The sequence below is a fragment of the Amycolatopsis sp. NBC_01488 genome (assembly GCF_036227105.1).
Lineage (GTDB): Bacteria > Actinomycetota > Actinomycetes > Mycobacteriales > Pseudonocardiaceae > Amycolatopsis.
Window position 1 is genome coordinate 7,278,623 of the sequence record NZ_CP109434.1, and the last position, 57,671, is coordinate 7,336,293.

General features: G+C 72.9%; 14 protein-coding genes and 1 pseudogene (2 of these 15 running past the window's edge). 8 read left to right on the forward strand and 7 right to left on the reverse strand.

Annotated elements, in window-relative coordinates:
• Both OG738_RS34485 and OG738_RS34490 read right to left on the reverse strand, forming a co-directional pair.
• A protein-coding gene (locus OG738_RS34485) for a hypothetical protein (RefSeq protein ID WP_329047335.1) crosses the window boundary here: on the reverse strand, nt 1-499 show its 5' end (the start). Its footprint begins 1,289 nt before the window's first position; the window shows 499 of its 1,788 coding nt (coding positions 1-499); the start codon lies at nt 497-499; its stop codon lies beyond the left edge, outside the window.
• Between the two features lie 852 nt (nt 500-1,351).
• Complete coding sequence (locus OG738_RS34490) at nt 1,352-1,852, reverse strand: hypothetical protein (RefSeq protein ID WP_329047336.1); 501 nt, start codon at nt 1,850-1,852, stop codon at nt 1,352-1,354.
• A 334-nt stretch (nt 1,853-2,186) separates the two neighbouring features.
• Here OG738_RS34490 and OG738_RS34495 point away from each other — a divergent pair, with 334 nt between their 5' ends.
• The 6 genes and pseudogenes from OG738_RS34495 (at nt 2,187) to OG738_RS34520 (ending at nt 10,487) form a co-directional block, all read left to right on the forward strand.
• Nucleotides 2,187-5,666, forward strand: a complete 3,480-nt coding sequence (locus tag OG738_RS34495; RefSeq protein ID WP_329047337.1) for an ALF repeat-containing protein — start codon at nt 2,187-2,189, stop codon at nt 5,664-5,666.
• A 61-nt stretch (nt 5,667-5,727) separates the two neighbouring features.
• Entirely contained in the window at nt 5,728-6,045 is a 318-nt protein-coding gene (locus tag OG738_RS34500; protein WP_329047338.1) for a hypothetical protein, read from the forward strand.
• Between the two features lie 85 nt (nt 6,046-6,130).
• Complete coding sequence (locus tag OG738_RS34505) at nt 6,131-7,678, forward strand: tachylectin-related carbohydrate-binding protein (protein WP_329047339.1); 1,548 nt, start codon at nt 6,131-6,133, stop codon at nt 7,676-7,678.
• A 138-nt stretch (nt 7,679-7,816) separates the two neighbouring features.
• A pseudogene (locus OG738_RS34510) lies at nt 7,817-8,422 on the forward strand (thiamine pyrophosphate-binding protein); the annotation flags it as partial.
• Entirely contained in the window at nt 8,419-9,003 is a 585-nt protein-coding gene (locus tag OG738_RS34515) for a thiamine pyrophosphate-dependent enzyme (RefSeq protein WP_329047340.1), read from the forward strand. The pseudogene OG738_RS34510 and the gene OG738_RS34515, both read left to right, overlap by 4 nt.
• Before the next feature lie 521 nt (nt 9,004-9,524).
• A complete protein-coding gene (locus OG738_RS34520; RefSeq protein WP_329047341.1) occupies nt 9,525-10,487 on the forward strand; it encodes a helix-turn-helix domain-containing protein in 963 nt (320 codons plus the stop codon).
• Between the two features lie 10 nt (nt 10,488-10,497).
• On the opposite strand, the gene dpgD is transcribed toward OG738_RS34520, so the two are convergent.
• A complete protein-coding gene (gene dpgD / locus OG738_RS34525) occupies nt 10,498-11,283 on the reverse strand; it encodes an enoyl-CoA-hydratase DpgD (protein WP_329047342.1) in 786 nt (261 codons plus the stop codon).
• 194 nt (nt 11,284-11,477) lie between these two features.
• Between dpgD and OG738_RS34530 the strand changes: the two genes are divergently transcribed.
• Both OG738_RS34530 and OG738_RS34535 read left to right on the forward strand, forming a co-directional pair.
• A complete protein-coding gene (locus OG738_RS34530) occupies nt 11,478-12,146 on the forward strand; it encodes an O-methyltransferase (RefSeq protein WP_329047343.1) in 669 nt (222 codons plus the stop codon).
• 102 nt (nt 12,147-12,248) lie between these two features.
• A complete protein-coding gene (locus tag OG738_RS34535; protein WP_329047344.1) occupies nt 12,249-13,562 on the forward strand; it encodes a cytochrome P450 in 1,314 nt (437 codons plus the stop codon).
• A gap of 5 nt (nt 13,563-13,567) precedes the next feature.
• On the opposite strand, the gene OG738_RS34540 is transcribed toward OG738_RS34535, so the two are convergent.
• The 4 genes in view from OG738_RS34540 to OG738_RS34555 are tightly spaced (at most 59 nt apart) and all read right to left on the reverse strand, a layout consistent with a single transcriptional unit that may run on beyond the window.
• Entirely contained in the window at nt 13,568-33,115 is a 19,548-nt protein-coding gene (locus OG738_RS34540) for an SDR family NAD(P)-dependent oxidoreductase (protein WP_329047345.1), read from the reverse strand.
• 10 nt (nt 33,116-33,125) lie between these two features.
• Entirely contained in the window at nt 33,126-39,392 is a 6,267-nt protein-coding gene (locus OG738_RS34545) for an SDR family NAD(P)-dependent oxidoreductase (protein WP_442875964.1), read from the reverse strand.
• Between the two features lie 44 nt (nt 39,393-39,436).
• Nucleotides 39,437-49,654 (reverse strand): SDR family NAD(P)-dependent oxidoreductase, encoded by a 10,218-nt coding sequence (locus OG738_RS34550; protein ID WP_442875965.1) that lies wholly within the window; start codon nt 49,652-49,654, stop codon nt 39,437-39,439.
• A gap of 59 nt (nt 49,655-49,713) precedes the next feature.
• A protein-coding gene (locus OG738_RS34555) for a type I polyketide synthase (protein ID WP_329047348.1) crosses the window boundary here: on the reverse strand, nt 49,714-57,671 show its 3' portion. 4,309 nt of this gene lie beyond the right edge of the window; the window shows 7,958 of its 12,267 coding nt (coding positions 4,310-12,267); the start codon falls outside the window, past its right edge; its stop codon occupies nt 49,714-49,716.

Here is a 57,671-nt window from a genome sequence, read left to right on the forward strand (position 1 = left end):
CGGCCAGGAGGTCCAGGTCGCTGCCGGGCACCCCGGCAGCGAGACGCTTCCGGGCGTACTCGCGCACGTCCGCCTGCCCGGGAGAGCCGCCGGCGTCGAGGTCGATCACCCGGACGCCGGTGGTGTGGTGGAAGCCGGCTGGCCGCGAGGTGAGCAGCAGCCTGATGGGAACGTCCTGGAATGTCGGGCCGGTGAGCAGGTCGGCGATTGTGACCTCGGTCGGTAACGCCGCCGTCTCGTCGAGGCCGTCCACGAGGACGATCGGCCGCGCCGGCAGGTTCAGCGACCGGAGTGCCTCGCCGAGCAGACGACTAATCGTCTCCCCCGGCGTGTAGCCATGCAGGTCAGCCGCGACGCCCACGACCGTCGCACCTTGCTGGACCTCGCCGATGGTCACGGACGCGGCCAGGTTCACCGTCGGCCCTCCAGTGAGGTCGACTGCCGTGCTGCGGACGGCCTCGGCGAACCCCGGCACGCTGACCGAGAACTGGCGGATCACCGATCGCACGAACAGGGCCGGGTCCAGTGTCTCGCTGCGGGTAGGAGTCGCAGAAGTGCGTCGCGGCCAGCCAGCCCTCTGACAGTCTAGTGCCGAGTCCACGTGCCTGTCCGAGGTTCGAGTGCGCAGCCTGCACCGCGATCGCCGACTTGCCGCTGCCGGGAACCCCCACGATCACCAGCGTGCGGTCCGACGATTCCACCCATTCGAGAACTGCCTCGAACAGCCAGGATCTTCCTGTGAAACCTTCGGCGCGTTCCCACGGAACCCACAAGAGCTTCGGCCTCCTTCACAGGCTCTGACGGTGCCCGGCCGAATCGTCAGCCTAGGTCGTGGAGGTCGCGGCAGGTGGGGTTGTTGTTACAGGTCAGGCCGGGTGGGCGCGACGCCCTCCAGCACCGCCTGGCCATGTGGTCGGCGTAAGCCTGGGGCTCTTCGCCGTGATTGCAACGGGCGAAGGCTTTCTTCAAGCATGACCGTTCGTCGCGTCGATGGGCCGGGACACCGATCGACTGGACGTCGAGCGCCCGTGTGCTGCGCGTCGATCCCGACGCGGCCGAAGTGGTCAGCAGCCGCGCCGACTGCGGCTTCCTCTCATCCCGACCACAGGGGCTGGTTTGACCGGCGAAGACGGCGGAGTGCATCGCGAGAAGCAACTCCGCCATCTCAGCGCACGCCGATATACAGCCGATCAGCCGGGGTTCGGCCCGTCTTCGAGCCAGCGGGCACGGTAAGGAAGCCGGGCGCAGCGCTCGGCGACACTGCTGTTCGAGACTTTCACAGCACTGGACGCGGCTTCGCCGGCCCGGCCCCTCATCGGCGATCGGGTTGCCGGAGTGGACGCCGCCGGGTTCAGCCGACTCGGATCTCCATGAGCGCCCAGTAGCCGCCCACGTCGGTCTCGCCAACGGAGGTCCACTGACCGGCGGCGACGTCGTAGGTCTTGTCGTCGCCCGAGACCTCGGGGGTGAGCGTGGCGGTGAGGTTGCGGTCGCCGCCCCTGATGTCGTAGGTCCTGGGGATTTGCAGGGTGAGGTCGCCGACCGGGCCGGTGACGTGGAAACAAGTCTGCGGACGTGCGCGGGCGTCGACGACGATCTGCGTGGCATCGCCGGCCACACAGTCGACGAGCAAGATGTGCCCGTCACCCTTTTTCAACGTGATTCCGCGGGTGGCGAGAATTTGCGCGGCACCCGGATAGGAGAAGTCTTCGACAATATTCGAAGGCTGATCTTCCAATGGTTTCGAAACACTTGCGGGCGCAGTCCGCGGCGTTGCATGCGGTGTCGCAGCACCCGCGACAGTCGTCGCCGAACTGGCGCAGGCGACGGCAAACACGCTGGTCAAAGCCACTCTCGCGGCCAGGGAAATCCGTCTCGAAGGCATGTGTACCTCTATCGTGAGCGGTTTATCGGAAAGGACCCCGCCGTGCAGCATGGCACACCGGGATCCCGCCCGGTCAATACTCTGTTCAGAGTATTGACCGGCCCGGTTCGAACACTGCTAGGTTGATCTGTGGACGAGTCTGCGTCGATCGGACTCCGGACAGAAATTCTGACACACGGACCCCACCTCGATGTTTTCATCCGCTTTGAAAGCCGAGCGTCTGCCCAGCCGTGAAAGGACTTGAACCGTGAAGAGAACTAGGCCCTTGTCTGGGCGTTGGTGGCATGTGGGGTGGGCGGTGGTGACCGCGGGCGCGGTGCTGTGCGCCACCGCCCAGCCCGCCGGTGCGGACGAGTCCGCGTCGGCGAACCGGGTGAAGGTGTTGCAGATGATGCAGTCCGGCGGGCCCGCGGTGGCCCGGGCGGCGGTGGCCGCGCTGGTCGGCACGGACTCCGATGTGCAGACGTTCGTGGACACCGGGTTCGCCAAGGCGGAGACCGATGATCTGAAGGTGCAGATCGGGCAGAAGATGATCGTGGGCGGCGCGGGCGTGCGGGCGGCCGGGCAGACCGCGCTGAACGGGTCCACCGACGACATGCGCACGTTCCTGGCCACCGGCTGGCAGGCACCGTGGCAGGACGACCTGCGGGTCCAGGTCGGGACCGATGCGGCGCAGGGCGGTCCCGGGGTGAAGGACGCGGCGCAGAAAGCGTTGAATGCCAACACCACCGAAGCACTGCTGAAGTTCCTGGGCTCGGGACAGCCCGCGGCGAAGGCCGATGACGACCGCGTGGTGCTGGGCAGGTTGCTCAACACCGGCGGCCCGAACGTCAAGGCGGCGGCGAACGCGGCGCTGAACGGGTCGATCCAGGACGTCGAGGATTTCCTGGAGTCGGGGTATCAGGTTGCCGCGGCACGGGACGAGGAGACGATCTCGGTGGCACAGCTGGCCGACTTGGCCAGTGCGGCGCAGGTGAGATCCGCGGAGCAGACGCAGATCGCAAAGGACGCCTCGGACAAGGCCGTGCAGGCGGCGCAGGAATCCAAGGACGCTGCAGTCCAGGCGGCGAACGAGGCGGCGGAGGCGCAGAAGGCATCCGTCGCGGCGGGTAACGCGGCAGGCCGTGCGGCGGACGCGGCGGCGCGGGCAGCGCAGGCATCCCAGGTCGCGGTCGGTGCCGCGGCCGCCGCGAACGAAGCGGCTCGAGTGGCTGCGGACGCGTCGGCGCAGGCGGCGCACGCGGCGGCGCTGGCGGGTCAGACCGCGGCCGCGGCGCAGCTGGCGGCCCAGGCCGCGGCGGGTGGCCATCGGCAGGCCGATGCAGATGCCGCGAAGGCTGCGTCCGATGCGGCACATGCGGCAGCGGCGGGGGCTCGTCAGGCGGGTCAGGCCGCGAACGCGGCGGTGGACGCGGCGAACGCGGCCGGTGCCGCGGCGTCGGCTGCGGCCGCAGCGGCAGCGAATGCGTCGGCTGCGGCGGACGCTTCGACGGCTGCGGCGGGGTATGCCGACCAGGCCAGCAAGGAAGCGCAGGCGGCTCGCGAAGCAGGCGCACGGGCCAAGACCGAGGCCGCGGAAGCGACCCGGGCGGCGAACGCGGCCAAAGCGATCGCGAAGGAGGCCGCGGACGCAGCAACCGAGGCGCGTGACGACGCGAACGCGGCGGCGCAGCACGCCGATGCGGCCGGTGACGCGGCGTACCAGGCCTATCTGCATGCCGGTGAAGCGGCCGGGGACGCGAACAAGGCGAAGGACGCAGCGACCGCGGCCGACCAGGCCGCCAGTGACGCCGAGTCGGCGTCCGTCCAGGCGCAGAAGGTCCACGATATCGCCCTGCACGCCGACGCCGAGCGGCTGACCGAGCAGCAGAACAAGCAGGTCGCGGCCGCGTCGGACGCGAAACAGGTCGAGCAGGACAAGGCGGCGGCCGCAGCGTGGGAGGCGGGCCAGTCGGCCCAGCTCGACGCGCAGGAGAAGCAGCTGCTCGCCGAGGCCCGCAACCCGGCCACCGCGGCCGACGTGGTCGTCTCGGACGGCCGCAAGGTGGCCGGCCGGTTGCTTCAGACCGGCGGACCGTGGGTGAAGGATGCCTCGACCTCGGCGCTGCTGGGCAGCAACGCGGACGTAACTGCGTATGTCCGGTCCGATCTGGCCGTGGCGACCGAGCGGGACGACCGCGCCAGCGTCGGCGCGATCGCGGACTCGACCGGCATCCCCGCCCAGCGCACCGCCGCGGAAGCCGCGCAGCGCGGCTCCGACGCCCAGGTGAGCGCGTTCCTGGCGACCCGTGACTACCCGGACAAGATTTCCGACGACCGGATCCAGGTCAGCCGGATCATGGACGCGGGCGGGCCGGGAGTGAAGGACGCCGCGCAGAAGGCGCTCAACGGTTCCGACGCCGACGTCGAGACGTTCCTGTCCACGGGGCAGTACAGTGCCCGCCACGACGACAACATGGTGCTGGTCGGGAAGGCCCTCAACACCGGCGGGCCGGAGGTCAAGGCCGCCGCGCAGGCCGCGTTGTCCGGGCCGGACGCCTACATCGAAACGTTCCTGCAGTCCGGGTTGGCGCGGGCGCAGCAGCGCGACTCCGACACCGCCATCCACGTCGCGGAGATCAGCGACTTCCTCGCCGCGGCGGCCCGGTCGGCCTCCACCGCACGGCAGAACGCGTTCAATGCCTACGCCTACTGGGCGACCGCGGAGAACGCGGCCGGTGCGGCCGCGGACTACGCCAAGCAGGCCCAGGACTCCGCGAACGCGGCGGCCCGGTCGGCGACGGCGGCGAAGAACGCCGCGGATGCCGCAGCGGCATCCGCGGCGGCAGCGGCCCAGTCGGCGCAGACCGCGCAGAACGCGGAAACGGCAGCGCAGAAGGCGGCCGCCGACGCGGACAAGTCGGTGACCCGGGCGCAGGACTCGGCCAATCAGGCCCGTCAGTCGGCCGACGCGGCGAAGGCCGCCGCGGACCAGGCGCGGGCCGACGCCATCGCCGCGGGCAAGTCCGCGGACGACGCCGCCAAGTCGGCGGCGGCGGCCGAGCAGCAGCAACGTCAAGCCGACGACGCCTCCCACCAGGCCCCGCCGCCGGGACAGACCCAGCCGAACGACCACGACTACGACGTCGCGCTGGCGAAGTACTTCAGCAAGAACGGGCAGGCACCGCCGGAAGCGGCCGGGGACAAGGAACGCGAGTGGGACTCCCACTCCACCGCACCCGGCAACGGCATCATCATGATGCGGTTCTTCATCCACACCGCGGACGCCGCCTTCGGCGAACTCGACGGCGACAACCGGGGCTTCTCCAACGACCCCACCGCGGCGTTCCGGATCGTGGCGGCTTGGAACACCGACACCGGCATCGTGAGCATGACGGTGGCCCACAGCTACAAGTCCGCCTACTGGGCCACGTTCACCAACGGCGCGCCGAGGCAGGTGCCGGCCGAAACCTATCCGGCGCACGACATCGGACCGGGCCTGGGCAACGACCTGACGCTCAACTCGGGCTTCCCATCCGGGCAGATCAACGCGACCTACACCGGTCTCAACGGCAAGCTGCCGGTCTTCGCCGTCGACGGCACGCTCAACGTCGTCGTCGGCAAGGACCAGATGGGCCTGCAGCTCGACGGCGACGCCTACCCCGACTTCGAGGCCGTGCAGTACCGCCCGCACAACGCGCCGCGCAACGTCGGCACCTCGAACATGGGCTTCTTCGAAGGGCTCAACGCCATTCCCTTCTTCGCCGACCGGCACGAAATCTGGCTCAGCCCCACTCACTGACCCATCGCCGGGGCGGGCGTCTGCCCGCCCCGGCGGCTTCGCCATGATCCGAAGGAAACCCGTGAGACCACTAAGAACGCGGCCGCTGGTCGTGCTCGGCCCCGCACTGGCCGCCGTCACGCTCACCGCGGCTCCCGCACACGCGATCACCGGCGGCACTCCCACCGGGAACTGGGGCGACCACTACCAGGAGGTCGTCCACATCAAGCTCGCCAACGGGGCCGGCGCGTGCACCGGCACCCTGATCTCCGCGGACTGGCTGGTGACGGCGGCCAGGCCCCGTCGCAGCGACGGCCTCGGCACGATCGTCAGCATCTCCGGCAGCAACTCCGCGCCGGCGAACCTGCACTTCGACCCGGCGGGCTGTCAGCGCGTCTGATCGAGTCCTTTGTGGACGCCCCAGGCGAACCACCGCCGGGGTGGGCACCCCTGCCCGCCCCGGCTTCGTCCCCGAAAGGAAACCCATGAGACCACCGAGAACCCGGCCGCTGGTCGTGCTCGGCACCGCGCTGGCTGCCGTCACGCTCACCGTGGCACCCGCACAAGCGATCACCGGCGGCACGCCCACCGGGGACTACGGCAGCCCCTACGTCCCGACCGTCCGCATCACACTGGGCCTCGGGGACCAGTCGTGCACGGGCACGATGATCTCTCCGGAGACGGTGGTCACCGCGGCTAGCTGCCTGCACCCCGTGGCCCCGCCGGCGGCGGCGAGGGCGAATGCCGCGCGCCCGCAACACGTCCCGATCGGATCCGTCCAGCCGTTCAACTACACCCCCGTAGACGGCTACGTCTTCGGCATCAACGGCTACGTCACCCGCGACGACCGTGACCTCGCTCTGCTGCATTTGGACCGGCCGTTCGAGAACTACCGCGCGCGACTGGCCACCACGCCCCCGGTCACCGGCCAGGGCGTCCAGATCAACGGCTACGGCCGGACCACCACCGACTGGGTCTCCGCCAAGCAGCAGGTCGCGAACGCGACGGTCGGCGCGGTCGGCGCGACCACCTTCAGCGTCGGCGGCGGCTCCACGACGTGCAAGGGCGACGCGGGCGGACCGGTCTACCGCGGCGACCCCTGGGACCCCGAAATCGTCGCCGTCCACACCGGTTCCTTCCAGCACGGCTGTCTCGGGGAAACCGGGACGCAGGACGGCACTCAGGAAACCCGGCTGGACGACATCACCGACTGGATCCACCAGCAGGACCCCGACCTCGACATCAACTGCGCCGGCCAGCCGGACGCCTACGCGACCTACCCCGCGACGAAGACCATGCAGGCAGGCCTCTTCGGAGATGCGCAGTTCGGCTCGACCTGGTACGGGTGGGGCGGCGGCCAGACGGTCAACGGGTGGCAGGGCGTGACCCTGGCCGGGCCGAACAAGCTGGCCTGGAACATCCACCAGAAGACCGGCATCAGTGACCCCTTCGCCGACGGCGATCTCCTCCTCTGGCACAACGTCTACCAGGCCCCGGCGCCGGTCAAGGTCGGCAACGGCTGGGGATCCTTCCTCCAGCAAGCCAACCAGAACCTCGTCACCGTCGACTCCCGCGGCCGGATCTACGCCGTCAACGCCCAGGGCGAACTGCGCATGTACAACTGGGACGACGCCACCAAGCGTTGGACAACTCCCCTCACCGGCCAACTCCTCGACACCGGCTGGAACGGCTACAACCTCATCGTCGCCGCCGGAGACGGCGTCCTCTACGCCCGCACCACCACCGGAAACCTCTACCGCTTCCAATACGACTTCACCACCAACACCTGGACCCAACGCAACAAGGACAGCGGAACCGGCTGGAACGCGGTACCGCATATGACGTCCCCGGGGCAGGACATCCTCTACGGCATCGGCGCGAAGGTCGGCGACAACTACGCCGTTCGCTTCTACCGCTACTACCCGACCACCGACAGCTGGGCCGTCGGCGGAACCAGCGGCATCGTGATCAACAACGACGACCGCACCCCGGCGAACCTGGTCATCGACCCGGGCGCCTGCGTGCACACCTGAGCCAGTCCGGTGTAGGCAAGTCCGTCCGATCGGTGCCCTCCCCACGAGGGCACCGATCATTCCCACCCCGAGGTTCGCCGTGTCGCCCACGATTTCCTCGAACGACAGGGTCTCACCACCGTCTTCGGCAATCCCGGCTCCAACGAACTGCCCTTCCTCACCGGCTTGCCCGACAGCTGCCGATACGTTCTCGGGCTGCACGAGGGCAGCGTCGTCGGCATCGCGGCCGGCTACGCGCAGGCCAGCGACCACCCGGTGCTGGGGAGCCTGCATTCCGCCGCCGGTTCCGGGAACGCGATGGGGGCGCTGACCAACGCCGCGGCGGCCCGCACTCCTCTGGTGATCGTGGCCGGCCAGCAGGTGCGTCCGGCGATCGGCCCCGAGGCCAACTTGACGAACGTGGACGCCGCGGCGCTGATGAAACCGCTGGGTGTGCTGGGCCGCCGAACCGGCGTGCGCCCAGGACGTGCCCCGCGCGCTGGCACAAGCCGTGTTCGAGGCCCGGCTGCAGTGGCGCCCGACCTACCTTTCCGTCCCCCACGACGACTGGGCGGCCGAAGCGGACGACAACAGCCGGTTCGTGCCGGATCGCCGGGTCGAACGGGACGCCGCGCCGGATCCGGCCAGATCCGCCGGCTGGCCGAGCTGGTCGCCGCCGCGCACCGCCCGGCCCTGGTGCTCGGGGGCGACCTCGACGGCCATCAAGAACAGACCTTCCCGAGGGCACCCGCCTGGTCCAGGTGACCGAGGACGCGGACGCGGCGGCGCGGGCACCGATGGGCGAAGCGCTGGTCGCGGACCCGGTGGCGGTGCTCGACGCACTGGCCGACGGCCCCGAACCGGCCGTCGGCGAATACCTGCCCGTGCCCGAACCGCGGACGTGCCCGGGATCCGCGCGGCATCCCGAAGAAGTGTTCGCCGCGCTGCGCGACGAACAGCCCCGGACACCACGTATGTCGTCGTCGAGTCGACTTCGACCTCGAGTGCCTGGTGGCGACAGATGGACCTGCGGCTGCCCGGATCCTACCATTTCCCCGCGGCGGGAGGTCTCGGGTTCGGGCTGCCCGCCGCGGCCGACATCGCGATGGCCAGGCCCGACCGCCCGGTCGTCGGCGTGCTCGGCCAACTACGGCATCACCGCACTGTGGACCGCCGCCCAGCACATGGTTCCGATGACGATCGTCCTGCTGCGCGACGGTTCCTACGGCGCGTTGCGCTGGTTCGCCGGGTTGCTCGGCGTGCCGGACGCCCCGGGACCGGACCTGCCCGGCCTGGATTTCACGCAGATCGCGAGGGGTTACGGCGTGACGGCACAGCACGCCTGAAACGCGGAGCAGCTCCGGGCCCTGCTCGCCGAGCGCCCGGCCGGGCCCCGGCTCGTACAGGTGGACACCGCGCTCACCACCCCGTCCTGACCCCCGGCCGCATTCGTGGCCACGGAGTTTCGAATTATTCGCGAGTACCTCCGGATCGTGTAACGCGATCCGGGGCGACCCCGACGGTGGCCAGCTATTCGAATGTCGTTGAAAGAAGAGACAAGCACTCCCTCAAGTCCTATCTTGCCAAGTACCGGCAACGGAAGGACACGGTTATGGCAAGAAGACCCCAGCATGCGAAAATCACTGAATTCGGACAAATCATGCTCGATCGCGCCGATGACGCCGGCGCGTGGATCTTCAGCCGGACTCCGGAACCCGCACACCCCAGGTCGACCCCGGAGGTGTTCTGACCGCTCCGAAACGGCGGTCCCGCCCGGCGGAACAAGATGCTTCGGCGGCCGCCCGCACCGGACCGCCACCCGCACGACAGCACTGTGTTCAGATGACCGGATTCCTGGGGGGATACCTTGGTCCTGCGCATCCATTTTTCGCCCGACGACCTCGCGCTGACCACGTTCGCCGAGGCGCCGGACCCGTTCTGGGAAACCCTGCTCGGCCTGCATGCGTTGCAAGCGGGCCACAGTCGCTCCGCCCTCACGACCTGGCGCGCGGAAATCGCGCCGGAACCAACGTTCCGGAGCCTGCAGGCGCTCGCACCGTCGCGGGGATACTCGCCGGATTTCCTTACTCCCTCCGAAGCACGGGAGGGATTCGACGCCGGGCTCGACGCGCTCCTGCGCACCCGTGCCGCCCGTCGGCAGGTCGAGCTGGCGCGGCTCAGCCGCGGTGCCCCGGTGCCGCCCGCGCTCCAGCGCCTCGTCACCCACGAAGCGACGTTCCGCGACATGGCGGCGGCACTGACCCGCTTCCACCGGACCGCGATCCAGCCACTGTGGTCCCGGATCGAGACGGACTTCCACCGGCACCGCACCCACTGCGGGCGCGCGCTGCTCGGCCGGGGTTTCGGCGAGCTGATCGGCTCACTGCACCCGGCGCTGTGCTGGTGCGGGTCGTCCCTCGAGGTGGCCGGTGACCATGTGAACGGCGATCTCGAACTGGCGGGCCGGGGGCTGCGCATCATCCCGTCGTACTTCTGCGATCGGCGACCGACCGTGCTGGCCGACCCGCGCCTTCCGCCGGTACTGGTCTATCCGCTGCCTGCCCGCGCCGAGCACGACAGCAGTCATCCGATCGATCTCGGCGGAGTGCTCGGGAAGACGAAGATGCTGATCCTGGCGGCCACCGCGCGGGGCAGCACGACGACCGCACTGAGCACGGCGGCCCGGATCTCACTGAGTTCGGCCAGCTATCACGCGGCCTCGCTGCGCAAGGCCGGACTGATCGTGTCGGAACGGATGGGCAGTTCGGTCCGGCATTCGCTGACTCCACTGGGCGAGGACGTGCTGCGGGCCGGGCAGGAGGTCCACTGAGGACGGACGCTCAGCGCCCTTCCCACACCGGCGGCCGTTTCTCGACGAAAGCACGAGGACCCTCGACCGCGTCACGACCGTGCATCCGCCGTTCTTCCTCGGGATACCGCGCCCCGAACGCGGCCTCGAGCGGCATGTCCAAGGAGGCGAGAGCAGCCTGTTTCACCGCCCTCACCGACTGCGGCGCGCAACGCAGCAGATCGGCCACCCACCCCTCGACGCATTCGTCCAGCTCCGCCGCGGGGACGACGTCGTTCAGCAGGCCGAGTTCCGCGGCCCGGGCGGCGGAGAACCGGCGGCCGGTCAGCAGGTAGCCCATCGCCGGTTTCAGCGGTGCCTGCCGTGCCAGCCGGAAAACCCCGCCGGCCCCGGCGATCAGCCCCAGCCGGGGTTCCGGGAGAGCGAACTCCGACCGGTCGCTGGCCACTGCGAGGTCGCAGGCGAGCACCAGCTCGAAGCCTCCGCCGAGGGCGTAGCCGTCCACGCGGGCCACGACCGGCTTGGTCAGGGTGAACCGGTCGGTAAGCCGGGGCGCGCCGGGCTTTCCCCTGCTGCCGAAGCTCGACACGGCACGGGGTCCGGCGTCGAGTTCCTTGAGGTCCTGCCCTACGGAGAACGCCCGTCCGCCCGCGCCGGTCAGCACGACGGCGCGCACGTCGTCGTCGCGTTGGACGTCGGCCCAGACTTCGCCCAGTTCTTCGTGCATCGCGGCGTTCATCGCGTTGAGCACCTCGGGCCGGTCCAGCGTGACCCGGGCGACGTGGCCGGATTTCGTGTAGCGGACGGTGGCGGTCATGTTCTCTCCCGGACGCGATCGACCCGCCCGCGGCCGAACCGGGCGAGCTGGGTGATCCATTGTGGACAAATAAGCGATTTCCTTGCATTGAAACGGTGTTTCCGCCACTCTCGGAGCTATGGGGGTTGCGCGCGCCCGTGGCACCCCGACCGGGGACCCACCGCCGAACGCGCGCCGGAATCAGGAGCGGAAACATGACGACGACATCGACGAACCGGGCCGCAGGCACCGTCGGGGACGCCCGGGTGACCGGCGTGATCGACGGGATCAGGGCACAGCAGGACGGGATGATCCAGGCGATGATGTCCGACCCGCGGAACATGGCGGGCTTCGGCATTTCCGTGTCCGCGTTCAAGGGGGACACGCTTTACGTCCTGGCCCGGGCCACCGGCGCGAAGTGGATCGTGGAGTGCGCTTCGTCGTTCGGAGTATCCACCATGTACCTCGCGGCCGCCGTGCGGGACAACGGGGGTGGCCGGGTGATCGGCGCGGAGATCGTGCCGGAGAAGGTCGAGACCGCACGCAAGCACCTGGCCGACGCCGGGCTTTCCGAATACGCCGAGATCCGCGAGGGTGACGCGAAGGAGACTCTCGCCGACGTCGCCGGAGAGATCGACTTCGTGTTCCTCGACGGCTGGCCCAGCGAGCCGCCCACGTTGGCCCGCACCGTGATCGAGCTGCTCCGGCCCCAGCTTCGGCCGGGCGCGCTGATCGTGAACGACAACATCGAAGACGACTACCTGGACTACGTGCGGGATCCCGCGAACGGTTTCCGCAGTGTCACGCTGCCGCTGCTGGCCCCGGCGGACGCCGGGATGTCCAATTTGAGCCGCTCGGAGTTCGAATTCACCCTCTTCGGCTGAGTGCACCACGCCGGCTGGAGTTCCGCGTAAACGGCCGCCCTGGCTACGCCGGGCGGCCGTTGCCGTGCCCGCCTTCCCGAACCACTTTCCCAGGGGGTACCGATGACCACATCTTCCACCGGCGGCGCCACAATGCCACCGGGCCCGCGGCTGCCGCGTCCGCTGCAGGCGATCCTGCTCGCGAAATACCGGCACCGCTGGCTGCCCCGGCTGCAGCGGCGTTACGGTGACACGTTCTCGCTGCGCCCGGCCGTCGGCGGCGACATGGTCGTCATCACCGACCCGGACCAGGTCAGCCGGCTCTTCACCGGCTCGCCCGAGGTGTTCCACGCCGGGGAGGGCAACGCCGTGCTCCGCCCGCTGGTCGGCGCGGAGTCCGTGCTGATGCTCGACGAGGAGCGACACCTGCGGATGCGGCGGATGCTGCTGCCCGCATTCGGGAGCACCGCCATCAAGGGCTATCACGGGATGTTCGCCGAAATCGCCGAGGACGAGGTCGCCCGGTGGCGGCCGGACCGGCCGTTCGGTCTCTACGACCGGATGGAGGAACTGACGATGGAGGTGATCCTCCGCGTCGTGTTCGGGGTGTCGGACGAAGCCCGGCTCGCCCCGCTGCGCGGCCTGATGAAGAAGCTCGCGCGGGCCGGGCTGCTCGAAATGATCGGCTGGTCGGTGCCCGCGCTGGAGCGGTTCGGGCCGTGGCGCCGGTATCGGCGGACCCAGGACGCGGTCGACCAGCTGCTCTACGCCGAGATTGCCGACCGCCGGGCCGCTCCCGACACCCCCGAGCGCCGTGATGTGCTCTCCCGCATGATGATCGCCTCCGAGAACGGCGGCGGATTGTCCGATGTGGAGCTTCGCGACCAGCTGATCACGTTGGTGATGGCCGGGTTCGACACCACGTCCGCGGCGCTGGCCTGGACGTTCCACGAACTCGCCCACCGGCCGGCGCAGCTGGCCCGCGCCCGCGAGGCCGCCGCCCGCGACGACGACAAGTACCTCGAAGCCGTCGTCAAGGAAACGCTGCGGCTGCGGCCGGTGCTGCCGCAGCTCGGACGGCGCCTGACCGGCCCGGCGACGGTGGGAGACCGGGTGCTGCCCGCCGGTGTGTCGGTCATCGCCGCGATGACGCTGATCCACACCTCGCCCCGCCACCACGATGCCCCGGCGGACTTCCGGCCCGAGCGCTTCCTCGGCACAGCGCCCGCGACCGGCAGCTGGATCCCGTTCGGCGGCGGGGTGCGCCGCTGCCCCGGCGCCACGTTCGCCACCCTCGAGTCGATCACCGTGCTCAAGGCGGCGCTGCTGCGCTATGACCTCCACCCCGAGCACGACCGGCCGGAAACCGCCCGGATCCGCAACGTCATGCTGGTTCCCTCGCGCGGCACCCGGGTCGTGGTGCGGCCACGCGGCTGAGCCGTTCACCGCAGCCAGTCCTCGACCGCACGCGCGGTCGTGCCCGCGTGCTCCTCGAGCATCGTGAAGTGATCGCCGGGGACGTCCACGCTGTGGTCGGCCGACGGCCACCGAGCCCGCCAGGAATCCCCGGGGGGCACGTCGGCTTCCGCGCACGGGCTGCTCGCGCGGACGTACAACGTCGGTACCGAAACCGGCGACGGCGCCCAGGAGGCGAAGATCCGGTAGTAGGCCCCGACACCGAGGACACGGGTGTCCGATCCGCCAGTGGTGTGCCGTTCCCGGGCCCACGCGCCTTCGGCGACCATGCGGGCGTACGCCGAATCCGAGGCGCCGAATTCGGGTTCCGGGGTGTCGAGCAGCACCAGCGCCCGCGGCGGCGTGCCGTTCTTCTCCAGCACCGCGGTCATCGCATGGCCGATCCAGCCCGCGCCGGACCGGCCGAGCACGACGAACGGCGCGCCCGCTGCGGCTTCCAGCGCCGCCTCGGCTTGGACCTCGGCCAGCGCGTTCACGTCCGCGGGCAGGGGCTCGCCTTCGCCGAAGCCCGGCGCCGGCAGTGCGTGCACGTCACGGATCCCGCGGAAGAAGGCCGCGAACCGCGCGTATTCGACCGGCCCGGCCAGAAGCCCGAACGACGCCGGGCAGATCAGCACCGGCCGCTTCGGACCTTCGGCCAGCCGTACCGGCCGGCCGCGCGGGGCCCGGTCGGCCGCGCCGGTGAACGACGGCCGCACCCGTGACGCCGCCTTGGCCAGCTCGATGCCGTCCCCGAGGCGGCCGAGCCGGCCGGCTTCCAGGTACAGCGACGTGAGATCGGTGGCCGGCGGCCCGGCCGGCGCCGCGGCGAGGACGGCCAGGCCGGCGGCGAGCATGTCCAGCGTCCCGGCGTCGTAGAGCAGCGTCGTCGGCACGTCCAGGCCCGTCGTGGCGACGAGCCGGTTTCGCAGCTCGGTGACGGTCAGCGAGTCGAACCCGAGTTCCAGCAGGCCACGGCCGGCGTCGAGGGTACGGCCGGAATCGTGGCCGAGGACGGCCGCCGCGGTGTCGCAGACCAGGCCGGTCAGCAGCTCGGTGCGCGCGTCGTCGTCCAGCTTCGCCAGCTGCTCCCGCAGGTCCGGCACCGGAGGTTCGGCCTGGCCGGCCGCCACCGGCGGGACTTCCGTGGCCGGGGCGTCCAACCAGAACCGGCGCCGTTGGAACGCATAGGTCGGCAACGGCACCGGCCGCGCGGCAGCGAGCGCGGCCAGGTCGACGTCCACGCCGTGCGCCCACAGCGCGCCCAGGGCGCCCGGCAGGTGTTCCGGAGCCGATCCGGTCCCGACGACGAGAAGACCGCCGTCCACCGGGATTTCCGCGTCGGCGCCGCAGACGACGAAGGTGTCGTGACTCTCCGACAGGCTGTGCAGGAGCTTCTCGAACGCCTTGGGTGTCCCGGAGTGCGGAGTGCGGGACGATCGGAACGGAATCCCACCGTCGCGGCGGATTTCCTCGTCGGCGGGCAGGCTGCCGGTCGCCACCAGCCGTGCTCCCTCGGCGAGCGAGAGGATTCCGGCCACGCATGCTGCGGCGATTTCCCCGGTCCCGTGGCCCACGACCGCCGCGGGCACGACTCCGCAGGCCTGCCAGAGCCGGGCGGACGCGATCGCGGCGGCCCACTGCGTCGCGGCTTGCCCGGGCTCGAGAAGTGCCGTGCACTCCTCGAAGGCGGCGGCGAAAACCGGTGAGGCGGCACAGAACGCATCGGCCGGGGTCGCGGGTGTGCCCGTGAAGACGAACACCGGACGGCGCGGCTGCGCCGCGGGTCCGCTGCCGTCGTTCGCCAGCGCCGCCAGGCCGGTCCGCAACTCGGCGACGTCCGCGCCGGACACCACCGCGCGACAGGCGAAGGCCGGACGCGCGGCGAGCGCGGCCGCCACCTCGGCGACCGGCACGTCACACTGATCGTCCACAAAGGACCTGAGTCGGGCGGCCTGGGCGCGCAACGCGGTCGCGTCGGTGCCCGACAGCGGCCACGTGACCACCGTCGTGACCACCACGGGCGCGGCCGCCGGGGCCGCCGCGGGCTGCGGCTGTTCGAGGATCACGTGAGCGTTGGTGCCGCTGATCCCGAAGGCCGACACCCCTGCCCGCCGCGGACGTCCGGCCTCGGGCCACGCCCGCGACGTGGTCGCGATGGCGAGAGCCCCTGCCGTCCAGTCCACCTGCGGAGACGGCTCATCGGCGTGCAACGTCGGCGGAACCACCCCACGCCGCATCGCCTCCACCATCTTGATCACCCCGGCCACACCCGCCGCCGCTTGCGCGTGCCCGATGTTCGACTTCACCGAACCCAGCCACACCGGACGATCCACCGGACGCCCCTGCCCATAAGTCGCGAGCAATGCCTGCGCCTCGATCGGATCACCCAGCGACGTCCCCGTACCATGCGCCTCCACCACATCCACGTCCACAGCGGACAACCCGGCCGAGGCCAACGCAGCACAGATCACCCGCTGCTGCGACGGACCATTCGGCGCCGTCAACCCATTAGACGCACCATCCGAATTCACCGCACTGCCCCGCACCACTGCAAGCACCTCATGCCCGTTGCGGTGCGCATCCGACAACCGCTCCAGCAGCAGGACGCCCACCCCCTCGGCCCACGCCGTGCCGTCGGCGGCGGCGGAAAACGGCTTGCAGCGGCCGTCCGGAGCCAGGCCCCGCTGGCGTGAGAACTCCACGAACGCCGCGGGCGTCGCCATCACCGTGACCCCGCCCGCCAGCGCGAGATCGCATTCGCCGTGCCGAAGCGCCTGAGCGGCCAGATGCACCGAGACCAGCGACGACGAACACGCCGTGTCGACCGTCATCGCCGGACCTTCCAGCCCGAAGGCATAGGCCACCCGTCCGGACGCGACGCTGCCCGCGCTTCCGCTGCCCAGCTGGCCTTCGTAGCCATCGGGCACGCGGAAGAACCGGCTCGCGTAGTCGTTGTACATCACGCCGGTGAACACGCCGGTCCGGCTGCCCCGCAAGGACCCGGGATCAAGCCCCGCCCGCTCGAACGCCTCCCACGACGTCTCCAGCAACAACCGCTGCTGCGGATCCATCGCCAGGGCCTCACGCGGCGAAACCCCGAAAAACGCCGGATCGAAATCCGCCGCGTCGTACAGGAAACCGCCCTCACGGACGTACGTGGTCCCGGCCCGGTCCGGATCCGGATCGAACAACGTCTCGACGTCCCAGCCCCGATCCGAAGGCATCGGCCCGATCGCGTCGGTCCCCGCCGCGACCAACTCCCACAAATCCTCCGGCGAGGCAACGCCACCCGGGAAACGACACGCCATCCCCACGATCGCCACCGGCTCATCCACCACGACAGCCCGCACGACCGGTGTCTCCGGCGTGACCGGTGCCTCGTCGGCGACTTCGGCCGCGAGGAAAGCGGCCAGCGCCAAGGCGTTCGGGTAGTCGAACACCAGCGTCGGGGCGAGGGTCAGCCCGGTCGCTGCCGCCAGCCGATTGCGCAGTTCCACCGCCATCAGGGAATCGAAGCCGAGTTCACGAAACGCCCGGCCGTCCCCGACCGACGCCGGATCCGCGTGCCCGAGCACCGCGGCCACTTCGGCCCGGACGTGCGCGAGCACCGCCGAGACGCGCTCCGGCTGCGGCAACGCGGCCCACCGCTCGCGCGGGCGACCGGCCGCCGGGCCACGCCGCGTCGTCCGCAGTATTCCGCGCAACAGCGGCGGGACCTCTCCGCCCGCCGCGTCACGCCGGGCTGCCTCCAAGTCCCACTCCATGGGCAGAACGAGCGGGCTGCCGAGCCCGAGCGCCGAGTCGAACAGCCGGACACCGTCCTCTTCGGACAGTGCACGCAGCCCGGCCCGGCCGAGCCGGCGCCGGTCCCCCTCGGCCAGCTTGCCCGCCATGCCGCCGTCGGCCGCCCACGGACCCCACGCCAGGGACACCGCGGGCAGCCCGAGCCCACGGCGGTGGGCGGCGAGTGCGTCCAGGAAACCGTTGGCGGCGGCGTAGTTCGCCTGTCCCGGGCTGCCCAGCACCCCGGCAGCCGAGGAGAACAGCACGAACGCGGTGAGCGGGCGGTCCTTCGTCAGCTCGTGCAGGACCATGGCGCCGCCGGCCTTGGGCCGCAGCACGCGGGCAAGGCGATCGCCGTCCATGGCGGAGACGACACCGTCGTCGGTCACGCCCGCGGCATGCAGCACCGCGGTGACCGGATGCTCGGCCAGCACCTGCGCCATGGCCGTGCGATCGGCGACGTCGGCCGCGACGACGGCGACCTCGGCGCCGAGCGCCACCAGTTCGTCCCGCAGCCGTGTGGCCTCCGGGGCATTCTCGCCCCGCCGCCCGAGCAGCACCAGCCGCTTCACACCCGTCCGGGCGAGGTGGCGGGCGAGGGCGGCACCCAGTGCCCCGGTCCCGCCGGTGATCAGCACCGTGTCGGCAGCACCCAGCCGCGGCGCGCCGTCCTCGGGACGTCCCGCGCGAGCCAGCCGCGGCACGAGGGCCACCCCGTCACGCACAACCACCTGCGGGTCCCCGGCGAGCACGACGGCGTCACCAGGGCCTTCGGTGTCGGCCAGCAGAACGCGGCCCGGATGCTCGGCCTGGACCGAACGCACCAGGCCCCAGACCGCGCCCGCGGCGAGGTCGCGGACACCGGCCCCGGTGTCGATCGCGCCCCGGGTGTGCACCAGCAGCCGGGTCCCGTCCAGTCTCGGTTCGGCGAGCCAATCCCGCACGACCTGCAGGACCCGGCCGACGACGTCCGTCACCTCTCCGGCTGGCACCGGCAGCACGGCCACCGGCGGCAGGTCCGCTCCCGGCTCCAGGAGCGTCGCGACAGCAGCTTCCCTCGCCTCGAGGACGACCCCCTCGCCTGGCACCGGTTCGGCAGTTTCGGCTGCTGGCACCCATTCCAGCTGCCACAGGGCGTCCCGAAGGGAGCCGGTGAGATCCGCGTCCTCCGGCAATGGCCTCAGGGTCAGCGCGTCGACCGTGAGCACCGGACGCCCGGCGCCGTCAGCCGCCGTGATCGCCACTGCGTCCGGCCCCGCCGGGCGCAGGGTGACGCGCAGTTCGTCCGCCCCCGGCTGGTGCAGGCTGAGGCCGGTGAAGGAAAACGGCAGCCTGGGCGCGTCGGGGCCGGCACCGGCCGCCAAGGCGTGCAGGGCCGCGTCGAACAACGCCGGGTGCAGACCGAAACCACCGCCGGTGGTGCGCACCTGCGCGAAGAGATCTGCGCCACGTCGCCACACCGCTTGCAGGCACTGGAACTCGGCCCCGTATTCGAGGCCCGCGCCGGCCAGCCGCGGGTAGAGGTCGCCGGTCGGCACGCGGACCGCGCCCTCGGGCGGCCAGGGTCCCGGCACGACCGGTTCGGGGGCAGTGGGCACGAGCGTCCCTTCGGCGTGTTTGAGCCACTGCCCGTCTTCTCCGGTGTCCGGCCGGGCATAGATCGCCAGCGGGCGACGCCCGGCGTCCGCCGGTCCGCCGACGACCACCTGCAGCCGGATCCCGCCCGTCGCGGGCAGGGCCAGCGGCGTGTGGACGGTCAGTTCGCCGACCGAATCGCACCCCACCTCGTCCCCGGCCCGGACGGCCAGTTCGGCGAACGCGGTCCCGGGCAGCAGCACGATTCCGGCGACGAGGTGGCCGGCCAGCCACGGCTGTGCCGCGAGCGAGAGCCGTCCGGTCAGGACCACTCCGGTCTCGTCCGCGAGCGCGACGGCGGCACCCAGCAGCGGGTGCCCGGCCGCGGTCAGCCCAGCGCCGCCGAGGTCCCGCGGTGACCCCGTCGGGCCGCCGAGCCAGAATCGCGCACGCTGGAACGGATACGTCGGCAGGTCGACGCGCCGCGCCGGACGTCCGGCGAACACCGCCGCCCGGTCGAACCCGACGCCTCTCGTCCAGAGCCGGCCCAGGGCACGCAGCAGGGCCACCGGCTCGGGGGTCCCCGGCCGCAGCGCCGCAACCGCGGTCACGCCGGCCCCCGGCAGACAGCCTTCGGCCAGCCCGGTCAGCACTCCGGCCGGGCCCAATTCGAGCAGCGCCGTGGCCCCGGCGCGGTGTGCCGTGGCCACACCGTCGGCAAATCGCACGGCGCGGCGGACGTGGCCGACCCAGTACTCCGGCGTGCAGATCACGTCCGGCTCGGCGAATTCGCCGGTGACGTCCGAGATCAGCGGCAGCTGCGGGGCGGCGAAGGTGACGCCGGCCAGGACCGCGGCGAACTCGCCGAGCACCGGCTCCATCCGGGCCGAGTGGAAGGCATGGCTGACCCGCAGCCGGTTCACCCGGTGCCCGTCGGCTTCCAGCTCCCGGGCGAGCCCCGCGACGGCGTCCTCGTCGCCGGAAAGGACCACGGAGCACGGTCCGTTGACCGCGGCGAGCGAAACCGACTCCGCGTAGCCGCGCAGTCGTATGTCCACTTCGGACTCCGAAGCGGCGACGGCGATCATCGCCCCGCCCGGGGCGAGCCCCTGCATCAGCCGCCCGCGGGCGGCGACCACCCGGCACGCGTCCGCCAGCGACCAGATCCCGGCCACGTGCGCGGCCGCCAGTTCGCCGATCGAGTGGCCGAGCAGCACGTCTGGCCGGATCCCCCAGGATTCGAGCAGCCGGTGCAGCGCCACCTCGACGGCGAACAACGCCGCCTGCGTGAACATCGTTTCGTCGAGCCGGTCCCCCGAGCGAACGACTTCCTTCACCGACTCACCCAGCTCGGCGTCCAGAAGCGCACACACCTCATCGAAAACCTCGGCATACACCGGAAACTCCTCGGCCAGCGCCAAGCCCATCCCGATCCGCTGGGAACCCTGGCCCGCGAACAGGAAGCCGAGCCGCACATCGGGATCGCTCTCGGCGGCTCCGGTGCCTTCCACGATTTCGGCCAGTCCGCTCCGCAGTCCGTCGTCGTCTTCGGCGACGACGACCGCGCGGTGGGAAAAGACCGCCCGGGTGGTCGCGGCGGAGTAGGCGAGGTCCAGTCGCCGCGGTCCGCCGATCGCCGCGGTGAAGGCCGCGGCCTGGGCCTGAAGCGCCTCCCGCGTCTTCGCCGACAAGAACAGCGGCACGGGCGCGGTATCCGGTCCGGGCTCGGATGTCTTCTCGGGTTCGTGTTCCAGGATCACGTGGGCGTTGGTGCCGCTGATCCCGAACGAGGACACCCCCGCTCGGCGCGGACGGCCGGTTTCCGGCCACGGCCGCGCCTCGACGGCCAGTTCGACCGCACCACTGTCCCAGTCCACATGGGAGGAACGCTTCGCCGCGTGCAGCGTCGCCGGGACGACGCCGTGCCTCAGCGCCATCACCGTCTTGATCAGCCCGGCCACACCCGCCGCCGCTTGCGCGTGCCCGATGTTCGACTTCACCGAACCCAGCCACACCGGACGATCCACCGGACGCCCCTGCCCATAAGTCGCCAGCAACGCCTGCGCCTCGATCGGATCACCCAGCGACGTCCCCGTACCATGCGCCTCCACCACATCGACGTCCATAGTGGACAGACCTGCGGCGGCCAGCGCGTCGGAAATCACCCGCTGTTGCGAGGGACCGTTCGGTGCGGTCAGGCCGTTCGACGCGCCGTCGGAGTTGATCGCGCTGCCGCGCAGCACCGCCAGCACCGGATGCCCGTTGCGGCGCGCATCGGACAACCGCTCAACCAGCAGCACGCCGACACCCTCGGCCCATCCGGTCCCGTCCGCGTCCGCCGAGAACGGCCTGCACCGGCCGTCCGGGGAAAGCCCGCGCTGGCGCGAGAACTCCACGAACGGCGCAGGCGTCGCCATCACCGTGACCCCGCCCGCCAGCGCCAGCTCGCACTCGCCGCGGCGCACCGACTGCGCGGCCAAATGCAACGCCACCAGCGACGACGAACACGCGGTGTCGACCGTCAACGCCGGGCCTTCCAGCCCGAAGGTGTAGGCCACCCGGCCGGAGGCGACACTGGCCGCACTGCCGCTGCCGAGGAAACCCTCGAAGCCGTCCGGAATCTCGCCGAACCGGCTCGCGTAGTCGTTGTAGATCACGCCGGTGAACACGCCGGTCCGGCTGCCCCGCAAGGACCCGGGATCGAGCCCCGCCCGCTCGAACGCCTCCCACGACGTTTCCAGCAACAACCGCTGCTGCGGGTCCATCGCCAGGGCCTCACGCGGCGAAACCCCGAAAAACGCCGGATCGAAATCCGCCGCGTCGTGCAGGAAACCGCCCTCGCGCACGTACATCGTACCCGGCTGCGCGGGATCCGGGTGGTAGAGCCGGTCGGTATCCCAGCCGCGGTCGGCGGGCATCGGACCGATCGCGTCGGTCCCCGCCGCGACCAGGTCCCACAGGTCTTCCGGCGAAGTGACACCACCCGGGAACCGGCACGCCATCCCCACGATCGCCACCGGCTCGTCCGCGGCCGGCACCGGGCTCCGCTCCGCCGTCGCGACGTCGCCGCCGAGCCGCCCGAGCAGGTACTTCGCCAGGGCCTGCGGGTTCGGGTGGTCGAAGACCAGGGTCGCCGGCAGCCGCAAGCCGGTGCGGGCTGCGAGCCGGTTGCGCAGGTCGACGCTCATCAGGGAGTCGAAACCGAGCGTCTTGAACGCCTCCTCCGGCGCTACTCGCGCCGGGTCGGGATGGCCGAGCGCGCCGGCCACCTCGCCGCGCACCAGCCCGAGCACGTGCCCCAGCCGCTCGCCGGCGGGCAGCCCGGCGACCACGCGGCCCAGCGCCGGGCCGTCCTCGGTCTCGCAGACACGGCGGCGGCGGGCGCGGACCAGCCCGCGCAGGAGTGCCGGGGGTGCCTCGTCGCGGGCCAGGATCGCCGCGAGGTCGAGGCGGGCCGGGACGGCCAGGGCGGCGTCCGTGCCGACGACTGCGTCGAAGGCGGCCAGACCGTCCTCGGTGGACAGAGGAGCCACACCGGAACGACGGAGCCGTTCCAGGTCGGCATTCATCCCGGCACCACCGGCCGCCGAAGCCGCCCAGTAGCCCCAGGCGAGCGCCACCGCGGGCAGCCCCCGGCCCCGGCGGTACGCGGCCAACGTGTCGAGGTAGCCGTTCGCCGCCGCGTAGTTCGCCTGCCCTGAACTGCCGAGCACCCCGGCGGCCGACGAGTAGAGCACGAACGCGGACAGCTCCCGGTCCGCGGTCAGTTCGTGCAGCCACCGGGCGCCGTCCACCTTCGGCCGGAAGACCCGGTCGAGCCGTTCGGCGTCCATCGCGTCGAGCAGGCCGTCGTCGGTGCCGCCGGCGGTGTGCACCACGGCGGTGATCGGGTGCTGCGCAAACACCGCCGCGAGGGCGTCGCGATCGGCGACATCACCCGCCACGACGGCGACGTCCGCGCCCGCCGCGGTCAGCTCGTCCCGCAGTTCGGGCACCCCGGGCGCGCCAGGCCCGCGGCGGCCGAACAGCACCAGCGCCCGCACCCCGGCGGCGGCCAGCCGCCGGGCCAGTGCCGAGCCGAGCACCCCGGTGCCGCCGGTGATCAGCACGGTGTCGTCCGGGCCGAGACGTCCCGGTGTCGCGGCCGGTGCCAGGCGGGCCAGCCGCGGGACCCAGGCTTCGGTTCCCCGGACCGCCACCTGCGGTTCCCCCAGCGCGACCGCCGCGGCCAGTACACCGGTGCCGAAACGGTCCACGTCGACCAGCACGATCCGGCCCGGGTGCTCGGCCTGCGCCGAGCGCACCAGGCCGTGCACCGCCCCACCGTCCACATCGGACACTTCCGGCCCGGTGCCGGGCACCGCCACCACCCCGGAGGTCACCACGACCAGCGTCGAGGCGGAGAACCGGTCGTCGGCGAGCCAGTCGTTCAGCACGCCGAGGACGGCCCCGGCCGAGGCTCGCGCGTCCGCCGCCGGGCACGGCACCACCGCGACGGCCGGTGCTGCGTTCAGTTCGGCGAGCCCGGAAACCCCGGCGCCCCAGCCGAAATCCCGTTCGCCGAGCACGACCCAGCCGGCCTGTCCCGGCGTCTGCGGCAGTGGGGCGGGAAGCCAGTCGAGGGTGAAAAGCACGTCCCGCAACGGGTTCACCCGGGTCACCACCGACTCGGCATCGACCTCGCGCACAGCCAGTTCGGCCACCGACACCACGGGGCGACCTGCGGCGTCGGCGGCTTCGAGCGCCACCGTGTCCCGGCCGAGGGTGACCAGGCGGACGCGCAGACTCGCGGCACCCGAAGCGTGCAGCGACACACCCGACCAGGCGAACGGAAGCCGCAGCCCGGGAGCGGGTTCGTCCTGCGCGAGGCTCATTGCGTGCAGCGCCGCGTCCAGCAGCGCCGGATGCAGGCCGTACCGCCCGAGGTCCGCACGCACGCCGTCCGGGAGGCGGACCTCGGCGAAGACCTCGCTGCCCCGCCGCCAGGCCGCGCGCAGGCCTTCGAACGCCGGTCCGTAGCTGTACCCTGCCTCGCGCGCGGCCGAGTAGAAATCGTCCACCGCAACGGGTTCCGCTCCGGTGGGCGGCCACTGCGCCAGTCCGGCCGGCTCGCCGGCGCCGGTCGGGGCGAGCACCCCGTCGGCGTGCCGGACCCACGGCAGGCCCTCGTCGGTGCGGCTGAACACGGCGACGGTCCGCCGGCCGCCGTCGCCGGGCTCGCCGACGACGACCTGGAGTGCCACACCGCCACGCTCGGGCAGGAACAGCGGCGCGTGCCCGGTCAGCTCTTCGAGGTGCTCGCAGCCGACGTCGTCCCCGGCGTGCAGCGCCAGTTCGACGAATGCCGTGCCCGGCACCAGAACCGCGCCCGCGATCGCGTGATCGGCCAGCCACGGCTGTGCGGCGACCGAAAGCCGCCCGGAAAGCAGCCGGCCGCCACCCTCGGCAGGCTCCACGACGGCTCCGGTCAGCGGGTGCCCGGTGGCCAGCAGGCCGGTGCTGCCGAGATCCGCGCGGGTTTCCCCGGCCTCGAGCCAGAACCGCTGCCGCTGGAACGCATACGTCGGCAGCTCGACAGCGGCCGGCCCGGCGAAACCCCAGTCGACGGGGACACCGGCCACCTCCGCTTCGGCCACCGAAGCCAGGAACCGCGCCAGACCGCCGTCGGCCCGCCGGAGCGAGCCGACGACGGTGGCCTCGGTCCCGACGTGCTCGAAGATCTGCTCCACGCTCGTGGTGAGCACGGGATGCGCACTGCACTCGACGAACACCCGATGCCCGTCGGCGAGCAGGGCCGCCACCGAGGCGGCGAAGTCCACCGGCTCCCGGGCATTGCGATACCAGTACCGGGCGTCGAGTGCCGTGGTGTCGAGCAGGCCGCCGGTCACCGTGGAGTAGAACGGCACCTCGGCAGGCTGCGGAGTCAATCCGGCCAAGGCGGGCAGCAGCGCTTCGCGCATCCGCTCGACCTGGGCCGAGTGACCGGCCCGGTTGACCCCACGCAGCCGCCGGATAGCCACGCCGTCGGCCACGCACTCGGCGAGGAAGGCCTCCACCGGCTCGACTTCGCCGCACACGGACACCGAGGCCGGTCCGTTGACCGCGGCTACACTGATCCCGTCGCCCCGGCCGGCGAGCCGGGCCCGGACCTGCTCCGCGGAGAGCCCGACCCAGCCCATCGCCCCCGGCTCGACCAGTTCGGCGAACAACCGGCTGCGCACCGCGACGATCTTCGCCGCGTCCGTCAGTGACAGCGCCCCGGCGACACAGGCCGCCGCGATCTCCCCCTGCGAGTGCCCGACGACCGCGGACGGCTCGACGCCGTGCGAACGCCAGAGCTCAGCGAGCGAGACCATCACGGCGAACAGCACCGGCTGTACGACCTCGATGGGTTCGAGCCCCGGGGCGTCCGGCGCCCCGCGCAGGACATCGCGGACGGAAAAGGCCAGGTGGGCCGAAAACGCGGCGTCGCACTCGGCCATCCGCCGCGCGAACACCGGCGACGAATCCAGCAGGGAGACCGCCATTCCGGCCCACTGTTGTCCCTGCCCGGGGAAGACGAAGACAAGCCCGCCGTCCGGCCCGGTGCAGCCGTGCACGAGTCCGGCGGCCGGCTCTCCGGCGGCCAGCGCGTCGAGGCTGTTCACCGCGTCGTCGCGGTCGGCGCCGAGGACGACGGCGCGGTGCGCCAGCGGCGAACGACTGACCGCCAGTGCGTGCCCGATGTCTACTGTGGACAGATCGGGGTGCGCGCGGGCGAACGCGGCGAGCCGGACGGCTTGTGCGCGCAGCGCGGCTTCGGTGGCGCCGGAAAGCCGCCACGGCACCGGCCCCTCGGGCCCGGCCGCGGGCTCCGGGTCAGCGGCCGGCGGCGCTTCCTCGATCACGACGTGCGCATTGGTGCCGCTGATGCCGAAGGAGGACACGGAACCGCGGCGCGTCCGCCCGCCCGCCGGCCAGGCCGCGGGCTCGTGGAGCAGGGACACCGTGCCCAAGGACCAGTCGACGTGCGGGGTCGGCTCGGCCGCGTGCAAGGTCCGCGGCACGACACCGTGGCCCAGCGCCAGCACCAGCTTCAGCACGCCCGCGACACCGGCGGCGGTTTGCGTGTGCCCGAGGTTCGACTTCACCGACCCGAGCCTCAGCGGGCCCGCGGCACCCCGCTCCCGGCCGTAGGTGGCCAGCAGCGCGCCCGCTTCGAGCGGGTCACCCAGTGGCGTCCCGGTGCCGTGCGCTTCGACCACGTCGACGTCGGCGGTGGACAGACCGGCGTCAGCCAGCGCCGCCCTGATCACGCGCTGCTGCGCGAGACCGTTCGGCGCGGTGAGGCCGTTGGAGGCGCCGTCGGAGTTCACCGCGCTGCCGCGGACCACCGCCAGCACCCGGTGCCCGTGCTTTCGCGCGTCCGAGAGGCGTTCCACCACCAGAACGCCGACGCCTTCGGACCAGCCGGTGCCGTCGGCCCCGGCGGCGAACGCCTTGCAGCGCCCGTCCGGGGAGAACGCCCGCTGCCGGCTGAACCCGATCATCGACGACGGCTTGGCCATCACCGACACCCCACCGACCAGCGCCAGCGAGCACTCGCCCGCGCGCAGCGCCCGGGTCGCGAGGTGCAACGCGACCAGCGAGGACGAGCACGCGGTGTCGACGGTGAGCGCAGGCCCTTCCAGCCCGAAGGCGTAGGCGATCCGGCCGGACAGCACGCTCGGGGTGCTGCCGGTCATCAGGTGGCCCTCGGTCCCTTCGGGTGCCTCGGCCAGCGGTGGGCCGTACTCCTGGAACGTCGCCCCGACGAAGACGCCGGTGCGGCTGCCGCGAAGCGAGTCCACCGGGATGCCGGCGCGCTCGATCGCCTCCCACGACGTCTCCAGCAGCAGCCGCTGCTGCGGATCCATCGCTTCGGCCTCACGCGGGGAAATCCGGAACAGCCCGGCGTCGAAGTCCCCGATCCGGTCAAGGAACCCGCCGACCCGCAGGTACGACGTGCCGGGGTGGTCGGGGTCGTCGTGCAGCAGCGTCTCCAGGTCCCAGCCGCGGTCGGCGGGCAGCCCGGAGACGACCTCGCCACCGGTTTCCAGCAGCCGCCACAGGTCTTCGGGTGTCTCGATGCCGCCGGGGAACCGGCAGCTCATCGCGACGATCACGACCGGATCGGTGCAGGTCGCCGCGGGAGCCGGCCGGTCCGCGAGGGGATGGGTCGCGCCGGAGAGTTCCGCACGCAGGTGGTCGGCCAGCGCGGCCGCGTTCGGGTGGTCGAAGACCAGGGTCGGGCCGAACCGCAGCCCGGTCGCCGTGCCCAGCCGGTTCCGCAGCTCGACCGCGGTCAGGGAATCCAGGCCGAACTCGGTGAACGGCCTCGTGGCCTCCACCGTGGTACCGGGCGCGAGCCCGAGCACAGCCGCGAGGTGGCTGCGGACCAGGGCGAGCAGGTCCCCGGCCGCGGCGGGACGAGCGACCGGCGCCGGCCGGGGAGGCGCCGCGGGCCGCAGCCCGCGCAGCATCGGCGCGACGTCGTCCCCGGCGGTCCTCAGCGCGGCGAGGTCGAGTTCGGCCGCGACGACGGCGGCGTCCGCACCGGCGCGGGCGAGATCGAACAGGGCCGTCCCGGTTTCCGTGGTGAGGACGCCGAAACCACCACGCCGCAGTCGCCGCCGGTCGGCTTCGGCGAGGCCGGTGGTCATCGTGCCGGCCTCGGCCCACAGGCCCCAGGCCACCGACGTCGCGGGCAGTCCTTCTGCCCGCCGACGATGGGCGAGCGCGTCGAGGACCGCGTTCGCCGCCGCGTAGTTGCCCTGCCCGGGTGCGCCGAGGGTGCCCGCGGCGGAGGAGAACAGCACGAACTCGGTGAGGTCGTGGTCTGCGGTCAGCTCGTGCAGGTGCCGTGCCCCGTCGGCCTTCGCCGCCAGCACCGTGTCGAACCGGCCGGCGTCGAGTGAGGTCAGGACGCCGTCGTCGACCACGCCCGCCGCGTGCACCACCATCGACGGCGGACGCTCGGCCAGCAACGCCGCGACGTTCTCCCGCACCGAGACGTCGCATGCGGCGAAGGTGACCTCGGCGCCCATGCCGATGAGGTCGGCCGCAAGCTCGCGGGCGCCGGGAGCCTCCGCGCCACGGCGTCCCGCGAGCACGAACCGGCGCAGACCGTGGGTGGCGGCCAGGTACCGCGCGGTGCGCGCGCCCAGGGCACCGGTCCCGCCGGTGATGAGCACCGCGCCGTCCGGATCGGGTGGCACCGGCACGGTGAGCACGATCTTGCCGACGTGCCCGGCCTGGCTCATCCACCGGAACGTGGCGGGCGCGGTGCGGACGTCCCGCACGGACACCGGAAGAGGCTGCAGCCGCCCTCCGGCGAACAGCGTCATCAGCTCGGCGAGCAGCTCACCCAGCCGCTCGGGACCGGCGTCGAACAGGTCGAAGGCCCGGTAGTCGATCCCGGGCCCGACTTGCTCCGCGGTCCGCACATCGGTCTTGCCCAGCTCCAGGAACCGGCCCCCGCGCGGCAACAACCGCAAACCCGCGTCGACGAACTCCCCCGCCAGGCAATCCAGCACGACGTCGACACCACGCCCACCGGTCGCAGCGAGGAACTGCGCTTCGAAGGCGGTGGTCCGGGAATTCGCGATCCGCTCCGCCGGAACACCCGAAGCCGCCACCGCAGACCACTTCGCCGGACTCGCCGTCGCATACACCTCCGCGCCCAGATGGCGAGCCAGCTGCACCGCGGCCATCCCGACCCCACCCGCCGCGGCGTGCACCAGCACGGCCTCGCCCGCGCGGAGATCCGCCAGCTCGACCAGGCCGTAATACGCGGTGAGGTAGGCGATCGGCACGGAAGCCGCCCGGACGAACGACCAGCCGTCCGGGATCGGGGCGAGCAGCCGGGCATCGGCCACCACCTGTGGCCCGAACCCGCCGCGCACCATCCCGAACACGCGCATGCCGGGCTCGAAGCCCCGCACCCCGGCCCCGGTTTCGAGGACCACGCCCGCGATTTCCCCGCCGAGTTCGGCCTCGCCGGGATAGAGCCCGAGCGCAAGCATGACATCGCGGAAGTTCACCCCGGCAGCCCGCACACCGACGCGGACTTCACCCTTGCCCAACGGCCGTTCCGCTTCTGGACAGGGGGCGAGGACGAGGCCGTCGAAGGTGCGGCTGCCGTCGACGTCGAGCCGCCAGGCCCGGGTGTCCGCGGGTGGGGCGAGAGTCACCTCGGCACTCACCCGGACCAGCCGCGGCGCGAGCAGCTCACCGCGCCGCACCGCGATCCACGGTTCTCCGGTCGCGACCGCGGCCTGGATCACCTCCGGCTCGACCTCTCCGGCAAGGACATCTACCAGCCCGAATCGGCCGGGATGTTCGGCCTGGGCCGAGCGCACCAGCCCGCCCACCGCGGCGGCGGCGAGCCCGGGGGACTCACCGGCGGACACCGCAGCGCCGCCGCGGGTCACCACGGCCAGCACCCCGTCCCCGTCCGCGAGCCAGGCCTGCAGTCGGTCTGCGGTCGTCCTCAGCGCGGCCCGGACGTCATCGCCGAAGTCGGTTAGCGGCCAGATTTCCGCGTGCCCGGCCGAGGCGGCCGGGGTGGCGGGGCGCCAGGCCGTGCGCAACAGACCGTCCGATGTGGACAGTCGACGCAGGGCATCCGCGGGCAGCGGCCGCAGGGTCAGCGAGCGCACCGAAGCGACCGCGTTTCCCGCGGTGTCCGCGAGATCCACGGTGACCGCGTCCGGCCCGTGCGGGGCCAGCCGCACCCGCACCACCGTCGTCCCGGCGGCGTGCAGGCTCAGGCCGGTGAAGGCGAACGGCAGGCGGGGTGGGCCGGCCGGCTCGTGCTGCCCCAGCACGAGTGCGTGCAGCGCGGCGTCGAGCAGCGCCGGGTGCAGTCCGAAGATCGCGGCGTCGCCGTGGCATTCGGCGGGCAGCGAGACTTCCGCGAACACCTCGTCGCCGCGGCGCCACGCGGCCCGCACGCCGCGGAACGCGGGACCGTAGTCGAGCCCGCCGTCGGCAAGGCGCAGGTACAGGTCGTCGATCGCGACGGCTTCGGCGTCCGCGGGCGGCCACGACACCGGCGCCGGCGCCGGCCCGGCTGCGGGGAGGAGAAAGCCTTCGGCGTGGCGGACCCACGGCTCGCCGGACTCTGCGGCGTCGGGCCGGGCATGGACACTCACCGCGCGGCGGCCGTCTTCGCCGGGGCCGCCGACCACCAGCTGCACCCGGACCGCACCCGATTCGGGCAGCGCCAAGGGCCGCAGGACGGTCAGCTCGTCGACGACGCGGTAACCGAGTTCGGCTCCGGCTCTCAGCGCGAGTTCGGCGAAGGCGGTGCCCGGCAGCAGGACCGTTCCGGCCACCACGTGCCCGGCCAGCCAGGCCTGCGCGGACAGGGAAAGCCGCCCGGTCAGGAGCACGCCGTCGCCCTCGGCCAGTGCGATCGCGGCGCCCAGCAGCGGGTGCGCGGCCGGGGTCAGCCCGGCCCCGGCGACGTCGCGGGCGGCGCCCGCCGGTTCGTCGAGCCACAGCCGCCGACGCTGGAACGGGTAGGGGGGCAACGGAATCCGGCGAACGTCGCGGCCTTCGAACACCGCGGCGGAGGAAACCGGCGCTCCGGCCGCCCACAACCGTCCCCAGCCGCGCGCGACGGCCACCGGCTCGGCGATGCCGTCACGCAGCAGCGGAACGCAGCTCGTTCCGGCGGGCACGATCTCCTCGGCGAGGGCGGTCAGCGCCCCGCCTGGGCCGAGTTCGAGCACAGCACGCACATTCAATGCCGCGATGGCATCGGCGAAGCGGACGGCGCGGCGAGCGTTGCCGACCCAGTAGCCGGGCGTGCACAGCGACACCGGATCGACGGGGGCGCCGGTCACGGTCGAGACCATCGGGATCTCCGGCGGCCGGAACACAACCGTGCCCAGTACCGCGGCGAACTTGTCGAGCATCGGATCGACCAGCGGCGAGTGGAAGGCATGGCTCACCCGCAACCGCTTGACCCGCCGGCCCTTCCCCTTCAATACGCCGGCAATCGCGAGCACCGCATCCTCGTCGCCGGAGAGGACCACCGACGACGGCCCGTTCACCGCCGCAGTCGCGACCCGTTCTCCCGCATCGACAAGCAGTTCGTCCACTTCGGACTCCGATGCCGCCACAGCGACCATCGCCCCACCCGGGGCAAGCGCCTGCATCAACCGTCCGCGGGCAGCAACCACCCGGCACGCATCGCCCAACGACCACACACCGGCCACGTATGCGGCGGTCAGTTCACCGATCGAATGTCCCAGCACCACCGCCGGACGCAGCCCCCAGGACTCCACCAGCCGGAACAACGCCACCTCGACCGCGAACAACGCCGCCTGCGTCCGAACGGTCTCGTCCAGCCGGTCACCAGTGAAAACGGCGTCCCGCAAGGAAAATCCGAGCTCGGCGGTCAGGAGCGCACACACCTCATCGAAAGCCTCGGCATACACCGGGAACGCCTCGGCCAGCCCGAAGCCCATGCCCGTCCACTGCGCGCCCTGGCCCGGGAACACCAGCGCCACGTCCGTGGCCATCGCATGGTGCGGGGTGGATTCGCCGGACGCGAGCGCACGCAGACCGGCGAGATCGTCGGCCACCGCCCGGTATTCGAACACCGCGCGCCGGGTCAGGGAGAACCCGGCGTCCACCGGGCGGACGTCGTCGGTCAAGATCCCGGCGAGCCGGGAAGCGTGCTCCCGTAACGCTTCCGGTGTCCTGGCCGACAGGTGCAGGGGCGCCGGACCCGCGTCGGGGCCGGGTTCCGGGGTCTCCTGCGGGGTGTGTTCGAGGATCACGTGGGCGTTGGTGCCGCTGAAGCCGAACGCCGACACCCCCGCCCGTCGCGGACGTCCGGCCTCGGGCCATGCCTGCGAGGTGGTGGCCAGCGCCACCGCACCGTCGGTCCAGTCCACCCGCGGGGAAGGCTCGTCGGCGTGCAAGGTCGGCGGAACGATGCCGCGCCGCATCGCCTCCACCATCTTGATCACCCCGGCGACGCCCGCCGCCGCCTGCGCGTGCCCGATGTTGGACTTCACCGAACCGAGCCAGAGGGGGTGGTCATCGGGACGGCCCTGGCCATAGGTCGCCAGCAGCGCCTGGGCCTCGATCGGATCGCCCAACGCGGTCCCCGTGCCGTGCGCTTCCACCGCATCGACATCCACAGTGGACAGACCAGCCGACGCCAACGCGGCGCGGATCACTCGCTGCTGCGAAGGGCCATTCGGCGCCGTCAACCCATTCGACGCACCATCCGAATTCACCGCTGAACCCGCAACCACCGCAAGCACCTCGTGCCCGTTGCGTTGCGCGTCCGACAACCGCTCGACCAGCAGCATCCCGGCACCTTCGGCCCAGCTGGTGCCGTCGGCCCCGGCACCGAATGCCTTGCAGCGGCCGTCCGGCGAAAGCACGCGCTGGCGGCTGTGCTCGACGAACGCGCCCGGACTCGCCATCACCGTGACCCCGCCCGCCAGCGCGAGTTCGCACTCCCCCAGCCTCAGGGACTGCACCGCCAAGTGCAGGGCCACCAGGGAGGACGAACACGCGGTGTCCACCGACACCGCAGGGCCTTCCAGCCCGAAGGTGAACGCGATCCGGCCGGACACGATGCTCGCTGCCGTCCCGCTGCCGACGTGACCCTCCACGTCCTCGGGCAAGGTGCGCAACCGCAGCGCGTAGTCGCCGGCCATGACGCCGGTGAACACGCCTACCCGGCGACCGCGCACCGAGGCAGGATCGATGCCCGCCCGTTCGAACACTTCCCACGATGTCTCCAGCAACAACCGTTGCTGCGGGTCCATCGCCAGGGCTTCACGCGGCGACACCCCGAAGAACGCCGGATCGAAATCGGCCACGTCATGGAGGAAACCGCCCTCGCGGACGTACGTCTTCCCGGCCCGGTCCGGATCCGGGTCGTACAGCGCCGCGACGTCCCAGCCCCGGTCCGAAGGCATCGGGCCGATCGCGTCCACGCCGCCCGCGACCAGTTCCCACAACTCCCCCGGCGAAGCGACCCCGCCGGGGAACCGGCAGGCCATGCCGACGATGGCGATCGGTTCCCGGGCACGATCTTCGGTTTCCCGCAACCGCCGGTGGGCCGCACGGCCGTCCTCGACCGCGCGCTTCAGGTAGTCGCGGAGCCTGTCCTCTTCCCGCATCGGAAACCTCTCAGTCACGGACCGGGGCTCTGGCCCCGAGTCCCCGGTCGATCAAGTCGAAGAGTTCTTCGGTGGTGGCCCCGTCGAGTTCGCCGGACGGCGCTTCGGGCATCACCCGCGTCTGCAGTACGCGCAGCCGCTCGGCCACCTCGTCCCAGCCGTCCACCTCGACGCCTGAGGCCATAGTGGACAGAGCGGTTTCGAGCCCGGCCAACGCGTTTTTCACCGCGTCCAGGCCAGTGGCGGCCGGGGCGAGCAGCTCGAGCAGTGCCCTGGTCAGTGCCTGTGGAGTGGGGTGGTCGAACACGAGGGTGACCGGCAGCCGACGGCCGAGCGCGGCCGCCAGGCGGTTGCGGAATTCCACCGCGGACAGCGAGTCGAAGCCGAGTTCCTTGAACGACTGCCCGGCATCGACGTCCTCGTCGCTTTCGTGGCCCAGCGCAACTGCCGCGTGGGTCCGCACCAGCGTCAGCACTGCTTCGGCCCGGGCCGGCCCGTCGAGCCCGTTCAGCGCGGCCGGGCCTTGCGGGGCCGCGGCCGACCGGGCCGGGCGGACCAGCTCGCGCAGCAGCGGCGGCACGTCATCGCCGGCGAACGCACCCGCGTCGAGCCGCAGCGGGACGGTCACCGCCCGAGGAAAAGTCAAGGCGGCGTCGAACAGTTCGAGGGCCTCGGCAGTGGCCAGCGGGCGGACGCCCGACCGCGCCATCCGGTCGAGCCCGGCGTCGTCGACAGCACCGGTCATCGTGCTGCGTTCGGCCCAGAACCCCCAGGCCAACGCGGAAGCGGGCAGCCCGCGTGAGACCCGGTGCGCGGCGAGACCGTCGAGATAGGCGTTCGCCGCCGCGTAGCCGGCCTGCCCGGGCCCGCCCAGGATCCCGGCCGCAGAAGAGCAGAGCACGAAGGCGGCCAGATCGTGCCCCGCCGTCAGCTCGTGCAGGTGCCGCGCCCCTTCCGCCTTGGGCAGCCAGACCTGCGCCAGCCGCTCCGGGGTAAGGGTTTCGAGCAGGCCGTCGGCGAGCACCCCGGCCGCGTGCACCACCGCGGTGAGCGGCCGCGTCGCCGGGATAGTGGCCAGCAGCCGGGCCACCGCTTCGCGATCCGCGACATCGCAGGCGACCACTTCTGCCTCGGCGCCGAGGGCCGCGAATTCGGCCACCAGGCCGGCGGTCCGCGTGCTCGGGCCGGTGCGGCCGGTCAGCAGCAGGTGCCGCACGCCGTGCCGGGTGACCAGCCGCCGCGCCAGGTGCGCACCCACCATGCCCGCGCCGCCGGTGACCAGCACGGTGCCCGCCGGATCGAGGGGCCGGGGCACGGTGAGCACGGCCTTGCCGACCAGCTGCGCCCGGCTGAGCGCGCGAAACGCTTCGGGGGCGTCCCGGACGTCCCAGGCGGTGATCGGCGGCAGGGTGAGCGCGCCGCTGCCGAACAGGGCCAGCAGCTCGGCGAGCATCGCCTGCAGCCGCCCCGGCCCGGCCTCGAGCACGTCGTAGGCCTGATACCGGACCCCGGGGTGGGCGGCGGCGACCTCGACCGGATCACGCCGGTCGGTCTTGCCCATTTCCAGGAACCGGCCTCCGCGCGGCAGCAACCGCAAACCCGCGTCGACAAACTCCCCCGCCAGGCAATCGAGCACGACGTCGACACCACGCCCACCAGTGGCGACCCGAAACCGTTCCTCGAACTCCGTCGTCCGGGAATTCGCAATCCGCTCCACCCGAACACCCGACGCCGCCACCGCGGGCCACTTCGCCGGACTCGCCGTCGCATACACCTCCGCACCCAGATGACGAGCCAGCTGCACCGCGGCCGTGCCCACGCCACCCGCCGCGGCATGGACCAGCACCGCTTCGCCCGGACGCACACCTGCCAGATCGACCAGGCCGTAATACGCGGTGAGGTAAGCGATCGGCACCGACGCCGCCCGGACGAACGACCAGTCCGCGGGCATCAGGGCCAGCCACCGGTGCGTGGTGGTGGCGACCGGGCCGAACGCGTGCTGGAAGACGCCGAAAACCCGGTCGCCGACGGCGAATCCGGCGACCCCCTCGCCGACCGCGGTGACCACGCCGGCAGCCTCGCCGCCGAGACCGCGTTCGCCGGGCACGACGTCCAGCGCGATCATCAGGTCCCGGAAGTTGACCCCGGTCGCCCGCACGTCGATCCGCACCTGCCCCGGCCCGGGCGGCCCCGGCGGCGGATCCGGGACCAGCACGAGGTTTTCCAGCGTGCCGCGGCCGGTGAGATCCAGGTGCCAGGCGGCCGAGTCCGGCGATCGCAGCGCGGGATCCGCCACCGCACGCTGCAACCGCGGTACCCGAACGACGTCGGCGCGCAATGCGAACTGGGGTTCGCCGCCGCTGAGAGCGTTCGCGAAAAACGCGGGATCCTCTTCCCCGGACAGGTCGGCCAGCAGCAGCCGCCCCGGATGCTCGGCCTGGGCGGAGCGCACCAGACCCCACACCGCGGCCGCGTCGGGCTCCACCGGCCGATCGGTGGGTTCGGCCACGACGGCATCGCGGGTCAGCACCGCCAGCCGGGCGGTCGCGAACCGCTCGTCGGCGAGCCAGGCGCACACCACGGGCAGCAGCGAGGCGACCGCCTCCGACTGCCACTGGGTGGCGTCGAGGAGCACGACATCCGGGGCGGCCACCGCCAGTTCGTCGAGCCCGGCCGCACGCGACAGGCCTGCCGTGATCGCGAGGCCGGAGACGCCGAGGACGGCCAACCGCGGCATACCGGTGCCGGGCTCGACCGGCCGCCAGGCGACGGTGTACAGCGAATCCGGCACCGCGGCCGCCGCGCCGCCGGTCGCCGCGCGCAGGACCAGGGAGTCCGCCGAGAACACCGGCTGCCCGGAGTCGTCCACGGCCAGCACCGAAAACCCGTCGGCACCGTCCGGGCGGAGACGGGCGGTCAGCGCGGTCGCCCCGGTGCGATGCCAGCGCACCCCCGCCCAGTGGTAAGGCAGTTTCGCCACCTCGGGCCCGTCGAGGGCGGCCAGGGCGTGCAGTGCCGCGTCCAGCAGCGCGGGATGCAGGGCGAACCGGCCGTCTTCATACCCGGTCGGCAGGCCGACACTCGCGTAGACGTCGTCGCCGTGCCGCCAGGCGCGGCTCAGCCCCCGGAAGGCGTCCTCGTAGCCCAGTCCGGCCCTCGCAAGCCGGTCGTAGCAGGTCGCGACGTCCACCGGCATCGCGTCCACCGGCGGCCAGGCGTCCTGTTTTTCCGGAAAGCCGGGCCCCGGCGCGGCGGGGGTTGCCGCGTCGAGCAGCCCGCTCGCGTGCGCCGTCCAGCGCGCGTCGTGCGGCGCGTACCGGGGCCGCGTGTGCAGCTCGAACGGCCGCGTCCCCGAGGTGTCCGGCGGGCCGACCCGGAGCTGGACGTCGTGCACGGTGTCCTCGGCCGGCGCCAGCGGGGTGTGCAGGGTGAGTTCCCCGACGCTGCCGTGCCCGGCCTGCGCGGCCAGCTCCAGTAAAGCCGTGCCGGGGACCACGCACCGCCCGCCGACCCGGTGCCCGCGCAGCCATGGCTGCGCGGCCGGGCCGAGTACCCCGGTGAGGACCGTCTCGTCGCCGCCGGCCAGGCCGAACCGTGTCGAGAGCACCGGATGGTCCACGGTGGCGGTCCCCGCCGGTGCGGGGGGCGCGAGCCAGAACCGGCGACGACGGAACGGGTAGGCGGGCAACGGGGTCCGGCGGCCGGGGGTCAGCGCGGCCCACCGGACCGCGGCCCCGTGCACCCAGGCTTCGCCCAGCGACGCCACGAAACGGGCAGCGTCGGGTTCGCCGCGCCGGAGCGAGCCGACGATCGCACCCCTTTCGCCGAGCATCGCGGCCGCACCGGGGACGAGAACGGGGTGCGGGCTGCATTCGACGAACAGGTCGTACCCGCGTCCCGCCAGCGACCGCACGGCCGCGTCGAAGGCGACCGGTTCGCGCAGGTTCCGATACCAGTACTCGGCGCCCGGCCCGGATTCCGCTTCCCCGGTCACCGAGGACCAGAGCACGACGTCCGGGCGGCCCGGCCGCGGTGCGACATCGCGCAGGTCGGTGAGCAGCCGCGTGCGGATCCGCTCGACCTGCGGGGAATGCGACGCGTAGTCGACGTCGATCCGCCGGGCACGCACGCCTTCGGCCTCGCACCGGCTCAGCAGTGCGTCGAGTGCTTCGGGATCGCCGGAGACGACCACGGATGCCGGGCCGTTGACCGCGGCGACCGACAACCCGCCCCCGGCCAGCAGCGGCTCGATCGCTTCGGCGGACAACGAAACCGACGCCATGCCGCCGGTCCCGGACAGTTCCCGGGCGATCGCCCGGCTGCGGGCCGCGACGATCCGCGCGCCGTCGGCGAGCGAGAGGATTCCCGCGACGCAGGCCGCAGCGACCTCGCCTTGGGAATGTCCCAGCACGGCGGCCGGGCGCACCCCGGCCGCTTCCCAGAGCCGGGCCAGCGAAACCATGACCGCCCACAGCGCGGGTTGCACCACTTCGACGCCGCCGAGTTCGCCGCCCTCGGCCAGCAACCGGGCCACCGACCGGCCGGTGAGCGGTTCCAGCGCCGCCGAGCACTCGGCCAGTGCGTCGGCGAAAACCGGCGCCGTGTGCAGCAGCTGCCGCCCCATCCCGGCCCACTGCCCGCCCTGCCCGGGAAAGACGAACACCGGCCGCCGGGCGCCGGCGGCGACCGGCGCCCCCGGGCTCACCCGGGTCAGCCCGGCGAGCAGTTCGTCGCGTTCCCGGCCGACGACAACCGCGCGGTACGGCAGTTCCGGCCGGCTGCCGAGGGTGAAGCCGACGTCGGCGGCCGCCTCCGCACGCACGTGGCGGTGCAGGCGCCTTGCCTGCTCCAGCACCGCTTCCTGGGTACGCGCGGAAAGCACCCACGGCACCACGCCGCGCACGAGTGGCGCGGCGGGGGCGGCATCGGGTTCGGGTGCCTCCTCCAGGATCACGTGGGCATTCGTGCCGCTGATCCCGAAGGACGACACCGCGGCCCGTCGCGGAGTGGCGGTCCGGGGCCACGGCCGGGCCCGGCGGAGCAGCTCGACCGCGCCCGCGGTCCAGTCGATCGCACGGGAGGGCTCGTCGGCGTGCAGGGTGGGGGGCATCTTCTCGTGCCGCAGCGCCAGCACCACCTTGAGCACACCGGCCACGCCGGCGGCCGACTGCGTGTGCCCGATGTTCGACTTCACCGAGCCGAGCCGCAGCGGTTCCGTGCGGTCCTGGCCGTAGGTGGCCAGCAGGGAGTGCGCTTCGATCGGGTCGCCCAGGGCGGTCCCGGTCCCGTGGGCCTCGACCAGGTCGACGTCGGCGGCGCTGAGCCCGGCCACCGCGAGCGCATCCCGGATCACCCTCTCCTGCGCCGGTCCGCTCGGCGCGGTGAGGCCGTTCGACGCGCCGTCGGAGTTCACCGCGTTGCCACGCAGGACCGCCAGGATCTCGTGCCCGTTGCGGCGCGCGGTGGAAAGCCGTTCGACCACCAGCACCCCGGCGCCTTCGGCCCAGCCGGTGCCGCCCGGCGCCTCGGCGAACGAGCGGCAGCGGCCGTCGCGGGAAAGCGCGCCCTGACGGGAAAGTTCCACGAACACCCCGGGGGTCGACATCACCGTGACCCCGGCGGCCAGCGCCAGCTCGCACTCCCCCCGCCGCAGCGACTCCGCCGCCAGATGCAGGGCGACCAGCGAGGACGAGCAAGCGGTGTCGACGGTCAGCGCCGGGCCCCCCAAACCCAGGGTGTAGGCGACCCGGCCGGAGGTGACGCTCGGCATGCTGCCGGTCATCAGGTGGCCTTCGGTGGCCCGGCTCCCCTCGTGCAGACGCGGGCCGTGGTCCTGGAAGGACGTTCCGGCGAACACGCCGGTGCGGCTGCCGCCGAGCGCGCCGGGGTCGATGCCCGCGTGCTCCAGCGCCTCCCAGCTCAGTTCCAGCAGGAGCCGCTGCTGCGGGTCCATCGCCAGCGCTTCACGCGGGGAGATGCCGAAGAACGCCGCGTCGAATTCCCCGGCGTCGGACAGGAATCCGCCTTCCCGGACGTAGGAGCTTCCCGTTCGCCCCGCGTCCGGGTCGAACAACGCCTCGACGTCCCAGCCTCGGTCGGCGGGCATCGGGCCGATCGCGTCGACTCCGCCCTCGACCAGCGCCCACAGCTGCTCCGGGTCGCGGACCCCGCCGGGGAACCGGCACGACATCCCGACGATCGCGATCGGCTCCGTGCGCTCGCGCGCTTCCCGCCGCAGCCGTTCGTTGTCGCGCAGGCTCGCCCGCAGCGCCTTCACCAGGTCGTCGGCCGAGGTGGTCATCCGCTCGTTCCCTTTCTCGTTCATTCGCCGCCGGAATTCAGTGCGAGCCGGACCAGTTCGGCCGCGTCCATCGCGTCGACGTCGGCCGCCGCCGGCGATTCGACCGGCGCGGACGGGTCGGCCGGCGCGGCGAGTCCGAGCAATGTGGACAGCAGTCCCGTCTCTTTCAACCGGCCCAGCGGAACCGTCGCCAGCGCACGGCGAACCGCGGCCTCGTCGGGTTCGCGCGGCCCTGTTTGCCGAAGGCGCCCGGTGCCGAAGGAGGCGGCGAGGTGCGCGGCCAGGGCGGCCGGAGTGGGGTGGTCGAACACCAGGGTCGGCCGCAGCCGCAGACCGGTCGCGGCGGCGAGGCGGTTGCGCAGTTCGACGGCGGTGAGCGAGTCGAAGCCCAGCTCGTGGAACGCCTGGTCCTCGGCGATCCCACCGGCCTCACCGTGTCCGAGCACGGCGGCTGCCTCGGCCCGGACCCGGCCGGTCAGCAGTACCCGCCGCTCGTCGTCGGCCAGAGCCGCCAGGCGGGCCCGGACGTCCTCCGGCGCCGCCGCAGTCCGGGGCGCGGCCGGGACCAGACTGCGCAATACCGGCGGCAGGACGCCTTCGAGGTCCTGGTTGCGCAGCACGGCGGGTTCCCAGCGGGCGGGCACCAGCACCGCCCGTCCGGTCCCGAGGGCCGCGTCGAACAGCGCCGTGCCGTCCACATCGGACAGTCCGACCAGGCCGACGCGGTCGTGGCGCCCCGCGGCGGCCATCCCACCCCCGTCGCTCCAGCGGCCCCAGGCCAGCGACACCGCGGGCAGGCCACGCGCCCGCCGGAACTGCGCCAGCGCGTCGAGAAAGCCGTTGGCCGCGGCGTAGTTCGCCTGCCCGGCCGCACCGGTCACCCCGGCCACCGAGGAGAACAGCACGAACGCGCGCAGGTCGCGGTCCGCGGTCAGCTCGTGCAGGTTCCACGCGCCGTCGACCTTCGGCCGGAACACGCTCGCCAGCCGGTCCGCATCCAGTGACGCGAGAACGCCGTCGTCGAGGAGGCCCGCGGCGTGCACGACCGCCGTGACCGGGCGCGCGTCCAGGACCGCCGCCAGTGCGGCGCGATCCGCCACGTCGCAGGCGATCACCGCCACGTCCGCACCGGCGGCGGTCAGCTCGTCCCGCAGGGTCTGCGCACCCGGCGCGGCGAGCCCGGTGCGTCCCAGCAGCACCAGCCGCCGCACGCCGAGGGCGGCGAGATGGCGGGCCACCACCGCGCCCAACGCCCCGGTGCCCCCGGTGATCAGCACGGCATCCCCGAATTCCGGACTGTCCACGGTGGACACTTCGAGCCGGCTCAGCCTGGGTACCCGGAAGCGGCCGTCGCGCACGGCGAGCTGGGGTTCCCCGGTCGCGAGGAGGCGAGCGACGGTCGAGCCGTCGAGCGGGCGGTCGACGTCGGCAAGCACGATCCGGCCGGGATGCTCGGCCTGCGCGCACCGCACAAGCCCCCACACGGCGCCACCGGCGGGATCCGTGACGGCGGCTCCGGCGTCGACGGCGCCGCGGGTAGCCACCACCAGCACCGAGTCCGCCCCGGGCGGGCGGGCCAGCCACTCCTGCACCGCTTCCAGCACTTCGCCGACGACCGCATGCACGTCGTTGCTCCTCGACGCGGGGAGCACGACGACGGCGGAATCACCCGGGGCGCCCCACTCGGTGTACTCGCACGAGCCCGCTTCGGCGGGGTCGGTGATGTCCGTCCATTCCAGACTGTGGAGCGCGTCGCGTCGCGGGCCCACCCTGGCTTCCCGCAACGTCAGCGCCGCCACGGAGAGCACCGGGCGCCCAGCTTCGTCCGCCAGTTCCACCGCGATCGCATCCGGACCCGCCGGGGTCAGTTTCACCCGGGCGGCCACCGCGCCGGAGGCGTGCAACGACACGCCCGACCACGAGAACGGGAGTTTCGCCGCGCCAGCCGGGCCGCTGAGGCTCAGCGCGTGCAGCGCGGCATCGGACAGCGCGGGGTGGACGCCGCACCAGCCGCCCTCCCGGCTCTCGTCGGGCAGGGCCACCTCGGCGAACAGTTCGTCGCCACGCCGCCAGGCCCGGGTCAGCCCGCGGAACGCGGCACCGTAACCGAGGCCGGCGCCGGCCAGCGCCGGATAGACGTCCACAGTGGACGCTTTTACGGCATCGACGGGAGGCCAGGCGGTCAGGTCCGCCGGAGTTGCCGCGACGGGCCTGAGCATCCCCTCGGCATGCTGCGTCCACGGGCCGTCGGGAACGGTCCGGGCGTACACCGCGATCGGACGGCGGCCGTCCGATCCGGCCTCGCCGACCACGACCTGGATCGGCGTCGCTCCGGGCGGCAGGACAAGCGGTGTCCGGACGGTCAGTTCTTCCACTGCCTCACAACCGGTTTCGCGGGCAGCGCACAGGGCGAGTTCGAGGAACGCGGTCCCGGGCAGCACGAGGTCGCCGCCGACGACGTGCCCGGTCAGCCACGGCTGCGTCGCCGGGGAGAGGGTTCCGGTGAGCAGCAGCCCGTCCCCGCCCGGGGCGATCGCGGCCGCCAGCACCGGGTGGGCGAGCGACCGCAGCCCGGCCGCGGCCAGGCCCCGCGCCGACGTGGTGGATTCGCTCAGCCACAGCCGCTGCCGCTGGAACGGGTAGGTGGGCACCGCAGCCGCTCGTGCGCCCGCGAACAGCGCACGCCAGTTCACCGGCACTCCGGCGGTCCAGCAGCGACCGGCGGCCGCCAGCATCGCGACGGGTTCGGCAGGCCCGTCCGGGAGCGCGGGGACGCAGATCGTCCCGTCCGGCACGCTCTCCTCGGCCAGACTGCTCAGCGCCGTGCCCGGGCCCAGCTCCAGCAGGGCTCGCACGTCCGGACCGGCCGCCGTGACGGCGCCGTCGGCGAACCGGACCGCTTGCCGGGCGTGGCGGATCCAGTAGTCCGCGGTGGCGATTCCGGCCGGATCGGCCAGGCGGCCGGTCAGGTTCGAGATCATCGGCAGGACCGGTTCACAGAACACGACCGTGCCCAGCACCGCGGCGAACTCGTCGAGCATCGGATCGACCAACGGCGAATGAAACGCATGACTCACCCGCAACCGCCTGACCCGCCGCCCGCGGGTTTCGGCCACCTCGGCAAGTGCGAGCACCGCGTCCTCCGCGCCCGACACCACCACCGACGACGGCCCGTTCACCGCCGCAATCGCAGCCCGCTCTCCCATACCGGCGAGAAGTTCGTCCACCTCGGACTCCGGCGCGGCGACCGCGACCATCGCCCCACCCGGCGCAAGCGCCTGCATCAGCCGCCCGCGGGCGGCAACCACCCGGCACGCGTCACCCAACGACCACACACCGGCCACGTACGCCGCCGTCAGTTCACCGATCGAATGCCCCAGCACCACCGCCGGACGCAATCCCCACGACTCCACCAACCGGAACAACGCCACCTCGACAGCGAACAACGCCGCCTGCGTGAACATCGTTTCGTCGAGCCGGTCCCCCGAGCGAACGACTTCCTTCACCGACTCACCCAGCTCGGCGTCCAGAAGCGCACACACCTCATCGAAAACCTCGGCATACACCGGAAACTCCTCGGCCAGTCCGAAGCCCATCCCGGCCCGTTGCGTGCCCTGTCCGGGGAAGACCACGGCCAGCTCCCCAGCCGGTGCCGACGGGGCGACGCCCTCCGCGATTTCCTGCAGCCCCGCCCGCAGCGCCGGCAAGTCCTGGGCGACCACGACCGCGCGCCGGTCGAATACCGCACGTTTCGCGAGCGTGCCACCGAGATCCGCGAGCCGAACTCCCTTTTCCAGCATGGGCATCAGCCGGGCCGCCTGGGCACGGATCGCCTCGGGTGTCTTCGCCGAGAGGACGACCGGGACCACCGCGGCATCCGGCCCGGGCTCCGGTGGCTCTTCCGGCTCGTGTTCCAGGATCACGTGAGCATTGGTTCCGCTGATCCCGAACGAGGACACCCCCGCCCGGCGCGCACGGCCGGTTTCCGGCCACGGCCGCGCCTCCACGGCCAGCTCGACCGCCCCGGATTCCCAATCCACCCGCGGAGTTCGTTCGCCCGCGTGCAGCGTGGGCGGGACGACGCCGTGCCGCAACGCCATCACCGTCTTGATCACCCCGGCCACACCCGCCGCCGCCTGCGCATGCCCGATATTCGACTTCAACGACCCCAACCACACCGGACGATCCACCGCACGCCCCTGCCCATAAGTCGCCAGCAACGCCTGCGCCTCGATCGGATCACCCAGCGACGTCCCCGTACCATGCGCCTCCACCACATCGACGTCCATAGTGGACAACCCGGCCGAGGCCAACGCAGCACAGATCACCCGCTGCTGCGACGGACCATTCGGCGCTGTCAACCCATTGGACGCACCATCCGAATTCACCGCACTGCCCCGCACCACTGCAAGCACCTCATGCCCATTGCGGTGCGCATCCGACAACCGCTCCACCAACAGCACGCCGACACCCTCGGCCCAGCCCGTCCCATCCGCATCCGCCGAGAACGACCTGCACCGGCCATCCGGAGACAAGCCGCGCTGCCGCGAAAACTCCACGAACGCCGTCGGAGTCGCCATCACCGTCACCCCGCCCGCCAGCGCCAGCTCACACTCCCCCCGCCGCAACGACTGCGCCGCCAAATGCAACGCCACCAGCGACGACGAACACGCGGTGTCGACCGTCAACGCCGGGCCTTCCAGCCCGAAGGTGTAAGCCACCCGCCCGGAGGCGACTCCGCCTGCGCTTCCGCTGCCGAGGAATCCTTCGAAGCCGTCCGGAATCTCAGTGAACCGGCTGCCGTAGTCGTGGTACATCACGCCGGTGAACACGCCGGTCCGGCTGCCCCGCAAGGACCCGGGATCGAGCCCCGCCCGCTCGAACGCCTCCCACGACGTTTCCAGCAACAACCGCTGCTGCGGGTCCATCGCCAGGGCCTCACGCGGCGAAACCCCGAAAAACGCCGGATCGAAATCCGCCGCGTCATGAAGGAAACCGCCCTCGCGCACGTACATGGCCCCAGCCCGATCCGGATCCGGATCGAACAGTCCCTCAACATCCCAACCCCGATCCGAAGGCATCGGACCGATCGCGTCGCCCCCAGTCACGACCAAATCCCAGAGATCCTCCGGCGAAACAACACCACCCGGAAACCGGCACGCCATCCCCACGATCGCCACCGGCTCATCCACCACGACAGCCCGCACGACCGGCGTCTCGGCTGCACCGCCGCCGAGTTCGGTGGCCAGCTGGGCGGCCAGGGCACCGGTGTCGGGGTAGTCGAACACGAGCGTCGCGGGCAGGCGCAGGTCGAGCGCCGCCGCCAGCCGGTTGCGCAGTTCGACGGCCATCAGCGAATCGAAGCCCAGCGTCTGGAAGGCTCGTCCGGCCGCGATCGGCTCCGCATGCCCGAGAACCACTGCGGCTTCGGCCGCGATCAGCGCGCTCAGGCGCCGGATCCGTTCGGGCAGCGCGAATCCGGCCCAGGCTACGGCCGGGTGGGCCGTGCTCACGGACTCGGACGACATCCGGGGACGGCCACGCAGCACCGTCGGCAGCTCACCGTGCCGAGGCCCGAACCGTGCCGGGACCACGAGGGCTTCGGCACCTGAAGTCGCCGCGTCGAACAAGGCGAGACCGTCCTCGGTGGACAGTGGAAGCAGACCGGTGCGGCCCAGCCGGGCGAGATCGGCGTCGTCCAGCTCGCCGGTCAGCACGCTGCGCTCAGCCCAGAAACCCCAGGCGAGCGAGACCGCGGGCAACCCCAGCGCGCGCCGGTGCCCGGCCAGGGCGTCCAGGAATCCGTTCGCCGCGGCGTAGTTCGCCTGCCCCGCCGCACCCACGATCCCGGCCACCGACGAAAACAGCACGAACGCCCGCAGCTCACGACCGGCAGTCAGCTCGTGCAGGTTTCGTGCTCCGTCGGCCTTCGGGCCCAGCACGCGATCGAGCCGCTCGGCGTCGAGAGATTCCACCACCCCGTCGTCGAGCACTCCCGCGGCGTGCACGACCGCGGTCACCGGGTGCTCTTCCAGGACCGCGGCCAGCGCGGCCCGGTCCGCGACGTCACACGCGAGGACCGACGTCTGCGCGCCCGCCGCCACCAGCTCGTCGCGCAGCGCGTCCGCACCGGGCGCGGCGAGGCCGGACCGGCTCAGCAGCACCAGCCCGCGCACGCCTCCGCGCACCAGGTGGCGAGCCACGGCGGAGCCCAGGGTGCCGGTGCCGCCGGTGATCAGCACCGTGTCCGCGGAGGTGAGGCGAGGCTCGGCCGCGGGCGCGGTGAGGCGGGTCAAGCGGGGTACCAGGAAACGTCCGTCGCGCACCACGACCTGCGGTTCACCGATCGAGACGGCTGCGACCGCTTCGGCCACGCCGGGCGCGTCGACCACGACGACGCGGCCCGGATGCTCGGTCTGCGCCGAGCGCGCCAGCCCCCACACCGCCCCGCCGTCCACATCGGACACTCCGGAACCGGCAGCGTCCACCGCCCCGTCGGTCCACACCAGCAGGGTCGCCCCGGCGAACCGCGGGTCGGTGACCCAGTGCCGGAGCACGTCCAGCACCCGGCGCGTCACGGCGCGCAGCTCACCCACGGCCGGGAGCACCACCAGCGGCGGCACCGGATTCCCGGACAGCGCCCGCAGATCCTGACCGGGCTCCAGCACAGTCCACGGGCCGTCCGCGGGGACGATCGGCCCGGCGGGCAGCCACTCCAAGCGGAAAAATGCGTCCGCGAAGGTCTCCCGCGGCGCTGCCGGCCTCAGGGCGAGACGGTGCACCGACGCGACCGCCCGCCCTTCCTCGTCCCACAAGCGGACCGAAGCGGTGAACTCATCCCTCTTCGCCAGGCGCACCCGCAGCGCTGTGGCTCCGGTGGCGTGGCGCGAAACACCCGACCACGCAAAGGGCACGAGTGATTCGGCGGTGCCGGAACCGGTGTGGCCGAAGGCATGCAGGGCGGCGTCGAACAACGCCGGGTGCAGGCCGTACCCGGCCGCGTCACACCCGGCCGGCAGGGCAACCTCGGCCCAGACCTCGCCGTCGGCCCGCCAAGCCCGGCGCAGACCACGGAACACGGGGCCGTATTCGAGGCCAGCGTCGGCGAGATCGTCGTACCAGCCTTCGAGCGGCACCTGAACCGCACCGGCGGGGGGCCACTCGGGCAGGTCCGGGAGCGTGTCGCCGGTGCCGGGCGACGAGAGCACGCCCTCGGCATGGGAGGTCCACTCACTGCTGCCCGCACCCGAGTGCACCGTGACCGGCCGATGGCCGTTCGCGCCGGCCGCGCCCACCCGCATTTGGATCCGCACCGCGGCCCCGGCGGGGAGCACCATCGGTTCGGCGAGAGTCAGTTCTTCGAGACGGCCGCAGCCGAGCCGCTCGCCCGCGTGCAGCACGAGGTCCACCATCGCGGTGCCGGGAAGTACCACGGTGCCCGCCACCACGTGGTCGGCCAGCCACGGATACATCGCCGTCGAAAGGGTTCCGGTGAGGACCACTTCGTCCGCCTCGGCCAGTTCGACGGCGGCACCGGCCAGCGGGTGGGACGAGGCGTCGAGGCCGAGGGACGCGGCGTCGGCCGGGGCCGCGCCGCCGAGCCAGTAGCGGCTCCGCTGGAACGCGTAGGTCGGCAGATCGACCGGGCGGGCATCGGGGAAAACCGCATCCCAGGACACCGGGGCGCCTCGCACCGCGGCTTCGGCCAGAGACCGCAGGAACCGGGCGGCCCCACCGTCGTCGCGGCGCAGGGTGCCCAGCACGGGCACATCACCGACGATCCCCGGCAGCGTCACGGTGAGCACCGGATGCGGGCTCACCTCGACGAAGGCAGTGTGCCCGAGGGCGGCGCGCACCGCGCGTTCGAACTCGACCGTGCGGCGCAGCCCGTCGTACCAGTACTGCGCGTCCAGCCCGGCGGTGTCGAACAGGCCGCCGGTGACGCTCGAAAAGAACGGGACGTCACCACTGCGTGGGGTGATCGGGGCGAGGTCCGCGAGGATCCGTTCGCGCAGCCGCTCGACCTGCGGCGAGTGCGACGCGAACCCAACCGGGATGCGGCGGGTCCGCACGCCTGCCGACGTCAGCTCGGCGGAAAAGCCTTCCAGGGCCTCGACATCGCCCGAGACGACGGTGGCGCCGGGACCGTTCATCGCGGCCACCGAAAGCCGGTCGCCCCAGGGGCGCAGGAAGTCCGTGACGTCGGCCGGGCCCGCGGCGACCGAGACCATACCGCCGTGACCGTCGAGTTCCTCGGCGACCGCGCGGCTGCGCAGGGCGACCGCACGGGCGGCGTCGTCCAGAGAAAGCGCCCCCGCCACCGTTGCCGCAGCGATTTCGCCCTGCGAATGCCCGAGCACGGCGGCCGGGCGGATCCCGTGCGCCCGCCACACCCGCGCGAGGGCGGTCATCGTCGCCCACAGCGCGGGCTGGACGACGTCGGCCCGGTCCAGCGACGGCGCTCCGGGCAGGCTGGCCAGGACGTCGGCCAGCTTCCAGTCCACATAGGACGAAAGGGCTTCGCCGCACTCCTCGACGCACCGGGCGAACACCGGCGACCCGGCCATCAGCCCGGCCCCCATGCCCGCCCACTGCGCCCCCTGGCCGGGAAAGACGAACACCGGTCGGAACGACGTCTCGCCCACCGTCCCGCGCAGCACGTCCGGGTGGCCCTTGCCCCGGGCGAGCGCGTCCAGGCCGGCCCGCAGTCCGGCCGGATCCGAGCCGGCCACCACGGCCCGGTGCGCAAGCGCGGAACGCGTAGTGGCCAGGGAAAACCCCACGTCCGCCGGGTCGGGCCCGGTCTGCGGCGACCAGTGCGCGTGCAGCCGCCGGGCCTGCGCCCGCAACGCGGCTTCGCTCTCCCCCGACAACGGCCAGAGCACGGGCCCGCTCTCCCGCGGCCGGAAGGAGCTGGGCTCGGGGACGGGCGCCTGCTCGAGCAGGACGTGGACGTTGGTCCCGCTCATCCCGAAAGAGGAGACCCCGGCCCGCCGCGGGCGGCCGGTCTCCGGCCACGGCACGGCTTCGGTCGCCAGCGTCACCGCCCCGGCCGACCAGTCGACGTGGGGGGTCGGCTCGGTCACGTGCACCGTGGGCGGCAGCACCCCGTGCCCCAGGGCGAGCACGGTCTTGATCACCCCGGCCACCCCGGCCGCGGCTTGGGTGTGCCCCAGGTTCGACTTCACCGAACCCAGCCACAAAGGGACCTCTCGATCCTGACCGTAGGTGGCCAGCAACGCCTGCGCCTCGATCGGATCACCCAACCGCGTGCCGGTCCCGTGCGCTTCGACCGCGTCGACGTCGGACGCGGACCACCCGGCATCCGCCAGCGCCGCCCGGATCACCGCCTGCTGCGCCGGACCGTTCGGCGCCGTCAAGCCGCTGCTCGCGCCGTCGGAATTCACCGCCGAGCCACGCACCAGCGCCAGCACCGGATGCCCGTGGCGGCGCGCATCCGACAGCCGTTCCACCACCAGCACGCCGACACCTTCGGCCCAGCCCGTCCCGTCCGCGTCCGCCGAGAACGGCTTGCAGCGGCCATCCGGGGCCAGCCCGCCCTGACGGGCGAAATCGACGAACGCGCGCGGCGTCGCCATCACGGTGACCCCGCCGGCCAGCGCCAGCGCGCACTCGCCCCGCCGTAGCGACTGGGCCGCCAGGTGCAGTGCCACCAGCGACGACGAACACGCCGTGTCGACGGTCAGCGCGGGTCCGGTCAAGCCCAGCGCATAGGCCACCCGGCCGGACAGGACGCTGGCCGCGCTGCCGACCCCGACGTGACCGCCGACGCGCTCGCCGGCCGCGTGCAGCACCGACGCGTAGTCCTGGCCGTTGGTGCCGGCGAACACCCCGACCCGCTCGCCCCACAGCGAGTCCGGGGCGATCCGGGCACGTTCGCAGGCCTCCCACGACGCCTCCAGCAGCAGCCGCTGCTGGGGGTCCATCGCGGCTGCTTCCCGGGGCGAGAGGCGGAAAAGCTCGGCGTCGAACTCCGCGACGTCGCCGAGGAATCCGCCGTACCGCACGGACGCCGTGCCGGATGCGGCAAGGTCCCAGCCGCGGTCGGCCGGAAACTCCGACCGCGCGTCGCCACCCCCGACCAGCAGTTCCCAGAGCCGCTCCGGCGTGTCGGCCCCACCGGGAAACCGGCAGCTCATGCCCACGATCGCGATCGGCTCCTGCGCCGCGTCGGTCAGGTGTCGCAGCCGCCGGACCTCCTTGAGCGAGCCGCGCAGCGCCTCGGCGAGTTCGTCCGTCCGCCCGTCCATCGCGTATTCCGTTCTGCTTGCACCGGTCATGTTTCGAGCGTTTCCCTGGCCAGCCGGAGAAGATCGCCGACGGCGAGTCCGTCCAGCGCGTCCGCACTGTCCGCTTCGGACTCTGGCGGCGCGCCCGCCAGCGCGGCCGCGAGGTGGCGGGCCAGTGCGGCCGGGGTGGCGTGGTCGAACAGCACGGTGGCGGGCAGGACCAGGCCGGTCGCCGCGGCCAGCCGGTTGCGGAATTCGACCGCGGTCAGCGACGTGAAGCCCAGGTCGAAGAAGCCCTGCCGCAGCGGCACCGCGGCCTCGGCCGGACGGCCGAGCGCCCGTGCCGCCTCCGCCCGCACCAGATCGGCGATCAGGTGTTCGCGATCGGCCTCCGGCGCCGCAGCCAGCCGCTGGGCCAGCCTGTCGGGCTCGGCTGGGGTCTCCGCCTCCGGGCGGCCCTCGCCCCCGGGCAGGGCTGCGAACAGCCGGGACGGCCGGGCCGCGGTGAAATCCCCGGCGAACACGGCCCAGTCCACGTCGGCCACCACCGCGGTGGGCTCGGCCGCGGCCATCGCCCGCCACAGGGCGGCCACCGCCCGTTCCGGGTCGAGCCGGCCCAGCCCGGGCCTTACGGTCGCCCGCTCCGCCATCCCGGCCCCGGCCCAGGGGCCCCAGGCGAGCGCGGTGGCGGGCAGACCGAGGCCGTGCCGGTGTTCGGCGAGGGCGTCCAGGTAGGCGTTCGCCGCCGCGTAGGCACCCTGGCCCGCGTTGCCGACCGTGCCAGACAGCGAGGAGAACAGGACGAACGTGCGCAGCTCGTCCTCCGCGGTCAGCTCGTGCAGATTCCGCGCTCCCACGGCTTTCGCCGCCAGGACGTGCTCCAGGCTCCGCGGCGTCACGGCATCGAGCAGGCCGTCATCCAGCAGCCCGGCCGCGTGCACGACCGCCTCCAGCGGGCGCTCGGGCGGAATCGTGGCCAGCAGGGCCGCGACCGCGGCCCGGTCGGCCAGGTCGCAGGCGACGACGGTCACTTCGGCTCCGGCCATGTTCAGCTCGTCCACCAGCGCGGCCGCGCCGGGTGCGGCCGGGCCTCGCCGTCCGGCCAGCAGCAGGTGCCCCGTTCCCGCCCGGGCCAGCGATCGGGCCACTTGCGCGCCGAGCGCGCCGGTGCCCCCGGTGATCAGCACGGTGCCGGTCCAGCGCGGCGCGCCGGCAGCGGATGAGGAGTCTGCGACCAGCCGCCGGGCCAGGATTCCAGCGGGCCGCAAGGCCACCTGGTCTTCGCCGCAGCCGGGCACCGCCCGCAACCGGGCCGCGGACCAGTCGTCCAGCCGCGTGGGCAGATCGACCAGGCCGCCCCAGCGATGGGGGTGTTCCAGCGCGGCGACCCGACCCAGCCCCCAGACCGCTGCCTGCCCGGGATTCGCCGGGGTGTCCGAGGCGGTCGCCGCGACCGCACCGGTCGTCGCGCACCACAGCGGCGCGGTGGAGCCCACCTTCCCGAGCGCCTGCATCAGGGCCACCGTGGCGCGCAACCCGGTCTTTTCGTCCAATGCCAGCAACGAAAACACACCATCCACAGTGGACTTATCAGTCAGCAGGGCGGCCATCGCGGCAGGTTCGTCGTCGCCGAGCACCAGCGACCGGACCGGCCCGAGCGCCCGTTCGACGTCCGCGACGAGCGAATCGTCCGCCTTCGCCTCGGGAACGACCAGCAGCCAGGTGCCGGGGTGCTCGTCCCGCGGTTCCACCGGCGTCCAGCGCACCCGGTACTCCCGCTCTTCGGGCGGGCGAATGCGCGCCAGCAGCGACTCCAGCGCCTCCCGGTCGCCGGGCGCGACGTCGTCGAACGCACCGTCGGCCAGCGCACGGCGGAGCCGCTCCAGCCCATCGACCGCCGGATGCGGATCCAGCCAGTAGCGGCTGCGCTGGAACGGATACGTAGGTAACTCGACCGGCCGCGTACCCGTGCCGGCGAAGAACGCCGTCCAGTCGACATCCGCACCACCGGCCCACAGCGCCGCCAGGGCCTTGACGATCCCCGCTTCCGGGTCCTCGGACCCCAACGTGGGCAGGCAGGCGACGTCCTCGCCCGCCAGGCACTCCGCGGCCAACGCGGCGAGACCTTCCCCCGGTCCCAGCTCGATCAGCGTCGCCGCGCCGGAGTCCCGGACCGCCCGCACGCCATCGGCGAAGAGCACCGGCTCCCGCACCTGCCGGGTCCAGTACTGCGGAGTGCACACCAGCCCGGGCGCGAGCAATTCCCCGGTCACCCCGGAGATCAGCGGGATTTCGGGCGGGGCGAACGACACCCGTGCCGCGACCGCGGCGAACTCGGCGAGCATCGGCTCCATCAGCGCGGAGTGGAAGGCGTGGGAGACACGCAGGGAGCGCGTGATCCGGCCACGACCGCGTGCCTCGGCGGCAAGCGCGGCGACGGCCTCGCCAGGCCCGGCGACGACGACTTCGCCGGGGCCGTTGACCGCGGCGACGCTCACCGCGAACTCCTCGGCTAGCAGCCGGATTTCCGCGACCGGTGCGGCAATCCGGCACATCGCACCTCCCGCGGGCAGCTCTCCCATCAGCCGGCCACGGGCCACCACCAGCTCGCACGCGTCCACCAGGCCGAGCACCCCGGCGGCGTGTGCCGCGGCCAACTCGCCGACCGAGTGCCCGAGCAGGACGGCCGGGCGGACACCCCAGTGCTGCAGCAACCGGAACAACGCAGTTTCCACCGCGAAGAGCGCGACCTGGGTGAATTCGGTGCGGTCCAGCAGCCGGGCTTCGGCCGAACCGCGCGGCGCGAAGACCACGTCCCGCAACGGCCTCGGCAGCCGGCCGTCCACTTCGGCACAGACGGCGTCGAACGCGCGGGCGTATGCCTCGAAGCGTTCGTAGAGTGCCCGCCCCATCTCCGCGCGCTGGGCACCTTGGCCGGAGAACAGGAAGGCGAGACCACCGGCACTGCCCCGAATCACCCGGGCGTCACCGGTTCCGGCGGCAAGGGCACGCAGGCCCGCCACTGCCTCGGCGCGGTTCGCGGCCCGCACCACCGCCCGCTGCGGCCACGCCATGCGGGTCGTCGCGAGCGCACTCGCCATGTCCACTATGGACACATGGTCGGCGATCGGAACCAGCTGCCGGGCTTGCGCCCGCAGGGCCTGCTCGTCCCGGCCCGAGACGGGCAGCGGCACGAGCGTCTCCACGTCGGCGGACGGCCGGTCCGCCCGTGGCGCCACATGTTCCAGCACGACGTGCGCGTTGGTGCCGCTGATGCCGAACGAGGACACCGCGGCGCGCCGCGCGCGGCCCGTCTCCGGCCAGGCAACAGGCTTGCGCAGCAACGAAACCGCACCCGCCGACCAGTCCACTTCGGACGTCGGCGCGTCGACGTGCAGGGTCTCGGGCAGCAGGCCTTCGCGCATCGCCAGCACGGTCTTGATCACCCCGGCCACCCCGGCCGCGGCTTGGGTGTGCCCCAGGTTCGACTTCACCGAACCCAGCCACAACGGCACTTCCCGGTCCTGACCGTATGTCGCCAGCAACGCCTGCGCCTCGATCGGATCACCCAACCGCGTACCCGTTCCGTGCGCCTCCACCGTATCGACGTCCGAGGCCGACAAACCCGCATCCGCCAGCGCAGCCCGGATCACCGCCTGCTGCGCCGGACCGTTCGGCGCCGTCAAGCCGTTGGACGCACCGTCGGAATTCACCGCCGAACCCCGCACCAGCGCCAGCACCGGATGCCCGTGGCGGCGCGCGTCGGAAAGGCGTTCGAGCACCAGGACACCGGCGCCTTCACCCCAACCGGTGCCGTCCGCGGCTTCGGCGAACGACTTGCACCGGCCGTCCGGAGCCATCCCGCCCTGACGGCCGAACTCGGCGAAGACGTCCGGCGAGGTCATCACGGTGACCCCGCCCGCCAGCGCCAGCGTGCACTCGCCTGCACGCAGCGCCCGGATCGCCCAGTGCAACGCGACGAGCGAGGAAGAGCACGCGGTGTCCAAGGTGATCGCCGGGCCGGTCAGCCCGAGCGCGTAGGCGATCCGCCCGGAGGCGACGCTGCCCGCGGCGCCGGTGAGCAGGAAACCGCCCTCGGCGTCGGAAACCTCGTGGGCCCGGGGACCGTAGTCGTGGTGGATGAGCCCCGCGAACACCCCGGCCGGGCTGCCGCGCAGCGTCTCCGGCCGGATCCCCGCGCGTTCGAGCGCCTCCCAAGCCACTTCCAGCAGCACTCGCTGCTGCGGGTCCATCGCGACGGCCTCGCGCGGGGAGATGCCGAAAAAGTCCGCGTCGAACAACGCGGCGTCCGGCAGAAACCCGCCTTCGGGCAGGCGGCCGTCCCGCCGCAGGTCCCCGAGTGACCAGCCGCGGTCGACCGGCATCGCGGACAGCGCGTCACGCCCGGTCGCCACCAGCCGCCACAGGTCTTCGGGCGAACGCACGCCGCCGGGGAAGCGGCAGCCCATGCCGACGATCGCGATCGGCTCTCCGGCCGGGGTTTCCGGCGCCGCCACCGCGACTTCGGCGCGGGCCTGCCCGAACAGCTCCGTCCACAGGTACGCGGCCAGCTCGCGCGGGCTCGGCAGGTCGAACGCGATCGTCGCGGGCAGGCGCAGCCCGGTCGCCGCGGCCAACCGGTTGCGCAGTTCCACTGCGGTGAGCGAGTCGATCCCGAGCGCCTTGAAGGCCGCCCCGGCTTCGATCGTGGCCGTCCCGGCGTGCCCCAGGACGAATCCCGCGTGCCCCAGCACCAGTTCGTCCAGCGCTTTGCGCTGCTCGGCCTCGGGACGTCCGGCCAGCTCGGCCAGGGCAGGCGGATCCGCCTGCGCGGCGTGGACGGCCGGCCGCGCCGATGCCGTGCGGAACAGCCCACGCAGCAGCGGAGCGGGCTCGGTCACCGCCTGGGCGGCCGCCAGCCGGGTGGCGACCAGCGCCGCGTCGTCCCGCCGGCTCGCGGCGTCGAACAGGGCCAGCGCGTCCGCGGTGGTCAGCGGCAGCAACCCGGCCCGCGCGTTGCGTCGGACGTCGAGGTCGCCCAGCCGGCCGGTCAGTTCACTGCGCTCCGCCCACAGCCCCCACGCCAGCGAAAGACCGGGCAGTCCGGCCGCCCGGCGCCGCACGGCCAACTCGTCCAGCACGGCGTTGGCCGCGGCGTAATTGGCCTGTCCCGCGGAACCCAGTACCCCGGCCGCGGAGGAAAACAGCACGAACGCGGCAAGATCGGCCTTCGCGGTCAGTTCGTGCAGATGCCACGCACCGTCCACCTTGGCCCGAAGCACCCGATCGAGCCGTTGGGGAGTAAGGGTTTCCAGTATTCCGTCGTCGAGAACACCCGCGGTGTGCACAACCGCGGTGAGCGGGTGAGCGACCGGGATCGCGGCCAAGACGCCGGCGATCTCGTCGCGGCGCGCCACGTCGGCGGCCACGACCCGGACCTGGACGCCGGCCTCGGCGAGCGCTCCGGCCAGTTCGGCGGCCCCCGGCGCATCGGGCCCGCGGCGGCTCAACAACACCAGGTGCCGCACGCCGTGCACGCGGACCAGGTGGCGGGCCAGCAACCCGCCGAGCGTGCCGGTGCCCCCGGTGATCAGCACGGTGCCCGCCGGGTCGAGGGCACGCGGGAGCGTCAGCACGGCCTTGCCGGTCAGCCGCCCGGCCCCCAGCTCGCGAAACGCCGTCGCCGCCCGCCGCACGTCCCAGGTCACCGGCCGGGGCGGGACCAGAGCGCCGCGCCCGGCGAGATCCAGCACCGCGGCCAGCAGCCGGCCGAGCGCCTCCGGCTCGGCATCGGCCAGGACGAAGGCCGAGTACCGCGCTCCGCGGTGATCCCGCGCGATCCGGGCCGGGTCGCGGACGTCTGCACGGCCCAGCTCGACGAACCGGCCGCCCGGCGCGAGCGACCGCAGCGACGCCTCGAGGACGTCCCCGGTCAGGGCGTTGAGCACGACGTCGACACCCCGTCCGCCGGTGCCCGCCCGCACCAGCGCTTCGAACCCGGAGTCGCGGGACGAGGCCAGGTGCCGGTCGTCGAAGCCCGCGGCGCGGAGTACCTCGTGCTTGGCCGGGCTCGCGGTCGCGTAGACCTCCGCGCCGAGGTGACGAGCCAGCTGCACGGCGGCGGCACCGACCCCGCCCGCCGCGGCGTGGATCAGCACTCGTTCCCCGGCGCGCAGCCCGGCCACCTCGACCAGGGCGTGGTAGGCGGTCGCGAACGCGATCGGCACCCCGGCCGCCCGCTCGAACGACCAGTCCGCCGGAATCCTCGCCAGTGCCCGGGCATCGGCGATCACCGACGGCCCGAACGCGTCACCGGCGAACCCGAACACCCGGTCCCCCACCGCGAGATCCGCGACGTCCGGCCCGGTTTCGGTGACCACTCCGGCCAGTTCTCCGCCGGGCCGGGCGTCACCGGGGTACCGGTCGAGCGCGATCAGCACGTCGCGGAAGTTCAGCCCGGCGGCCGCGACGGCGACCCGGACCTGCCCCGGCGTCAGTGCCACGTCGTCGGCTTCGACCAGCGCAAGGCCCTCGAGGTCGCCCTTGCGCACGGCGTCCAGCCGCCAGGGGCCGGCTGGCGGTTCGAGCGCTTCGCCCGACGGGACCAGGTGGGGCGCCAGCACTCGGCCGTCCCGGATCATCAGCTGCGGCTCGCCGCTCGCGATCGCCGCGGCGACGAGCGGGGCCGCCGGATCGCCGTCGACGTCGAGCAGCACGAACCGGCCGGGATGCTCGCACTGGGCCGAGCGCACGAGACCCCGGACCGCCGCGTGGGCGAGGTCGCCGCTGCGCGTGACCAACACCAGCCGGGCCGTGGCCGACCGGGGATCGGCAAGCCAGTCCTGTGCCAGCCGCAAGGCTTCCGCAGTGCACGTTCGCACGGCGTCGCCGACGGCACCCCTCGAAGCCGGAATCTCGACCACGACATCGGCCGTCGTAGCGGTGGCCGACGTCGTGACCTCGACCCAGTCCGTTCGAAGCAGCGCGCCGCGTCCCGTCGGAGCCTCGGTGAACGGCCGCAACACCAACGAACGCAGGGTGAGCACCGGCCGGCCGGTCTCGTCGGCCGCCATCAGGGCCAGCCCGCCCGCGACACCGGAAAGGCGGACCCGCAATGCGGTCGCCCCGGTCGCGTGCAGCCGCATTCCGGCGAACGAAAAGGGCAGGCGCAGGCCGAGTTCGCCGGGCTGACGGAGAAAACTCGCGTGCAGGGCGGCATCGAGCAGCGCCGGGTGCAGCCCGAACCGGGTCGCCTCGGCGTGCCGGGCGGCCGGGAGCCGCACCTCGGTGAAGACCTCGTCCCCGCGCCGCCACGCCGCGTGCACGCCGCGGAAGTCGGGGCCGTACTGGTATCCGGCGGCGGCCAGCCGTGGGTAGAAGCCGTCCAGCCCGATCGGTTCGGCGCCGGGCGGGGGCCACTCGGCGAACATCGCTTCGGCGTCCACAGTGGACACTTCGGCGGTGAGGAGACCGGTCGCGTGGCAGCACCAGTCCTCGCCACCGGCGCGCGCGTGCACGCCGACCGGCCGGGCCCCGGCGGGATCGGCCGCGCCGAGCCGCACTTGGACGTCGCAACCGGCTTCGGGGACTGGCAACGGCGTGTGCAGGGTCAGTTCGTCGAGTCCCCCGAGACCCGCGTGGTCCCCGGCGCGGGTGACGAGTTCGAGCAGCAGCGTCGCCGGCGCGATCGCCTCGCCCGCTACGCGATGCCCGGACAGCCACGGCCACGCCGCCGGGGCTAGCCGGCCGGTCAGCACCGCTTCGTCACCGCCCGCCAGGTCGAGCACCGCGGTCAGCACCGGATGCTCCACTGTGGACCCATCGGCCGTCGTGACGCCGCCGGAAACCAGGCCTTCCGGCCAGAACCGCGTGCGCTGGAACGGGTAACGCGGCAGCGGGAGCAGCTCGCCGCCCGGCACCGCCCACCGCACCGGCACCCCGCCGGTCCACGCCTCACCCAACGAAGTCAGGAACCGCGGGTGGTCCGGTTCGCCGCGGCGCAGCG

Bases quoted from the DNA above. Each gene is read 5' to 3' on its own strand.
- OG738_RS34505 (WP_329047339.1), top strand. From the start codon at position 6,131: ATGAGACCACCGAGAACCCGGCCGCTGGTCGTGCTCGGCACCGCGCTG.
- dpgD (WP_329047342.1), bottom strand. From the start codon at position 11,283: ATGACCGCCACCGTCCGCTACACGAAATCCGGCCACGTCGCCCGGGTC.
- OG738_RS34530 (WP_329047343.1), top strand. From the start codon at position 11,478: ATGACGACGACATCGACGAACCGGGCCGCAGGCACCGTCGGGGACGCC.
- OG738_RS34535 (WP_329047344.1), top strand. From the start codon at position 12,249: ATGACCACATCTTCCACCGGCGGCGCCACAATGCCACCGGGCCCGCGG.
- OG738_RS34540 (WP_329047345.1), bottom strand. From the start codon at position 33,115: ATGCGGGAAGAGGACAGGCTCCGCGACTACCTGAAGCGCGCGGTCGAG.